Origin of the sequence: Sorangium sp. So ce1153 (assembly GCF_051521595.1) — a bacterium.
Taxonomy (GTDB): domain Bacteria; phylum Myxococcota_A; class Polyangia; order Polyangiales; family Polyangiaceae; genus Sorangium.
This window is the reverse complement of sequence record NZ_CP150361.1, coordinates 5869457-5927127: the sequence shown is the minus strand read 5'-3', so window position 1 is coordinate 5927127 and position 57671 is coordinate 5869457. Positions and strand designations below refer to the sequence as shown.

Annotated in this window: 46 protein-coding genes (1 of these 46 cut by a window edge); 30 read left to right on the top strand and 16 right to left on the bottom strand. The window is 72.9% G+C overall.

Going from position 1 to position 57671, the window contains the following annotated elements:
• Window positions 1-124: 124 nt before the first annotated feature.
• Window positions 125-2737 (top strand): efflux RND transporter permease subunit, encoded by a 2613-nt coding sequence (locus WME85_RS21070; RefSeq protein ID WP_437840492.1) that lies wholly within the window; start codon window positions 125-127, stop codon window positions 2735-2737.
• Between the two features lie 395 nt (window positions 2738-3132).
• Here the strand turns inward: WME85_RS21070 and WME85_RS21065 are convergent, their stop codons facing one another.
• Complete coding sequence (locus tag WME85_RS21065) at window positions 3133-3609, bottom strand: SRPBCC family protein (protein ID WP_437840491.1); 477 nt, start codon at window positions 3607-3609, stop codon at window positions 3133-3135.
• 498 nt (window positions 3610-4107) lie between these two features.
• Here WME85_RS21065 and WME85_RS21060 point away from each other — a divergent pair, with 498 nt between their 5' ends.
• Both WME85_RS21060 and WME85_RS21055 read left to right on the top strand, forming a co-directional pair.
• Complete coding sequence (locus tag WME85_RS21060) at window positions 4108-5388, top strand: AAA family ATPase (RefSeq protein WP_437840490.1); 1281 nt, start codon at window positions 4108-4110, stop codon at window positions 5386-5388.
• Window positions 5385-5963 (top strand): hypothetical protein, encoded by a 579-nt coding sequence (locus WME85_RS21055; RefSeq protein ID WP_437840489.1) that lies wholly within the window; start codon window positions 5385-5387, stop codon window positions 5961-5963. Before WME85_RS21060 ends, WME85_RS21055 begins: the two co-directional genes overlap by 4 nt.
• 31 nt (window positions 5964-5994) lie before the next feature.
• On the opposite strand, the gene WME85_RS21050 is transcribed toward WME85_RS21055, so the two are convergent.
• Window positions 5995-7017, bottom strand: a complete 1023-nt coding sequence (locus WME85_RS21050) for a hypothetical protein (protein WP_437840488.1) — start codon at window positions 7015-7017, stop codon at window positions 5995-5997.
• Window positions 7018-7072: 55 nt separating this feature from the next.
• The gene (locus WME85_RS21045) at window positions 7073-7930 is read right to left on the bottom strand and encodes a hypothetical protein (protein ID WP_437840487.1); all 858 of its coding nucleotides are present in this window, start codon (window positions 7928-7930) and stop codon (window positions 7073-7075) included.
• Between the two features lie 583 nt (window positions 7931-8513).
• Between WME85_RS21045 and WME85_RS21040 the strand changes: the two genes are divergently transcribed.
• From WME85_RS21040 to WME85_RS21020, 5 genes are all read left to right on the top strand, one after another.
• A complete protein-coding gene (locus WME85_RS21040) occupies window positions 8514-8789 on the top strand; it encodes a hypothetical protein (RefSeq protein WP_436618314.1) in 276 nt (91 codons plus the stop codon).
• A 73-nt stretch (window positions 8790-8862) separates the two neighbouring features.
• Window positions 8863-9720: an MNIO family bufferin maturase gene (bufB, locus tag WME85_RS21035; protein ID WP_437840486.1), complete on the top strand. Its 858-nt coding sequence runs from the start codon at window positions 8863-8865 to the stop codon at window positions 9718-9720.
• The gene (locus tag WME85_RS21030; protein ID WP_437840485.1) at window positions 9704-10624 is read left to right on the top strand and encodes an HvfC/BufC family peptide modification chaperone; all 921 of its coding nucleotides are present in this window, start codon (window positions 9704-9706) and stop codon (window positions 10622-10624) included. The genes bufB and WME85_RS21030 overlap by 17 nt, the downstream gene beginning before the upstream one ends.
• Before the next feature lie 9 nt (window positions 10625-10633).
• Window positions 10634-11065, top strand: coding sequence for a secondary thiamine-phosphate synthase enzyme YjbQ (locus WME85_RS21025; RefSeq protein ID WP_437840484.1), 432 nt, complete (start codon window positions 10634-10636; stop codon window positions 11063-11065).
• Between the two features lie 136 nt (window positions 11066-11201).
• Entirely contained in the window at window positions 11202-11954 is a 753-nt protein-coding gene (locus tag WME85_RS21020; protein ID WP_437840483.1) for a lysophospholipid acyltransferase family protein, read from the top strand.
• A 10-nt stretch (window positions 11955-11964) separates the two neighbouring features.
• Here the strand turns inward: WME85_RS21020 and WME85_RS21015 are convergent, their stop codons facing one another.
• A complete protein-coding gene (locus WME85_RS21015) occupies window positions 11965-12858 on the bottom strand; it encodes an SGNH/GDSL hydrolase family protein (RefSeq protein ID WP_437840482.1) in 894 nt (297 codons plus the stop codon).
• 147 nt (window positions 12859-13005) lie between these two features.
• On the opposite strand from WME85_RS21015, the gene WME85_RS21010 reads away from it, so the two are divergent.
• Together WME85_RS21010 and dut are read left to right on the top strand one after the other, a co-directional pair.
• On the top strand, window positions 13006-14385 hold the full coding sequence (locus WME85_RS21010; protein WP_437840481.1) for a site-2 protease family protein: 1380 nt from the start codon (window positions 13006-13008) through the stop codon (window positions 14383-14385).
• Between the two features lie 64 nt (window positions 14386-14449).
• Window positions 14450-14905, top strand: a complete 456-nt coding sequence (dut, locus tag WME85_RS21005) for a dUTP diphosphatase (protein ID WP_436618307.1) — start codon at window positions 14450-14452, stop codon at window positions 14903-14905.
• A 43-nt stretch (window positions 14906-14948) separates the two neighbouring features.
• Here dut and WME85_RS21000 read toward each other — a convergent pair whose 3' ends face one another.
• Window positions 14949-15860 (bottom strand): LysR family transcriptional regulator, encoded by a 912-nt coding sequence (locus WME85_RS21000; RefSeq protein WP_437840480.1) that lies wholly within the window; start codon window positions 15858-15860, stop codon window positions 14949-14951.
• Between the two features lie 8 nt (window positions 15861-15868).
• Window positions 15869-17362, bottom strand: coding sequence for a serine/threonine-protein kinase (locus WME85_RS20995; protein WP_437840479.1), 1494 nt, complete (start codon window positions 17360-17362; stop codon window positions 15869-15871).
• 294 nt (window positions 17363-17656) lie between these two features.
• Here WME85_RS20995 and WME85_RS20990 point away from each other — a divergent pair, with 294 nt between their 5' ends.
• Window positions 17657-20398 carry a phosphoenolpyruvate carboxylase gene (locus tag WME85_RS20990; RefSeq protein WP_437840478.1) on the top strand — a complete coding sequence of 914 codons (2742 nt, stop codon included), beginning with the start codon at window positions 17657-17659 and terminating at the stop codon, window positions 20396-20398.
• A gap of 224 nt (window positions 20399-20622) precedes the next feature.
• Window positions 20623-21822: a 6-phosphofructokinase gene (locus tag WME85_RS20985; RefSeq protein WP_437311206.1), complete on the top strand. Its 1200-nt coding sequence runs from the start codon at window positions 20623-20625 to the stop codon at window positions 21820-21822.
• 9 nt (window positions 21823-21831) lie between these two features.
• On the opposite strand, the gene WME85_RS20980 is transcribed toward WME85_RS20985, so the two are convergent.
• From WME85_RS20980 to WME85_RS20970, 3 genes are all read right to left on the bottom strand, one after another.
• The gene (locus WME85_RS20980; RefSeq protein ID WP_437840477.1) at window positions 21832-22698 is read right to left on the bottom strand and encodes an NmrA family NAD(P)-binding protein; all 867 of its coding nucleotides are present in this window, start codon (window positions 22696-22698) and stop codon (window positions 21832-21834) included.
• A 126-nt stretch (window positions 22699-22824) separates the two neighbouring features.
• Window positions 22825-23832, bottom strand: coding sequence for an anion permease (locus tag WME85_RS20975; RefSeq protein ID WP_436618302.1), 1008 nt, complete (start codon window positions 23830-23832; stop codon window positions 22825-22827).
• A complete protein-coding gene (locus WME85_RS20970) occupies window positions 23829-24446 on the bottom strand; it encodes a DUF47 domain-containing protein (protein ID WP_437311203.1) in 618 nt (205 codons plus the stop codon). The genes WME85_RS20975 and WME85_RS20970 overlap by 4 nt, the downstream gene beginning before the upstream one ends.
• Before the next feature lie 123 nt (window positions 24447-24569).
• Between WME85_RS20970 and WME85_RS20965 the strand changes: the two genes are divergently transcribed.
• On the top strand, window positions 24570-26372 hold the full coding sequence (locus WME85_RS20965; protein WP_437840476.1) for a HAMP domain-containing sensor histidine kinase: 1803 nt from the start codon (window positions 24570-24572) through the stop codon (window positions 26370-26372).
• Between the two features lie 79 nt (window positions 26373-26451).
• Here the strand turns inward: WME85_RS20965 and WME85_RS20960 are convergent, their stop codons facing one another.
• The gene (locus WME85_RS20960; protein ID WP_437840475.1) at window positions 26452-26937 is read right to left on the bottom strand and encodes a hypothetical protein; all 486 of its coding nucleotides are present in this window, start codon (window positions 26935-26937) and stop codon (window positions 26452-26454) included.
• Window positions 26938-27043: 106 nt separating this feature from the next.
• Window positions 27044-27553: a peptidylprolyl isomerase gene (locus WME85_RS20955; RefSeq protein WP_437840474.1), complete on the bottom strand. Its 510-nt coding sequence runs from the start codon at window positions 27551-27553 to the stop codon at window positions 27044-27046.
• 164 nt (window positions 27554-27717) lie between these two features.
• Between WME85_RS20955 and WME85_RS20950 the strand changes: the two genes are divergently transcribed.
• The gene (locus tag WME85_RS20950; protein ID WP_437840473.1) at window positions 27718-28380 is read left to right on the top strand and encodes a hypothetical protein; all 663 of its coding nucleotides are present in this window, start codon (window positions 27718-27720) and stop codon (window positions 28378-28380) included.
• A gap of 500 nt (window positions 28381-28880) precedes the next feature.
• Here WME85_RS20950 and WME85_RS20945 read toward each other — a convergent pair whose 3' ends face one another.
• Window positions 28881-30788, bottom strand: a complete 1908-nt coding sequence (locus WME85_RS20945; RefSeq protein WP_437840472.1) for an OmpA family protein — start codon at window positions 30786-30788, stop codon at window positions 28881-28883.
• Window positions 30785-32896 carry an outer membrane exchange protein TraA family protein gene (gene traA, locus WME85_RS20940; protein ID WP_437840471.1) on the bottom strand — a complete coding sequence of 704 codons (2112 nt, stop codon included), beginning with the start codon at window positions 32894-32896 and terminating at the stop codon, window positions 30785-30787. The genes WME85_RS20945 and traA overlap by 4 nt, the downstream gene beginning before the upstream one ends.
• Window positions 32897-33344: 448 nt before the next feature.
• On the opposite strand from traA, the gene WME85_RS20935 reads away from it, so the two are divergent.
• From WME85_RS20935 to WME85_RS20925, 3 genes are all read left to right on the top strand, one after another.
• Entirely contained in the window at window positions 33345-34163 is an 819-nt protein-coding gene (locus WME85_RS20935) for an SDR family NAD(P)-dependent oxidoreductase (RefSeq protein ID WP_437840470.1), read from the top strand.
• 433 nt (window positions 34164-34596) lie between these two features.
• On the top strand, window positions 34597-35148 hold the full coding sequence (locus tag WME85_RS20930; RefSeq protein WP_437840469.1) for a hypothetical protein: 552 nt from the start codon (window positions 34597-34599) through the stop codon (window positions 35146-35148).
• Between the two features lie 212 nt (window positions 35149-35360).
• The gene (locus WME85_RS20925) at window positions 35361-35489 is read left to right on the top strand and encodes a hypothetical protein (protein ID WP_436618292.1); all 129 of its coding nucleotides are present in this window, start codon (window positions 35361-35363) and stop codon (window positions 35487-35489) included.
• 17 nt (window positions 35490-35506) lie between these two features.
• Here WME85_RS20925 and WME85_RS20920 read toward each other — a convergent pair whose 3' ends face one another.
• A complete protein-coding gene (locus tag WME85_RS20920) occupies window positions 35507-39814 on the bottom strand; it encodes a DNA topoisomerase 3 (RefSeq protein ID WP_437840468.1) in 4308 nt (1435 codons plus the stop codon).
• Between the two features lie 434 nt (window positions 39815-40248).
• On the opposite strand from WME85_RS20920, the gene WME85_RS20915 reads away from it, so the two are divergent.
• From WME85_RS20915 to WME85_RS20880, 8 genes are all read left to right on the top strand, one after another.
• A complete protein-coding gene (locus WME85_RS20915) occupies window positions 40249-40686 on the top strand; it encodes a chemotaxis protein CheW (protein WP_437840467.1) in 438 nt (145 codons plus the stop codon).
• Window positions 40683-42239, top strand: coding sequence for a CheR family methyltransferase (locus tag WME85_RS20910; protein WP_437840466.1), 1557 nt, complete (start codon window positions 40683-40685; stop codon window positions 42237-42239). The genes WME85_RS20915 and WME85_RS20910 overlap by 4 nt, the downstream gene beginning before the upstream one ends.
• On the top strand, window positions 42236-42790 hold the full coding sequence (locus WME85_RS20905; RefSeq protein WP_437840465.1) for a chemotaxis protein CheW: 555 nt from the start codon (window positions 42236-42238) through the stop codon (window positions 42788-42790). The genes WME85_RS20910 and WME85_RS20905 overlap by 4 nt, the downstream gene beginning before the upstream one ends.
• Window positions 42787-44262 (top strand): CHASE3 domain-containing protein, encoded by a 1476-nt coding sequence (locus tag WME85_RS20900; RefSeq protein WP_437840464.1) that lies wholly within the window; start codon window positions 42787-42789, stop codon window positions 44260-44262. The genes WME85_RS20905 and WME85_RS20900 overlap by 4 nt, the downstream gene beginning before the upstream one ends.
• Before the next feature lie 12 nt (window positions 44263-44274).
• Window positions 44275-46344, top strand: a complete 2070-nt coding sequence (locus WME85_RS20895) for a hybrid sensor histidine kinase/response regulator (protein WP_437840463.1) — start codon at window positions 44275-44277, stop codon at window positions 46342-46344.
• Window positions 46345-46391: 47 nt separating this feature from the next.
• Window positions 46392-47438 carry a chemotaxis-specific protein-glutamate methyltransferase CheB gene (gene cheB, locus WME85_RS20890; protein ID WP_437840462.1) on the top strand — a complete coding sequence of 349 codons (1047 nt, stop codon included), beginning with the start codon at window positions 46392-46394 and terminating at the stop codon, window positions 47436-47438.
• Window positions 47435-48568 carry a response regulator gene (locus WME85_RS20885; protein WP_437840461.1) on the top strand — a complete coding sequence of 378 codons (1134 nt, stop codon included), beginning with the start codon at window positions 47435-47437 and terminating at the stop codon, window positions 48566-48568. Before cheB ends, WME85_RS20885 begins: the two co-directional genes overlap by 4 nt.
• Before the next feature lie 163 nt (window positions 48569-48731).
• Window positions 48732-49535: a hypothetical protein gene (locus WME85_RS20880; RefSeq protein WP_437840460.1), complete on the top strand. Its 804-nt coding sequence runs from the start codon at window positions 48732-48734 to the stop codon at window positions 49533-49535.
• Between the two features lie 116 nt (window positions 49536-49651).
• On the opposite strand, the gene WME85_RS20875 is transcribed toward WME85_RS20880, so the two are convergent.
• Both WME85_RS20875 and WME85_RS20870 read right to left on the bottom strand, forming a co-directional pair.
• Window positions 49652-50494 (bottom strand): Uma2 family endonuclease, encoded by an 843-nt coding sequence (locus WME85_RS20875; protein WP_437840459.1) that lies wholly within the window; start codon window positions 50492-50494, stop codon window positions 49652-49654.
• A gap of 170 nt (window positions 50495-50664) precedes the next feature.
• Entirely contained in the window at window positions 50665-51330 is a 666-nt protein-coding gene (locus WME85_RS20870; RefSeq protein ID WP_437840458.1) for a pectate lyase family protein, read from the bottom strand.
• A gap of 448 nt (window positions 51331-51778) precedes the next feature.
• On the opposite strand from WME85_RS20870, the gene WME85_RS20865 reads away from it, so the two are divergent.
• From WME85_RS20865 to WME85_RS20845, 5 genes are all read left to right on the top strand, one after another.
• Entirely contained in the window at window positions 51779-52045 is a 267-nt protein-coding gene (locus WME85_RS20865; RefSeq protein WP_437840457.1) for a hypothetical protein, read from the top strand.
• A 119-nt stretch (window positions 52046-52164) separates the two neighbouring features.
• On the top strand, window positions 52165-53703 hold the full coding sequence (locus tag WME85_RS20860; protein ID WP_437840456.1) for a pectate lyase family protein: 1539 nt from the start codon (window positions 52165-52167) through the stop codon (window positions 53701-53703).
• 244 nt (window positions 53704-53947) lie between these two features.
• A complete protein-coding gene (locus WME85_RS20855) occupies window positions 53948-55609 on the top strand; it encodes a DUF1592 domain-containing protein (protein ID WP_437840455.1) in 1662 nt (553 codons plus the stop codon).
• Window positions 55606-57051 carry a DUF1552 domain-containing protein gene (locus WME85_RS20850; RefSeq protein ID WP_437840454.1) on the top strand — a complete coding sequence of 482 codons (1446 nt, stop codon included), beginning with the start codon at window positions 55606-55608 and terminating at the stop codon, window positions 57049-57051. The genes WME85_RS20855 and WME85_RS20850 overlap by 4 nt, the downstream gene beginning before the upstream one ends.
• Before the next feature lie 510 nt (window positions 57052-57561).
• On the top strand, window positions 57562-57671 hold the beginning of the coding sequence (locus WME85_RS20845; protein WP_437840453.1) for a vWA domain-containing protein. It continues 871 nt past the right edge of the window; 110 of the gene's 981 nt are visible here — the first part of the coding sequence; it begins with the start codon at window positions 57562-57564; its stop codon lies beyond the right edge, outside the window.

Sequence of the window (57671 nt, the reverse complement as noted above, 5' to 3'; positions counted from 1 at the left end):
GCCGCGCGCGCCCACGTCGGCGCCGCGCCGCACGCGACCGCTGTTCCGCGGGGAACCCGTTCCCTAGAACGCGGTCCACCCCGCGCTTCCCCGCTCCATTCAGCCCCGGATTTACGACCTCCCCATGCCCTCTCCGCAGCCCACGGCGCCTCGCCCGTCCACGTCTTCCTCTCAGGATCCCTCTCCGCGCGCCGCGCCGCCCTCCTCGCGGCGCGGCGGGCTCGCGGCGCGCCTCGCCGAGCTCCAGGTGAACCGGCCGGCGCTGCCGCTGCTCCTGACCGGGCTCCTCACCGTCATCGCGATCTTCCTGGCGACGCGGCTCACGGTGCTGACCGGGTTCGAGTCGCTCTTGCCGGCGTCGCGGCCGAGCGTGCAGGAGCTCGACAGGGTCGCGGCCAGGACGGCCGGCGTCTCCACGCTCTTCGTCGTGCTGCAGGGCGGCGAGGGCACGCCCACGGCCGCGCTCCAGCGGGCCGCCGACGCGCTCGTCCCGGAGATCGAGCGGCTCGGGCCGCCGTGGGTCGGCAGCGTCGAGGACGGCGTGCACGAGGCCTACCGCTACCTCTCGCCGCGCGCGGGGCTCTACGTCGATCGCGAGAAGCTGACGAAGCTGCGGGACGACATCGAGGCGCGCTACGCCTACGAGGTCAACAAGGCGACCGGCGCGCTGCTCGACGAGGACGAGCCGCCGCCCGAGGTGAACGCCCGCTCGATCGAGCAGAGCCTCGGCCTGAACGGCGTCGACACCGGGCGCTACCCCGACGGCTACTACCAGTCGAAGGACGGCAAGACCGTCGTCGTCGCCATCCGCTCGAAGGTGCTCGGGAGCGACTTCGCCGCCGGCAGCGAGGCGATCCGGCGCGTGCGCGAGGTGGTCGAGCGCGTGCGCCCCGCCTCGTTCGACCCCGGGATCACCTACGGCCTCTCCGGCGATCTGCAGACCGGGATCGCCGAGTACGCGGCGATCAACGCGGACCTGACCGACGTCGGCGTGGCGGGCGCCGTGCTCATCGCCGCGGTGGTGTTCCTCTATTACCTGCGCGTGCGCACGCTCATCGCCATGCTGATCACGATCGGCGTCGGCGTCGCCTGGACGTTCGGGGTCACGCAGCTCGCGATCGGCCACCTCAACATGGCGACCGGGTTCCTCTTCTCGATCGTCGCCGGCAACGGGATCAACTTCGGCATCATCTACATGGCGCGCTACCTCGAGGCGCGCCGCGGGGGCGCGAGCCTGCTCGAGGGCGTGCGCGTCGCGCACCGCGAGACCTGGCTGCCGACGCTCACGGCCGGCTGCGCCGCGTCGGCGGCGTACGGCTCGCTGCTCGTCACCGAGTTCCGCGGGTTCCGCGACTTCGGCCTCATCGGCGGCGTCGGCATGGTGCTCTGCTGGGTCGCGACGTTCGTCGCGCTGCCGAGCATCCTCGCGGTGATGGATCGGCTCATCCCCCTCGAGCAGGGGTCGCCGGGCCTCCTCGGCCGGCTCCGGCAGCGCACCCAGGGCGGCCTCGCATTCGGCGCGCCGTTCGCGCGGCTCGCGGCGAAGGGCCCGGTCGGGATCACGCTCGCGGGCCTCGCCCTGGCCGCGGTCGGCGTCGTCGCCACGGTGGCGTACGTGCGCGCCGATCCGATGGAGTACGACCTCCGCAACCTCCGCAACGACGAGCGGGCGCGCGCCGAGCAGATCCGCCTGACCGACCTCGCCGAGGAGATCACCGGCTACGTGGGCACCGACGGCATGGCGATCCTCGTGGATCGGCCCGAGCAGATCGACCCGCTCCGCGCGGCGCTCTACGCGCGGCGCGACGCGGCCCCCGAGGGCGAGAAGCCGTTCAAGGAGATCTACGCGCTCCAGGACCTGGTCCCGAAGGACCAGGAGGCGAAGATCCCGGTGCTCCAGGAGATCAAGGAGCGCGTCCTCCGAGCGAGGAAGCGCGGCCTCCTCGGCGACGACGACTGGCGCCGGATCCAGGCGGTCATCCCGCCGGACGATCTCGCGCCGTTCGGGATCGACGATCTGCCGGCGGGGGTGGCGCGCGCGTTCACCGAGACTGACGGCACGCGCGGGCGCATCGTCTACATCAGCCCGATCTCGCCCGAGAGCGTGCACGACGCGCACTACCTGTTCCGCTGGGCCGACGCCTACCGCGAGACGCGGCTCCCTGACGGCAGCGTCGTGCGCGGCTCCGGGCGCGCGGTCATCTACGCGGACATGTGGGCCGCGGTGATCGACGACGTGCCGCCGGCGGTGCTCTTCTCGCTCGCCGCGACGGTCCTCGTCGTGCTCATCGCCTTCCGCGGCGGCCGCTCGGCGTTCGCCGTGATCGGCGCGCTGCTCGTCGGCGTCTCCTGGATGGCTGCGCTGCTCGTGCTGATGGATGTGAAGCTCAATTTCCTGAACTTCATCGCCTTGCCGCTCACGTTCGGCATCGGCGTCGACTACGCCGTGAACATCGTCCAGCGGTACGCGCGCGAGGGCGCCGGCGGCGCGCTGACCGCGGTGCGCGAGACGGGCGGGGCCGTGATCCTCTGCAGCCTCACGACGACGCTCGGCTACCTCGCCCTGGTCCGCTCGCAGAACCACGCCGTGCGCAGCCTCGGCGTCGCCGCGGTGATCGGCGAGCTCGCCTGCCTCTTCGCCGCGGTGCTGGTGCTGCCCGCGGCGCTCCTCTGGCGCGACCGGCGGCGCTCGAAGGAGGCGGAGGGCCTCATCGCCGTCGGCCGCCCGACGACCTGAGCGCGGCCGCGGCGCTCCGTTCCCCCGCCAGCTGGCTCGAACCGTTTCGACCCCCCTGGCGCCGCCCCTCTCGACGGACTCGAACCGTTGCGGCCCCCCTGGCGCCACCCCCTCCCAACGGATCCGATCCGTCGCAGCCCCCCGGCGCCACCCCCTCCCAACGGATCCGATCCGTCGCAGTCCCCCCGGCGCCACCCCCTCCCAACGGATCCGATCCGTCGCGACCCCCCGGCGCCACCCCCTCCCAACGGATCCGATCCGTCGCGACCCCCCGGCGGCCCCCGACCGGAGATCTCTGGCAACGGTTCCGCTCCGCCTCGGGACTCTGGCGCCACCCGTTGCGGAACGGCGCCTGACCACCTCGACCCGGCACGCTCGACCCGAGCCGCCCCGCGTCACGCGGAGCGGCGGCGCTTCGCGAAGTACTCCTTGATAGTGAGGACCTCCTTCGCGGTGAGGGCGGCGATCGACGGGACGACCGCCGCCGGATCGTGGCCCGCGGCGACGCCGAACTCCCGGGGCCACTCGAGGAACGTCTTGCCCGGCTCGGTCGTGATGCGGCGGAGCCGGTACGTCGCGATGTACCCCTCGGCGCCCAGCACCTGCCCGAGCAGCCGGTACGTGATGGAGTGCTCGGTCTCGGAACGTGCGACCACCTCCTCCTGCGCCGTCTCTCCCGACGGGTGCAACGTGAACTCGAAGCGCGACGGGATCTTCTCCGCCGAACCGCCGTCCACGTAACGGTAGTCCTTGACCGCGTCACCGAAGACGACCGGCAGGAGCTTGACGACATCGCGGAGCTCTCTCCATGCCTCCTCGATGGGGGCGTCCAGCACCGCGGAATCGTAGACGTGATATCGGGCTTCGAGCATCGGTGTTCCTCCTCGTGGCGTCCCACGGGCGCGTGCTGACCTCCGCGCAGCGGACGATGCTAACAGACCGTCGCGCGCTGCCGGGAGCGCGCCCTCATGGGGCCGCGCGCAGATCGGCGCAGCAGCGAACGCCGGTCCGTTCCAGCCTCGTGCCGGCCGCTCGGGCCGCTCGCAGCGGTTCCGCTCCGCTGCGGCCCCCTGCAGCCACGCTCCGTTCAGCGACGAGGTTCGCTCGCCTCTCGACCCCTCACCAGGGCGCGAGCTCCGCCCGCAAGCGGTTGCCGCCCCCCGAGGTCGCCTCGCGATCGGGTGGAGCCCTGCGGAACCGCCTTTTCTTGCCTTTTGCCGCGTGACCCAGCAGATCACTCGTTGTCATGGTCAAGGCGCAGCCGATGAAGTTCCTCCGCAAGAAGGCCAGGCACGGCCTCCGCGACCATCCGCTCGCGACCATGACCTGCTACGGCCCGGACGACACGCGAGCGACCAGGAGCAGCCGCGATGCTTGAGCGGCTAGAGCTGCACGACACCGGCCCCGCGCCCTCGATGGTGTTCGAGCTCGCGCCGCGGCTGAACCTCTTCGCGGGCGACAACGGGCTGGGGAAGACCTTCGTGCTGGACGTCGGCTGGTTCGCGCTGACGGGGACATGGCCAGGCTATCCCGCTGCGCCGCGACGTGGCCCGGCGGTCAAGCCGCAGATCATCCGACAGACGCGCGACGGGGAGGCCGTGCATCGGCTCTCGTCGTCGTTCGACTTCGAGGAGCAGCAGTGGCGTACCGTTGTTCCACGCGGCGCCTCCAGACGCTCCTCCGGGCTCGTCTTCTATGCCCGCGTCGACGGTAGCTTCTCCGTGTGGGATCCGCTTCGACCCGCGGGGTACCAGAAGCTTCCCCCTACCACGAGACCGTCAGGTTCGGGGCCGGGGTTTCACTTCACGCCAAGCGAGATCTGGAACGGGCTCCTCGTGGACTACCAGGATGGATCGGCGGTCTGCAACGGCCTGATCCGCGACTGGGCAACATGGCAGCTACAGCGCGGCAACACGTTCGAGCTGCTGACGCGCGTGCTGGAAGTCCTGTCGCCGAACCCTGGGGAGACCCTCCGGCCGGGGGCGACCACGACCCGGGTCTCGCTGCACGACGTCCGCGACATCCCCACCCTCGACATGCCTTACGGCAACGTCCCGGTGGTGCTCGTGTCCGCCGGGATGAAGCGGATCCTCTCGTTCGCCTACCTCCTCGTCTGGACGTGGCGCGAGCACGTGGAGGCCGCGAAGCTCAGGAACATCGCTCCGGAGCGGAGCCTGGTCGTGCTCGTCGACGAGGTGGAGGCGCACCTGCACCCGCAGTGGCAGCGCGTGATCCTGCCCGCCCTGCTCCGGGTCTCCCGCGAGCTCGAGGCCTCCATCGAGACGCAGCTCCTCATCACGACGCACGCGCCGCTCGTCCTCGCCTCCGCCGAGCCACACTTCGACGAGGCACGCGACGCGCTCTTCCTGTTCGACCTCTACGGGACCGAGGTCACCGTGTCGAAGCCCGCGTGGAAGCCGCGCGGGGATGCCTCGGCGTGGCTCACGTCCGACGTGTTCGACCTCGCGCAGGCACGGTCTGTCGAGGCGGAGAAGGCGATCCTCGACGCCATGGCCGCGATGCGGCAGCCGGATCTGCCGATCGAGGACGCGAAGCGGATCCACGAGGAGCTGCACGACGTGCTCAAGGACACCGACCCCTTCTGGGTGCGCTGGCTCGTCAGGGCGCGGCAGGCCGGGCTCACGCCGTGATCCACGTACCTCTCCAGCCGGAGCCAGCGCGCTTCGATGCGCTGGTCCGGCAGCCCGGCCTGCGCGCCCTGGCCGCGAACGAGGAGCACCTGCCCCCCTACTGGCGGGAGTGCCTGGACGATCTGCGCGACAGCTACCGCAGCATCTGCGCCTACCTGTGCGTGCTCGTTCCGCGGGGCACAGGAGCGCGGTCGGTCGACCACGTCGCGCCCAAGTCGAAGCGGCGCGAGCTCGCGTACGAGTGGAGCAACTACCGCTTCGTGTGCTCGCTCATGAACGCGCGCAAGCGCGACTTCGACGACGTGCTCGATCCGATGGAGATCCCTGACGGCTGGTTCGTCCTGGAGCTGTCGTTCCTCCAGGTGCTCCCGGCGGAAGGTCTCCACGACGAGGCGCGCGCGTGTGTCCAGGCGACCATCGAACGCCTGAAGCTCAACGACAAGGAGTGCATCGCCGCGCGAGAGATGTACTACACCGCTTACCTCGACAAGGGGCTGACGCTGGAGCTGCTCCAGGAATGGAGCCCGTTCGTCGCCAGGGAGGTCGTCCGGCAGGGACTGGCCAGGCGAGAGTGACACATGAGGCTCCGCGGACCTACGCGCGCCCTCAGGGCGCCGCGCGCAGGTCCGCGCAGCAGCGGACGCCGGTCGAGTAGTCGAAGTAGGCGAAGTCGTGCGAGGCCACGCGCGACATGCACCCTTCCCTCGTCGCGCGCGCGTAGAACCCCCCGACGAAGGTCCCCTCCGGGTCGTCCACCCACTCGTCGAGGTTGCCGACCATGTCGCTCACCGCGTCGCCCTCCCAGGCGCTCGCGCAGGTCGCTGTCTCGCCGGTCCGCCGCAAGAGCGGCGCGCCGGCGACGCGCACCAGGTTGAGCCGCGGGTCGCTGTGCCCCATGCTCACGTCGCGGTGAAGCACGCCGGCCGGGTGCGCCTCGCGGAACACGTTGCACTGCCCGTCCGCGTAGGTCGGCCCGTAGGGGAACTGCTCGTCGCGCTCGCCGCGGCACGCCGTCCGCCACTCGTCGAGCGTGCAGAGCCGCTTGCCGGCGTTCCGGCACGCGAGCTCTGCCTGCGCGCCGCTCGTGTAGCCCTGCGGCAGCACGCCCTTGCGCGACACGGCGCGCGGCTCGAACTCGCGCTGCTTCTGCCAGCCAGGCAGGAGCGGCAGCTCCATGCGCCGCGCCTCCTCGTCGCCGAGCTGGAGCCGCATCTTCGACCACGCGCGCTCGACGGACGCGGCCGCCTGCCGCGCCGGCGGGTAGAACGCCGAGATCTCGAGCCCGGTCTCCTTGTCGAGCAGCACCGCCTCGTACCGGTCCACGCAGAAGCGGCGCGCGACCCGCACCATCTCCGGCGGGCACCGCGGCTCCACCGGCGGCGCCGGCGGCCTCGGTCCGGCAGGCCCGCCCACGAGCGGCGGCGCCGCCTCTGCGGGGCCGGCGTCCGCAGCCGCGGAGGCGGCGCCGGCGTCGGTCGCATCGGCCGCGCCGGCGCCCGCATCGGCCGCGCCGCCATCTCGCTCCGAGCGGCAGCCCGCGAGCGCCACGCACACGAGCGCCACGCACACGAGCTCCGCCGCGACGGCGACCGCGCCCGCCACGCACTCCGCCGCGACCGCCCCCGCCACGCGGCGGCGAGCCGGAGGCCGCGCGCGGCCGCCTGAGCGCTTTCGCGCGGCTTGCTCAGCGGATCGCGCCGGCATAGGGGTCGATGGACTCGGGCTCGCGGCAGAAGAAGCGGCGGAGCACGAGGTAATGATGGATCGGCAGGAGCCGCGTCTCCTCCTTCATCGAGAGCCCCATCCGGCTGATCTCGGCGCCGGGGAACGGCGTCTTCGGGTAGCAGCGGACGATCCCGGAGAGCGCCTCGTACTCGTCGAGGAGCCCGAGCACGTGCCCCACCTCGTGGGCGAGCACGGGCAGCGACCAGCCCGCGCGCATCGCGCTGAAGTACGGCGTCCTCCCGCACGTCGGCGAGAGCGGCACCGCGAGGTCGACGCGGAGCCCCCGCCCCCGCGCCTCGTCCGCGAGGACGAAGTCGAAGTCGTAGCGGACCGGCAGCCCGAAGGCGCGCGCGTCGCGGTTCCAGTACCCCTCGGCCTCGGCCGACCAGCGCCCGAGCAGCGCGCGGATCGCCGCCGGCGTCGCCCTCGCCGTGAACACGCCGGAGCCCGGGCAGGCGTCCGTCGAGCCGGCGCGCGCGTACGGCGTCCCGCGGCACGCGATCGCGCCCCCGAGCGCGGCGGACAGCCCGCAGTCGGGCAGCTCGAGCCAGCCCGCGCCGGCGCCGGTCGACGGCTCGACCGCGATGCGCACCTCGACCTCCCAGGCGCCGCCGCGCCGCCGCACGAGGTAGCTCATCGGACCGAAGAAGAGGCCGTAGTGCGGCATCATCCCGGCGATCCGCCGCTCCCCCTCCGGCGCATCCCCGTGGAACACGCGGCGCGGGGGCGGCAGGCACAGGTACGCGTCCTTCGCGACAGTGTCGGCCAGGATGTCCCGGAACGTGGCCTCGCGGCCTTCGAGAACCGGCCCGCTCATCGCCTCGAGCTCCGCGGCGATCGCCGTGACCGGGAGCTCGCGCCCGGAGGCCTCGCCCGCCGAGGCGCCGCTCCCCTCGCGCGGAGCAGCTCCACAGGCCCCCAGCGCGAGCCCCGCGGCCCCGACGAGCGCGGCGCGGGCGGCGCGGCACAGCCGAGTGAGGCCTCGCCAGGCCAGCCGCGGCGCGTGGTCTACAGCGCGGCCACTTTGTCTTGCGCCCGCAGCGTGAAGCGAGATACGTCGTACGTGGAACGCTGCACGCTGGCGTCGCGTCCACGCTGTAGAAGACGCGCCGCCGGACGCCGTGCGCGCAGGGGGGGCTCGCGTAGGCGTGGAGGTCAACGCCGCTCACTTACGGGGAGTTGCATCAGGAATCAACGCATCCGGGGCGAAACCGGGGAGCCGGCCGTCCGTACGTGATGCGACGACGCGATGCGAAGACGAGGGGCTCGGCGCGGTCGAGCTGCGAGGTGGGCCCCGACGGGCTCGGACGTGCGAGGCGCGCCATGCGGGCGGCGCGCGCGGCGGGCTCGGTATCTCGACGAAAACGAAGCGGAACCTGGAGGCTCAGATGACGATGGACATGGGCAAGACGTTGGCGTTGACGGCGGTGTCGGGCATGGTGGCGGGCCTCGCGGGCTGTGCCTCGTCGCCGCCGCCCGACCCCGAGACGGCAGCTCCCGCGGGCGAGCCCGCGGCGGCGGAGGCGCCGGCAGAGGCCAGCGCCAAGGAGTGCTGCGCCGGCAAGAACGAGTGCAAGGGCAAGGGCGGCTGCAAGGGGAATGGCCACGACTGCTCGGGCAAGAACGAGTGCAAGGGCCAGGGCGGCTGCAAGCCGGCGGACTGCGGCGGCCACTGAGCCGCTGAGCCGCGCGACGGTCCGGCCCGCGGCGAGCCCGCGGACCCGGGCCGTCGCGGGCTCGCCATGCGCCATGGTGAACCTCGAACGCATGCGGCTGGGGCTCCCCGATCTCGGCGTCGGCGTGGGGCTGCGCATCCCGCACTACCGCCACGTCTTCGAGCATCGGCCCCGGGTCGACTGGTTCGAGATCATCAGCGAGAACTTCATGGTCGACGGCGGCATGCCGATCGCCAACCTGGAGCGCGCCCTCGCGAGCTACCGCGTCGTCCAGCACGGCGTCTCGCTCTCGATCGGCAGCACGGATCCGCTCGATTTCGACTACCTCCGCCGGCTGAAGGCGCTCCTCGGCAAGGTGCGCTCCCCCTGGGTGAGCGATCACCTGTGCTGGACCGGCGCGCACGGGGTCAACCTGCACGACCTGCTCCCGCTGCCGTACACGGAGGAGGCCGTGCGGCACGTCGCGGCGCGGGCGCGCGCGGTGCAGGACTTCCTCGAGGTCCGGCTCGCCCTGGAGAACGTGTCGAGCTACCTGACCTTCACCGCGAGCCGCATGAGCGAGTGGGAGTTCCTCTCGGCGGTGGCGGAGGAGGCCGACTGCGGCATCCTGCTCGACGTCAACAACGTCTACGTCTCCTCGTACAACCACGGCTTCGATCCGGGCGCCTACGTCGACGGGGTGCCGCACCATCGGATCGTGCAGTTTCACCTCGCCGGCCACACGCACCACGGCAGGTACATCCTCGACACCCACAGCGATCACGTGACCGACGCCGTGTGGGCGCTGTACCGGCGCGCGGTCGAGCACACAGGCGACGTCTCGACGCTGATCGAGTGGGACGACGACATCCCCGCGTTCGAGGTCCTCGCCGCCGAGGCGGAGAAGGCGCGGGCGATCCGGGAGGAGGTCGCGCGTGCGCGCGCCGCCTGAAGCGCCCCCGGCGGCGCTGGTCGCGCTGATGGGCGAGCTCACCCGCATGTTCACGGCCGGCGCGCCGCTCCCGGACGACGCCGCGCTCGCCGGCCGGTGCCGCGAGCACGTCGCGGGGAACGAGCGGCTCACGCCCGCCGAGCAGGCCGACATCTACCGCCGGCAGTTCTGGCTGCGCCACCGGGACACGCTCCGCGAGGACTACCCCGGGCTCGCGCACGTCCTCGGCGAGGAAGACTTCGACGCGTTCTGCCGGACGTACCTCTCGGCGCACCCGCCCGCGAGCTTCACCCTGCGGGAGCTCGGCCGCCACGTCGCCGATTTCGTGAATACATACGAAGGTTTTCCCCCTACCCTCCGCGAGCTGGCGCGCGACGTCGCGCGGTACGAGCACGCCCTGGTCGACCTGTTCGACGGCGCTTCACCCCCGCCGCTCGATCCGGCGAAGGTGACCGGCATGCCCGAGGACGGCTGGTCCACCGCCCGGATCTTCCTGCACCCGCTGCTCGCGCTGATGCAGCTCCGTTACCCGGCGCACGCCCTCCGCCGCGAGCTCAGGCAGGGCAGGTCGCCCGCGCTCCCCGCGCCCCGCCCGGTCCACCTCGCCGTGTTCCGCAGCCCGGTCGATCTGACGATCCGCTGCGAGGAGCTCGACCCGCAGGCGTTCGCGCTCCTCGAGGCGCTCGGGCGGGGCGTGCCGCTCGTCGCGGCGTGCGAGCAGGTGGCCGCCGGCATGGGCAGGACCGCGGGCGCTGACCAGGCCGCAGGCGCTGACCAGACCGCAGGCGCTGACCAGGCTGCGGGCGCGGCGCTCGCCGCCCGCGTCGGCGTCTGGTTCCAGCAGTGGACGAGCTGGGGCTTGATCGTCGACGTCGCGCAGGGCGCCCGCGCCGAAGGCGGCTAAGATGGCGCGGTGACCACCATCGCCCAGCGCACGCTCGAGGTCCGCACGAGCGGCCGAGGTTTCGTGGACATCACGCGCGAGGTCGCGCGCGTCGTCGCCGCCGCCGGCGTCGACGTCGGCCTCTGCGCCGTGTTCCTCCAGCACACCTCGGCGAGCCTCGTCATCCAGGAAAACGCTGATCCGGCCGTCCTCCGCGATCTGGAGCGCTGGATGTCGCGCCTCGCCCCCGAGGGCCGCGACTACGAGCACGACGACGAGGGCCCCGACGACATGCCGGGCCACCTCCGCAGCGCCGTCACCCGCTCGAGCGAGGTGATCCCTGTCTCCGGCGGCCGCCTCGCGCTCGGGACCTGGCAAGCCCTGTACGTCTGGGAGCATCGTAGTTCTCCCCACGTGCGCCGTGTGGTAGTGACCGTAACCGGCACCACAGCAGGGGGCTGAGTGGTATGCTTGGAGGGTCGATGCCCTGGATGAGCCCGGCGCTCCCCGGAGGGCTGCTCGTCCGCCGTGCCCGGCAGGCCGTGCCCGCGGCGCGAGCGCTCCACGCGATCCCTCACTTTTCAGCGGAACGAGAGCGATGAGCCTTCAGACGACGTTCATGGGAATCTTCGACACCGCGCGGATCTGCGTTCCGACCGTGGTGGACGCAGTGCGGGGGCGCGTGACGCTCGAGCGCTGTGACGAGCGGCTGGACTGGTGGGCGCGCAAGGTCCTCGAGGACGCGGACGTGGATCTCGTGGTGCGCGGGCGCGAGCACGCCGCTGGCACGCGGCCGTTCGTGGTGATGTCGAACCACCAGAGCCTCTTCGATATCCCCGTTGTGTTCCGCGCCATCCCTGGTCGGCTCCGGATGATCGCCAAGAAGGAGCTGTTCCACGTGCCGATCTTCGGCCAGGCGATGAAGGCGGCCGGGTTCATCCGGATCAACCGGGGCAACCATGTCCAGGCCAGCGCGAGCCTGCAGGTCGGCGCCTCCATGCTCCAGGACGGCACCCGGGTCTGGATCGCCCCGGAGGGCACGCGCAGCAAGACCGGCGCGCTCCTGCCGTTCAAGAGCGGCGGCTTCCGGATGGCGATCGAGACCAACACGCCGATCCTCCCGGTCGCGATCGACGGGACGCGCCGCGTGCTGCGGGCGAAGGATTTCGTGGTGCAGCAGCACCACCGGGTGGTGGTCACGATCATGCCGCCGATCGATCCGGCGCCCTACGGGGCCGGCGGCCGCAGCCGCCTCATGCGGGATGTGCGCGCGGCGATCGCCGGCGCCCTCGGCCACGACCCGGGGCTGGTCCACAAGGGCGCCGGGGTGGCGACCTCGCCGACGCCCTAGGCTGACGAGGTCAGAACCGCTCCGCTCCCCCCGCCGACACCGGCCCCCCGAGCTGGAGCGCGCCCTCCGCGGCCTCGGCGCGGGAGCGGTGCTCCTCCGGCGGGGGAGCTCTGAGCGCCCAGGGGCTCCGCTTCGCCGCGAGGTCGTCCCCGCCCTCGCCGGGGGGGAGGTGCTCCGCCGTGAGCCAGCTCCAGAAGGCGTCGGCCCAGCGCGCGCCCCCCTCCTCGTTCGGGTGGATCTTGTCCTTCTGCCGCGGGAGCGGGCCCGGGACGAGCGCGTCGGAGTCGAAGAAGCGGCACGGCGCCGAGTTCGTCCGGATCACGTCGATGATCCCGGTGTCCTTGCGCCAGAGCGGTGGGGAGACCCACACGCACGGGCGGCCGCCGATCGCCTTGATGATGCGCCGGACCGCGCCGGCGTGGGCCGGGGGGTTGACGTTCTCGACCTCGTTCGCGCCGAGGCTGATGATCACGAGGTCCGGCTGGTAGTTCGCGACGAGGAGCTCCATCCTGGACGCCCACGTGACCGTGTACGAGCTGGTCTCCGCCTTCACCGCATAGCGCACGCGGAGCGCCTGCATCCGCGGGCGGAGCGCCTGCGCGAAGCCGGCCAGCGCGAACGAGTCGCCGACGTGGAGGACCGCCGTGTTGGGCGGCACCGTGAACGCCGGCGGCGCGCGGTCGTCGTCGCGTCCGCGCGCCGCGGCGGCAGCCTCGGACGGCGCAGTCGAGGCGGCGGACCCCGGAGGACCGGCGGCCGGCGGCTCGGCTCCAATCGGCGGCGCCGCGGTCGCCGGCGCGACGCGCGGCCCGGGCGCCGGCGCGCCGCCGCTGCCGCCGCACGCCATGCCCGCCACCGCCAGCCCGGCGAGCGCCCATCTCCTGACCCGGATCTCCCTGCCCATGCTCGCTCCGCCGATGGCGCCAGGCCCGCCGCCGCAGGCGCCAGGGGCGCACGCGGCCGGCCGGAAGGTCGCGCGGCGCACTCTAGGGCAGGCAGCGTCCGCACGGCAATCATTGAGCAGACGGCCCGCAGGCCTTATGAAATGCGCATGAGCTTCCGTCTGTTTGGAGTCTCGGTCGACGTCCAGCTCGGGTTCTGGCTCTCCGCCGCGCTGCTCGGGTACGGGATCGTGGCCAGGGAACAGTACCAGCTGTTCGTCGTGTGGATCCTCGTGGTCTTCCTGTCGGTCCTGATGCACGAGTTCGGCCACGCGCTCGCCATCAAGCGCCACCGGATCGAGCCGGAGATCACGCTGCACTTCATGGGGGGAACCACGACGTGGCGGTCGCTCCTGCCGCTCGGGCGGCTCCAGCACGTGCTGATCAGCCTGGCCGGCCCCTTCGCCGGCTTCTTCGTCGCCGGCATCCTGCACCTCCTGCTCCGTTACGTCCCGGCCCTCGACGCCCTCCCGCCGATGGTGCTCAGCGGGATGCAGATGCTCATCCAGGTCAACGTGGCGTGGGGCGTCCTCAACCTGATCCCGGTGCTCCCGTTCGACGGCGGTCACGTCCTGGAGCACGCGCTCGGCCCCCGGCGGGCCCGGCTGACGGCGGCGATCTCGGGCGTGGCCGCCGTGCTCCTCGCCATCTTCTTCCTGCGCGCGGGGTTCTTCTTCTTCTCGTTCATCCTCGTCATGTCCGCGTTCCAGAGCCTGCAGCGGTTCCGCAGCGAGCCCGAGGCGCCGTCGCCCGCCATGAACCGCCGGCGCGCCGCGCTCCACGAGGAGCCGGTGCCGCCCGAGACGGCGGCCCTGCTCCAGCGGGCGCGACGGGCGGTCGAGGACGAGCGGACGAGCGAGGCGATGGCCCTCGCGGACGAGGTGCTCGCGCAGTCCCCGGCGCCGCCGAAGCGCGCGCTCCGCGAGGCGCACGAGCTCATCGGGTGGTCGCACCTGCTCCTCGGCGACACGAAGCGCGCGGGAGAGTCGATCGCGCAGGCGCGCAAGCACGGCGACCCGGACCCGGCGCTGGCCGGCGCGGTGCACCTCGCGCTCGGGGAGCTGAAGCAGGCGCGCAAGGTGCTCGAGGCCGCCCGCGAGGCCGGCGACGACCGGAAGGAGGTCGCGGGCCCGCTGATCCGCGTGCTCGTCGAGCAGGGCGAGGTCGCGCGGGCGGCGGCGGTCGCGCTCGACATCGTGGAGCAGCTCTCGGAGGACGACGCGCGCAGGATGGCGGAGATCGCGTTCGAGCGCGGCGCGTTCGACTGGTCGGCGCGGCTCTACGAGGCGATCTTCCGCCGCGCGGGCCTGAGCGAGGACGCCTACGGCGCCGCGCGCGCGAGCGCCAAGGACGGGAACCGGGACCGGGCCATCGAGCTGCTCCGGCGCGCGGTGGAGGCCGGCTTCTCGGATCGGGCGCGGGCGTGGTCGGACTCGGCGCTCGAGGCGCTCCGGGGCGCGGAGCTCGAGGCGGTGCTGCCGCGACCGTGACGGGCAGGCTCCGCGCGTCCGAAATCCCTGCGAGATCTCGGACGCGCGGGACTACGCTCGGCGCGTGCGCATCCAGGTGCCGTTCCTTCGCGTGGGGCCGATCGAGGTCCCGCCGCCCGCCTACCAGTCCGAGGGAGCCGTCGGGCTCGACCTCTGCGCCGCCGTCGACGCGCCGGTGACGCTCGCGCCCGGGGAGCGGAAGCTCCTGCCCACGGGCTACGCCGTCGCCCTGCCCGACGGCCACGAGGGGCAGGTGCGACCCCGCTCGGGGCTCGCGCTCCACCATGGCGTCACCGTGCTCAACACCCCGGGCACGATCGACCCGGACTACCGCGGGGAGATCAAGGTCGTCTTGATCAACCTCGGCGCCGAGCCGTTCACCGTGCGCCGGGGCGACCGGATCGCGCAGCTCGTGATCTGCCCTGTCGCCCTCGCCGACGTGGTCCTCGTCCCCGAGCTCGCGCCGACAGCGCGCGGCGCGGGCGGCTACGGCTCGACCGGCGTGCGCAGGGAGCCGTAGGTCCGCCTCGCGCCTAGCGCCTCGCGGCGCGCGGCGGGCCGGCTCACGGCGGCGGCCTGAGCTCCTCGATCAGGAAGGTCCACACCGCGGACACGCGGGGGACGTCGCGCAGCGCGCGGTGCCCGACCAGCCAGAGATCGTCGACCGGCCACTCCGCCGCGCTCGCCTCGAGCGCGCCCGCGAACCGCAGCGGCGCGAGCGCGCGCCCGTGCATGTACGGCTCGGGGACCAGCAGCGCGCCGAGCCCGGTCTCCGCCGCGGTGAGCTGCGACAGGAAGAAGCTCGTGCGCAGCGCGATGTCCGCTCCGGGCGCATGGCGCGCGAGCCAGCGCGACGCCGGGAAGCTGGCGAGGTCGCGGTCCCAGGCGATCCACGGCACGGCCTCCCACGACGCCACGCGCCCGGCGTCCTTCACGAGCTGCCTCGAACCCGCGGCGACCCAGCGCGCCGACGCGAGCTTCGTCACGACGAGGTCGGCGCCCTCCGGCCGGACCGAGCGGAGGGCGATGTCCGCCTCGTGGCGGGTGAGATCGACCACGCGCGCGGACGCGTCCAGCTCGATCCGGATCCTCGGGTGGCGCGCGCGGAGGCGCACGAGCGCGGGCGCGACGAACACGTCCGCCTCCCCCGGGGCGACGCTCAGACGGACGACGCCCTCCGCTTCCGCCTCCGCGCCCGACGCGTCGCGCGCGAGGCGCCGGTGCGCCGCCTCCATCGCCTCGGCCGCCGGCAGCACGAGCTCGGCGATGCGCGTGGGGACGAGCCCGTCGCGCGTCCGGTCGAAGAGGCGCGCGCCGAGCGCTGTCTCGAGCGCCGTCAGGCGGCGGCTCACCGTCGACGTGTCGAGGCCGAGCCGCGCGCCAGCCTGGCCCAGGCTCCCGTGCCGGTGGACGGCGAGGAAGATGCGCACGTCGTCCCACCGCGCGTCGCCGAGGTCCTGCGATCTCGCCGCCATGCGCCGCGCTAGCGATCCGACGTGAACAGCCGGAACACGGCGATCCCGATCCCGAGGACGACGAGGGCCACCGCGACGTGAAGGACCCGGACCGGGCCCACGCCGAGGCGCTGGCCGTCGAAGAGCAGCGACGCGGCCCCGAGATCGAGCAGCGTGATGACGACGCCCGCGCCGGCGAGCCGCACCGGCAAGGCGAACATCTCCATGAGCTCCGCCGTGCTCAGGCTGTGGCGCGCGGGCGCGCGGTCCATCAGCGGGGGCGGCATGCGGGACGGCCGCGCGCCGAGCGCGGGCGCCGGGGGGGACCAGTCGAGCGCGAGCGGCACGACGGGCTCGGTGGGCAGGCTGTGCGGCGGGAGGCGGCCGACGCCGCGCTCGGGCAGGTCGATCTCCTGCGTCGCCATGTCCGCGAGCGCCGCGGGCGCGGTCAGGCCTGCGCCCGCGAGGCCCAGCGCGCGCGTGGCCCGCGGCGCCGCGGGCGCGACCGAGGTACGGGAGCGGGCCGCCGGCGGCGCGTGGCTCCGGCCGGGCAGCGCGATCGGCGGCGCGCTCCGCGGCAGGCCGAGCGCCTGCTCGACCTCGTCCCAGAGCGCCCCGACGTCGCGGTAGCGATCGCGCGGGTCCACCGCGAGCGCTCGCCGGAAGACGCCCTCCAGCGCGTCGGGCACGAGCACGCCCTCGCTCCGCGGCGTGGGGCGGCGCTTCTCGTCGAGCACCGTGCCCATCATCGCGACGTGATCGCCGGCGATGATCTCGCGGCCGGCGAGCGCCTCGACCACGGTGACGGCGAGCCCCCAGACGTCGGTCCAGGGGCCGGTCTTGCCGAAGCGCTTCGGCGCCCACTGCTCGGGCGCGCCGTACGCTGGCGTGAACGCCGTCGCGAGGCCGCCCGACGTGGTGGCGGTCTGCCCGGCCATGACCGTCGCGGCGTCGCGGGCGCGGGCGATCCCGAAATCGAGGATCTTCACGACCTCGGCGCCGTGGATCTGCGCGAGGAAGATGTTCGCCGGCTTGAGATCGCGGTGCACCACGCACATGGGGCCGCCCGGCCCGGGGAAGTGGTGCGCCGCCTCGAGCGCGCGCGCCACCGGGGTGAGCAGCCGGATCACCTCGCCCGGCGAGAGCGGCGGCAGCCGCTGCGCCGCGCGGGCGGCGATGTGGCTCGCGAGCGTGCCGCCCTCGAGCCACTCCAGCGCGATGAACGGCACGAAGACGCCGGTCGCGGTCGAGATCACGTCGTGGTGCAGCGGCCGGACGACGGCCGGGATCGCGGCCGAGAGGCGGAACAGGAGCTCCGCCTCCTCGCGGAACTTGTCGAGGAACTGCGCGCGCAGCTGCTCGGGCAGCGTCCCCGGGACCTTGAGGCACTTGAGCGCGACAGGCGCCCGGAAGGCCTCGTGGTGCGCCCGGTACACGACGCCGAACCCTCCTTCGGCGACGACCCGCTCCACCTTGAACGCCCCCTGGGTCGTGCCGACGATCCCGAAGACGTCATCGGCCATCCGCCCGAGGGTACACGACCTCGACGGAGCTTCGAAAGGGCCCCGGGGACGCGGTCCTGCCAACCACCCGCGACCACCTCGCTCCAGTCAAGAGGCCAGAGGCTCCGGTGAGCGCTGCGCCGCCCCGGCGGGCTCTGCCGTAGCCTCGGCCGCCCGCTTCCCCCCGGCGCCGGGCGTCCGGGCTGCTCTTCAGGGGCGCCCAGGGGCGTCCCCTGCCCCGGGGTGCGTCCCGACCGTCCGCCCGGGCCACACTCGGTGGTCCGTTTCACGCCGCGTCGCGCTAGGCTCGCCGTCATGCCGCCGCGTCGCCGTGAGGTCGATCGACCTCTTCGCAAAGAAGTTCGCCTGCTTGGCCGCTTGCTCGGTGAAGTTCTGATCGAGCAGGAGGGTGAAGAGCTCTTCGCTCTGGAGGAGCGCATCCGCACGCTCGCCATCCGCCGCCGTCGCGGCCCCAGCGAGGGGCGCGCGCACGCGTCCGCGGAGCTCAGCAAGCTGCTCGCGACCTTGCCACACGACCGCATCGAGCCTGTCATCCGCGCGTTCACGGTCTACTTCCGGCTGGTCAACCTCGCGGAGCAGCACCACCGCATCCGCCGCGCGCGCGCCTACGCGAGGGACCCCGGCGCGCGCCCGCAGCGCGGCTCGCTCGAGGCCGCGATGCGCACGCTCAAGGACGCCGGCGTGCCCGCGGAGCGCGTGCGCGCCGCGCTCCGGTCGCTCGACGTCACCCTCACCCTCACCGCGCACCCGACCGAGGCCGCGCGGCGCACCGTCCTCGAGAAGCTCTACCGCATCGCGAAGAACCTCGAGGAGCGCGACCGCTGTCACCTCACGCCGGACGAGTCGGCGAGCAAGCTCGCCGAGATCCGCGAGGAGATCACCGCGGTCTGGCAGACCGACGAGGTGCGGCGCGATCGGCCCACCGTCGGCGACGAGGTGAAGAACGTCGCCTGGTACATCGAGGAGATCCTCTGGGACCTGCTCCCCGAGCTCCCCGCCGCGCTCGGGCGCGCGTTCGAGGCCGCGTACGGCGAGCCGCTCGACGCCGAGATCGTGCCGCTCCGCATCCACTCGTGGGTCGGCGCCGACATGGACGGCAACCCGCTCGTCCTGCCCGCCGTCCTCGAGGACGCGCTCTTCGCCTACCGCATCCGGGGCCTGCGCCGGCTCGTCCGGGCGGCGCGCGAGCTCGGCGGCGCGCTCTCGCAGTCGCTCCGGCACGTCACGCCGCCGCCCTGGTTCATCGCCTCGATCGAGGAAGACGCCGCCGCGATGCCCGAGGTGGCCGCGCACTTCGGCCCGCGCACCGAGGGCGAGCCGTGGCGCCGCAAGCTGCGCTTCATCGAGGCGCGCCTCACCGCCACGCTCGAGCACGCCGAGCACGGCCGCGCGGAGGCCCGCGCGCGCTCCGGGCAGGGGCCCGCGCTCGAGGGGCGCGCCTTCGTGCGCCCCGAGGAGCCGACGCTCGCGGTCCCCTACCGCGAGCCGTCGGAGCTCGAGCGCGACCTCGCGCTCGTCGCCGACAGCCTCCGCGCCGCGGGCTGCGCGCGCGCGGGCGAGCGGCGCGCCCGCGCCCTGCTCATGCGGGTGCGCGCGCTCGGCTTCGCGCTCGCGGAGCTCGAGATGCGCGCCCCGGCCGAGGACGCGCGCGCCGCGGCGACCGCGCTCGCCGAGGGCCGCGTCGAGCCGGCGCAGATGTCGCCCGAGGCGCGCCGCGTGTTCGAGGCGCTCCAGCGCATCGCCGCCGCGCAGCGCGACAGCGGCGAGTCGTCGTGCCGCACGCTCGTGCTGTCGATGACGCAGAGCGAGAACGACATCCTCGCCGCGCTCGCGTGCGCCAGGGCCGCCGGGCTGTGGGACGAGGCGCGGTCGTGCGCGCGCCTCGACGTGGTCCCGCTGTTCGAGACGCTCGGCGCGCTGAACGACAGCGCGAGGATCCTGCGCGCGCTGCTCGCGCACCCGGAGTACCGCCCGCACGTCCTCGCCCGCGGCGTGCAGGAGGTGATGATCGGCTACAGCGACTCGGGCAAGGAGGTCGGCCTGCTCGCGGCGAGCGCGGCGCTCCGGCGCGTGCAGGAGACGCTGCCGAAGATCGCCGCGGAGGCGGAGCTGCCGCTCCGCGTCTTCCACGGCCGCGGCGAGTCGGTGGCGCGCGGCGGCGGCCCGGCGCACCAGGCGCTGCTCGCGCTGCCGGCCGGCAGCGTCGGCGGCCGCTACAAGGCGACGGAGCAGGGCGAGGCGCTCGACCACAAGTACGCCCGCCCCGAGCTCGCGATGCGCACGCTGGAGCTCATGCTGAGCGGGGTCATCCTCCACACGCTGGGCGCGCAGCCGCGGCCGCCGGCCGCCTCCGAGCTGCGCTACTCCGCGGCGTTCGATGAGCTCGCAGAGACGGGGCGGCGCGTCTACCGACAGCTCGTCTGGGAGGAGCCCAGGTTCGTGGAGTTCTTCACGGCGGTGACCCCGATCGACGAGATCGCGCGCCTGCCGCTCGGCTCGCGCCCGAGCAAGCGGCGCGCGGGCGGCCTGGAGTCGCTGCGCGCGATCCCGTGGGTCTTCGCGTGGACGCAGAACCGGGCCATCCTCCCCGGATGGTACGGCGTCGGCAGCGGCCTCGAGGCGATGGGCCAGCGGCCCGAGGGCGCGGAGCTGCTGAAGGAGATGATGGCGTCGTGGCCGTTCTTCCGGGCGGTCATCGACAACGTGGAGATGGTGCTCGCGAAGGCCGACATGACGATCTTCGCGGGGTACGCCGAGCTCGCCCCGTCCGCCGCGCGCAAGGCGGTCGCGCCGCGGATCATCGCGGAGTACCGGCTGACGCGGTCGTGGCTCAAGCGGCTCACCGGCAACCGGCGGCTGCTCGAGGGCAACCCGACGCTCCAGCGGTCCATCTCGCTGCGCAACCCCTACGTCGACCCCCTTTCATTCTTGCAAGTCGAGCTCCTGCGGGCGAGCCGCGGCGGCGACTCCGGGCGCGATCGGTCGCTCCTGCTCACGCTGAACGGCATCGCCGCGGGTATGCGGAACACGGGCTGATCGCCGCCGCGTCGCCGCGTCGCCTCCGGTCGGCGCCGCGCGACGCGGCGCCCTCGTCCAGCGCCCCGGGGCCGCGCGACGGTCGCTCGACGCCGCGCGACGCGGCCCCATCACCCAACGCCGCGCGGCACGGTCGCCCAACGCCGGGCGTCGTCGGGCGACCGCATCGAACGCGTGACAATCGCTCGGCCAACCTCGGCGTCGCGTGGTAGAAGGCCGGCGCCATGACCAGCATCGTCGAGTTCGGACGTCCCGACACCCTCCCGGCATCGGACAAGCGCCTGCTGCTCGTCTTCGACGGCGGCAATGCCCCCGGCTACTCCTCGGTCGCTGTCGCGCTGACCGAGGAGGCGGCGCGACGAGGCTTCGAGGTGTGGGCCGCGACCGAGGGCTTCCGCTCCCTGACCGCGGACGCGCGCGCCCAGCCCCAGTTCGAGCGCCTCATCATGAGCCGCCGCCAGCGCTACTCCCTGCTCGCGCAGGGCATCCCGGCGCGCTCGATGGGCCGGCGCGTGCTCGACGCCGGCAGCGATTTCCGGAGCGAGCGCTACACCGGCTTCCTCGATCGCGAGCGGCGCAAGCAGGCCGCCGTGACGTTCAAGGAGCAGGGGTTCACGCACCTCATCTGCGTCGGCGGCAACGGCACGTTCGAGGGCATCAAGGCGTGGCTCGACGAGTTCGAGGTGCGCCCGCAATCCGGCTTCGTCAACGTATCCATCGACAACGACCTGGAGGGCGACCGCGCGATCGGCTTCCTCTCGGGCGTGGAGACGGGCGCCAACATCGCGCGCGGGCTCTACGAGGACGCCTACACGCACAAGCGCATCTACATCCTCGAGATGATGGGCAACCGCAGCGGGCGGCACGCGCTGCACTGCGCGGTGGCGGCCCGGGCGCACCTCATCGTGCTCCCCTTCTTCCGCTTCCCCCAGGACGTGCTGAGCGAGCTCGCCGAGGGCCTCGGGCGCGCCGACTACGCGCTCGTCATCGTCGCCGAGGGCTACGAGGCCGAGCGCCGCCGCAAGGAGCACCCCGGCGTGTCGGCGAGCGTGTTCCTGAAGCAGCAGCTCGAGGGCGCGGGGCTCCGCGACACGCCCGACAAGCGCGTCATCGCCGAGCCGTTCAGCCGGTACATCCGCGGGATCCGCCCCGCCTTCCTCGACGTCTCGGCCGCGTTCCTCAAGGCGTCGCTGCTCCTGTCGGCCTTCGACGAGGGCAAGACCGAGGTGATGCCGTACGTGCTCGCCGCGAACGACGTCGGCGTGCTGGATTTCGCCTCCATACGGCGCGAGGACGGCGTCGAGCGCGCCTTCCTGCCGCTGCTCGACCGGCTCGATCTGGCGCGCTTCAAGACCTGGATCCTCGACCATTTCATCAGCCTCGCGCCGCACCGGCCGAGCCGCGCGCCCTCGCCGGCCGGCTGAGGCGCCGGCTCACGCGACCGCGCGGGTGAGCGCGCCCGCGAGGTGCTCGCGCGCCCAGCCCTCGAACCGCCGCCACCCGACCTCCGGGCTGGCGGCGTGGAGCGCCGTGAGGTCGACGCCGGGGCCGCCGCGCGCGAGCCAGCGGAACAGGGCGGCGAGGTCCTCGCTGCGGGCGCGCACCTCGCCGATCGGCACCTCGGCGTAGCGGATCTCGCGGCCGGCCACGCGGGAGAGCGCCGCCGTCGTCTCGGCGCCCGTGAGCTCGTCGGAGGCGAGCTCGATCCGGCGCCCGAGGAAGTCGCGCCGGCGCTCGATCACGAGCGCCGCGAACCGCGCCATGTCGTCCGTCGCGAGCTGCTGGAGCGGGCAATCCTCGGGGAGCGGGACGGCGTACACGCCGCGCCGGAGGGCGAAGAGCGACGCGGGCGAGAGCAGGTTTTCCATGAGGTAGACCGGCCCGAGGATCGTGCACGGCACGCCGAGCGCGGCGATGTACCGCTCGACGGTCGCCTTGCCCTCGAGGTGCGGGACGCCCGTGCCCCGGTCGGCGCCCGCGACCGACGCGTAGACGAGGTGCGCCCCGCCGGCGGCCTTGACCGCCTCGGCGGCTGCGAGCCCCTGTCGCACCTCGGCTTCGGCGCCGCGCTCGATCGGCGCGCCCATGGCGAAGACCGCGTCGACGCCGGCCGCCGCGCGCGCGATCGAGAGCGGCTCGTCGAAGCTGCCCTGGGCGACCTCGGCCCCGAGATCGACGAGGCGCGCCGCGGCGGGGTCGGACCTGCAGACGAGGGCGCGCACGCGGTGGCCGCGGGCGAGCAGAGACCGCGCGATCGCCCCGCCCTGCGCCCCGGCCGCCCCCGTCACGAGCACCCGCATGCGGCGCGCTATGGGGAGCCGCCGCGCGCACCGTAAGCCCCTCGCGGCGCGCGCGGGCGCGGACGCCGCGCTCGGTCGCGCGCCGGCGGCGCTGCCCCCGGGTGATCGCGCGGCGGAGCCGCGCGGTCAGGGCCTGCCGCTGATGGCGCTCGCGACGGTGTAGATGATCGCGGAGAGGATGGCGGAGGCGGGGATCGTGAAGATCCAGGCCCAGACGATGCGGCCGGCGACGCCCCAGCGGACGGTGGACAGGCGGCCGCTCGCGCCGCCGACGCCGACGATGGCGCCCGTGATCGTGTGGGTGGTGCTCACGGGGATGCCGAGCGCCGTGGCGCTGAACAGCGTCGCCGCGCCGGCGGTCTCGGCCGCGAAGCCGCCCACCGGCTTGAGCTTCGTGATCTTCATGCCCATCGTCTTCACGATGCGCCAGCCGCCGGAGAGCGTGCCGAGGCCCATCGCCGCGTGGCAGACGAGCACGACCCAGAGCATCGGCTTCGGGTCGTGGCCGCCGTCCTGGAAGCCCGCGGAGATGAGGAGCGCCGTGATGATGCCCATCGTCTTCTGGGCGTCGTTGCCGCCGTGCCCGAGCGAGTAGGCCGCGGCGGAGAGCAGCTGCAGCCGGCGGAACCGAGAGCCCACCTTCCCCGGGGTCCAGCCCTGCGCGAGCAGCTTGATCGCGTGCATGAGCGAGAAGCCGATGATGGCGCCGAGCAGGGGCGACACGATGATGAACGCCGCTGTCTTGCCGAAGACCGTCGCGTCGAGCACGGAGAGCCGCCCAGCGCTCCTCACCGCGGCCCCCGCGAAGCCGCCCATCAGCGCGTGCGACGACGACGACGGCAGCCCCCACCACCAGGTGAGCAGGTTCCAGAGGATCGCGCCGAGGAGGCTGCCAAGGATGACGTTCGGGGTGATGAACGCCGGCTCGACGCCCTTCGCGATGTTGCGCGCGACCGTGGGCTCGAACAGCGCGAACGCGATGAAGTTGAAGACCGCCGCCCAGAGCACCGCGCTGCGCGGCGACAGCACGCGCGTCGAGACGATGGTCGCGATCGAGTTCGCGGCGTCGTGAAAGCCGTTGATGTAGTCAAACACCAGCGCGATCGCGACGATGACGATGATGTAGGTGGTCATGCGTGCTCGAGCACGATGCCTTCGATGATGTTCGCGACGTCCTCGCAGCGGTCCGTCGCGTTCTCAAGAAGGTCATAGATGTCGCGCCACTTCATCACGAGGAGCGGGTCGTTCCCCTTCCTGAAGAGCGCCGCCAGGGCGGTGCGGTAGTGGCCGTCCGCCGTGTTCTCCAGCTTGTTGATCTCGACGCAGAGCTCGAGGAGGTTCGGCTGCCGCTTCAGGTCCCGGAGCGACTGGACGGCCGTGCTCATGACGGTGCACGAGTCGACCACCGCCTGCGCGAGCAGCCGCGCCTCCGGCAGGGCGCCGTCGATCTCGAAGAGCACGAGCCGCACGCTCGCCGCCTCGATGCAGTCGAGCACGTCGTCGAGCCGGGTGATCAGGGCGTGGATCTCCTCGCGGTCGAGGGGGGTGATCCAGGTCTGGTGGAGCGCCGCCAGGCACTCGTGGGCGATGTTGTCGGCCTCGTCCTCGAGGTCGGAGATCTTCTTCGCGAACGCCGGCGCGTCGTCGAGCCGGTCGAGCATCTCCAGGAGGAGCTCGCTCGCGGCGACGCTCCGTTGCGCGTGGTTCGCCAGCGCGTCGAAGAAGACCGCATCACGGGTAAGTCCCATGGGGTCCGGCGTTTAGCCGTCTCCCCGCATCACGTCAACGAGTCCTCACGAGGCAGACAGAACCATGTAGCATTGTCACCTTCGCTCCGGCCGCGCGCGGCCGGAGCTCGGCGCGCGGGTGACATGGGTATCCGAAGCAAGCTAATCGCGTTCACCGTGGGGATCGCGGTCCTCGCGGCGGTGGTGTTCGACGGCTACGTCATGAAGACGCTCGGGGCCGAGCTCGGGGAGCAGACGGAGGCCGAGCTCGCCGTGCGCACGGAGCTCGTCGCCGCCACGGTCGCGAGGGCGGGCGACCTCGCGGCCGAGGCGACCGCGCTCGCGGCGGCGCTGTCGGAGCGCGCGGGCGCGCGCGTCACGCTCATCGATCCGAGCGGCGTGGTGCGGGGCGACTCGTCGGTCGCGCCGGAGCGGCTCGGGGAGCTCGAGGCGCACGCGACGCGCGACGAGGTCGCCGACGCGCGGCACCACGGCGCCGGGCGCAGCGAGCGCGTGAGCAAGACGACGCAGATGCGGATGCTCTACGCCGCGCGGCGGCTCGATCGGCCGGAAGGGCCGTGGGTCGTGCGGCTCGCGTTCGAGCCGATCGCGATCGATCGCAGCCTGTCCACCGCCCGCGCGCGCGTCGTGCAGGGCACGCTGCTCGCCCTCGCGCTCGCCGTGAGCGCGGCGCTCCTCGGGTCGCGCGCGCTCTCCGGGCGGCTCATGTACCTGACCGGCGTCGCGCGCGAGATGCGCGGCGACCTGAGCCGGCGCGCGCGCGTCCAGGGGCGCGACGAGATCGCCGCGCTCGGCAGCGCGCTGGACGACCTCGCCGAGAGCCTGGAGCACTCGCGGCGCGAGCTCGGGGGCGAGGGCGAGCGCTTCGGCGCGGTGCTCGAGTCGATGCGCGAGGGCGTGCTCGTCATCGACGAGGAGGGCGACATCGCGCTGGTGAACCCGGCGCTCTCGCAGCTGCTCGGCATCCGCGGGGACGCGGTCGGGCGCCCGCCCATCGAGGTGCTCCGCTCCGCGAGCCTGCACGAGCTCATCGAGGAGGTCGCGCTCGCGCGCGCGGCGGCGACGCGCGAGATCGAGATCGCGCCCGCGGCGCCGGGCGCGGCGGGGCCCCCGGGGCGCCGGATCCTCGTCGTGAACGCGGCGCCGCTCGCGCTGCCGCCGCAGAGCCGCGGCGCGGCGGGGGTCGTCGCCGTCTTCTTCGACGTGACCGAGCTGCGGCGCATCGAGGGGCTGCAGCGCAACTTCATCGCGAACGCGTCGCACGAGCTCCGGACGCCGGTCGCGTCGATCCGGGCGAGCAGCGAGACGCTGCTCGGCGGCGCGCTGGACGACCCGGAGGCGGCGCGCGATTTCGTCGAGGTGATCGAGCGCAACGCGGCCCGGCTGCACCGGCTCGTGAACGATCTGCTCGACCTGTCGCGCATCGACGGCCGCGAGCGGCCGCTGTCGCAGGGCGCGATCGACCTCGCGGCGCAGGCCGAGGCGGCGGTGGCGCTCCTGCGCGAGCGCGCGCGGGACAAGCGGACCGAGGTGAAGGTCGACGTCGCGCCGGGCACGCTCGTCGCGGCGGACGCGCGCGCGCTCGACCAGATCCTGACCAACCTCGTCGACAACGCGATCCACCACACGCCGGACGGCTCGCGCGTCGTCGTGCGCGCGAGGGCCGCGAACGGGCGCGTCGTCCTGGAGGTCGAGGACAACGGCCCGGGCATCCCGCCGGTGCACCAGGGCCGCGTCTTCGAGCGGTTCTACCGGGTCGATCCGGGGCGCTCCCGCGCGTCGGGAGGGACCGGGCTCGGCCTGTCGATCGCGAAGCACCTCGTCGAGGCGATGAGCGGCGACATCGTCGTGACGAACGCGGCGACCGGCGGCGCGCTCTTCCGCGTGACGCTGCCGGGCGCGACCGCCGGCGCCCAGCAGAGGTAGCCGCGGACGGCGCGGGGGCTCGGGGCGCGCGGATCTGCGCGCCACGCGCCACCCATGCATCGACCTCTGGCGGGCGGCGCTACATCGCGCAGGCCGTGCGGCACGTGTCGAAGGACTTCTGGCATGCCGTCGGATCGTCGAGCTTCGGCAGGCCGCCATCCGCGGGGAACTTCGGCGTGAGGCAGGTCTGGAGGACCGACTGACACTTGGCGGCGCACGCCGCGAGCTTGCCGGCGATCGCGCCCGCGTCTGGTGTGGTCGTGGCGCCGGCATCGGTCGCGCCGGCGTCCGGGGTCGCGCCCGCGCCTGCGTCCGCCTTGGTGCTTGCCGCGGCGGGCTGCGCCGGGGTCGCCTTCGCGGTCGCGGGGGGCGCCGCCGGGGTCGGCGTCGCGGGCGGCACGGTCCCGGTCGCCGCGGGCAGCGGCGCCGTCGCGGCCTGGGCGGTGACGTCGCCCGGCGCGGGGGCGACCTCCTCGGGATCGTCGCTGGACTTGCAGGCCGCGACCAGCAACGCTGGCGAGGCGATCATCACGGCGAAGGCAGCGAAGAGCTGGTGGGGGCGCATGGGTGCTTCATGCTGCGCCTCCGCCGAGAACGCAACCCTCGCGCGGGGTGGAGGTCTTCCAAAGAGCGCTCCGACACGAGCGCTGCTGTCGGCGGGATCGTGAGCGCTATTCCGTCCTGAAGATCACGTGGAATCCATAGCGAGTCTCGACGACGTCGCTGAGCTGATGGATGTCGAGCTCGAACGCCGCGTCGGCGAACGGCGGCAGGACGTCGGCGCGCTCGATCGTGCCGAGGGAGCCGCCGCGCGACGTCGCGCCCGCCTCTTCGCTGTACGCCGCGACCACCTCCCCGAAATCGGCGCCGCCGCGGATCTTGTCGCGCGCCTCCATCGCGCGCAGGCACGCCTCCTCGCGCGTGCGCGTCGCGCCCTCGGCGCGCTCGGCGCCGGCGTGGCGGACGAGGACGTGCTTCACGCCGATGCGCGCGGGCTCCCCGGCGCGGGCCTCCCGCTTCGCGCTGGCGGCGGCGAGGCACGCGGCCGCGCTCGGGGCGCTCGCCTCGGCGGGGGCGGCGACGTCCCGCGCCGCGGGTGGCGGCGGCTGGGATGCGCCGCACGCGGCGGTGAGCGCCGCGCCGAGGGCGGCGAGACGGGGGAGTCGGTCGAGCGGGCGCATGGCCCTCGAGCATAGCCAGGGGTTCACGGGATCGGAACATGGCGCGCATCCGGCTGACAGGGAGGTGGTGGTCCACCTGCCGGAGGACGCCTGCCTTGCGGATCAGCGCCGTCCGTCGCGCGCGGTGTTTGCATCATCCGTCGCATCGCTGGTAAGAAGTCAGCATGCAGCGCCTCCTCCTCTCGGCGGCACTGGGTGCCGCGCTGATCTCCGCTTGCAGCACCGCCTTCCGAGACAAACGCACGCCTTCGGGTGAATTCTGCAGCGACATGTACGTCGTGCCGGCGGGCCAGCTGCCCGATCGCGAGTACCATCGCCTTCAGCCCATCGCGAGCGATCCCGAGGCCCGGACGGAGGCGGAGCGCCTCGAGTCGCTGCGCAAGGCTGCGTGCGCGGTGGGCGGGGATGCGGTCATCGAGGCGGTGAACGAGGAGATCCGCACCGAGGACGGCCGCTATGCGAGCGTCGCGAGCGGGACGGCGGTGATCTGGGTCCGCCGCACGGATGGGGAGGCGAAGCCGCTGACGCTGCATCCGGCGAACAAGCCTGCCGAGTCGGCGCCGCCCCCCGAGCCCGAGGCGCCTCCTGCGGATCAGCCTGCGCCTGCGTCCGACGAGCCGTACGAGGACGCCCCTGCGGCGCCGGCCGCTCCGGGCAAGCCTGGCAAGCCCGGGGCGAAGCCGTCGTCGCCGGGCGCGGCCACCTCGGCCAAGCCGTCATCGCCCACCCCGCCCTCGTCGGCCGCCCCGCCCTCGTCGGCCACCCCGCCCTCGTCGGCCAAGCCCCCGACCCCGGCCGCCCCCGTCAAGCCCTCGCCGAAGAAGTAGGCGCAGGGGTTCCGCCCCCTGGAGGCACGGAGGGCCTCAAACGGCTCTCCGTCGTCCGTGCTGCTGTAGCATCTCTCGAGCTCCCCCACTCCTCACCTCGCACAGCGATCGTTTCTGAGGCCGTGAGCCTCGGAGAGGATGTCGTCGCGCAGGAAAGGCCAGTATTGAAGCCCTGGGCCCTCGGAGAGGCTGTTCGTCGCGCAGGAAAGGCTGATATTGCCCCCCTCGGAGAGGCTTGTTCGTCGCGGCGCGCGAGGGCCAACATTTGAAGCCGTAGGCCCTCGGAGAGGCTGTTCGTCGCGCGGCGCGGGGAGGGCCGATGTCTGAGCCCCAAATACAATGCTCCTCCGGCGAAGCCGGGGGAGCATTGTCTCAGGCGAGTTCGGCGGGGCCCCCGCGCCGCGCGACGAACAGCCTCTCCGAGGGCCGGTCCTCTCGGCACAGCCTCCTTCACGAAGGCCAGCTCGGTGGGCCCCGGATGGCCCGCGACCGCGAGCCCCCTAGCGAGCCCCCCCTGGCGCAGCCCCCTTCCGCTGCGGTTGCCCCGGCGCGGGCGGAGGCGGCTGGGCCGACGAGGAAGGCGCCGGGCTGCCGGATTTCGGCAGCACGCTCGACCCGCTCGGAAGCCCGCTCGCGTCCCCCCGGTTCGGCAGCGGCGCCGCGCCACCGGGCACGCCGCCGGCCGGCGGAAGGAGGGCCCCCCCGCTCGGCAGCACGTTCGGCTTGAGGACCCCCTGCCCTGGCAGCGTCCCCTGGGTCGGCAGCGTGCCCTGCGTCTTCTGCGGCAGCACCCCGCCCGACGGCAGGATCTGCTCGCTCCCCTCGGGCGCGCCGGTGAGCGGCTTCGGCGCCGCGTTGCCGTAGCGCAGGATGCGGAAGACCACGCGCCGGTTCTTCGACGTCATGAACTGGCAATCGGGCGAGAGCCGATCGTCCGGCCCGACGCAGCCCGTGTCGTCATAGATCGGCTGCGTGTGCCCATAGCCGACCGCCTGGAGCCGCGCGGGGTCGACGCCCTTCGCGATCAGGTACGCCATGACGCTCGCCACGCGACGCTGGGACAGCGCCATGTTGTACACGTCGGTCGCGCGCACGTCGGTGTGCCCCTCGATCCGCACCTCGCGGATGTCCGGGTTGTCGGTCAGCACCTGCGCGACCGCCTCGAGCGTCGGATTCGACTCCTCGAGGATGATGTCCCTGTCGGTCGCGAAGTGGACCTGCTCGGTGATCACGATCTCGTCGCCCTTGACGAAGGCGAGCGGGCAGCCGTTCTTTCCGTGCGGGCCGGCGGGCTTGTCGGGGCACTGGTCGTCGCGATCGAAGAAGCCGTCGCCGTCCGTGTCCAGGTCCGGACACCCGAAGTTCTCGGGGCTGCCGGGCACGTCGGGGCAGCGGTCCGCGGCGCCGATGAGGCCGTCGCGATCCGGATCATCGTTGTCGCGCTCCTGCAGGCGGTTGATCTCCTCCTGCTCCTGCGAGGTCTTCGGCTGCCACGTGATCACGTTGAAGAAGCGGATCGCGGGCGCGCCGAAGCCGCACGCCGCGCCGAAGCTGCCGCCGAACGTGATCGTGATGCCGTGCTTGGTCTGCCAGCGCAGCCCGAGGAGCGCCTCCGCCGGGATCTGCCCGGGATCGTCGGGGTAGCTCGTGAGCGACGGGTAGCCGTACACCTCGCCGATGACCGACAGGCCCCAGCGCTGCACGACGTACTGCTCGGCCGCCACGCCGAACTGCGCCATGTCGCCGACGCGCACGCCCGCGAACTGGTTGTCGGGCCGCAGCCAGATGCCGGCGTTCGCGGCGAGGAGCAGCCCGAAGTTGAACCGGTAGTCGCCGATGAGCGTCGCGCCGCCGCTCAGCGCGCCGTCGCTGGCGAACGCGTTCTGATCTCCCGTGGGGAAGTTGAGGTTGCCGGCGATCGCCATCCCGAACCCCTCCTTCACCTGCTCCTTCCGGTTCAGGTACGGGAGCGAGATCTTCGTGGAGAGGCGCAGATCGCCGACGGTGGTGCTCTTGACCGACCCCTCGGTGCCGAACCGGCGGAGGTTGCCGCCCTCCTGGAAGAGGATGAGCGGCATGGTCATCGTGACGTCGAACACGTCGAAGAAGCCGATGCCCGCGAGCAGGGCGAGCTCGAGCCGCCCGGTGATCGCGTTGACCGCCTGCTTCGTGTCGTCGCCCGCGAGGAAGAGCACGAGCGGATCGGCCGCGATATCGCTGTAGAGGCCGACGGTCGGCGAGAGGTCCCCGATGACCTCGGACTTCTGGACCATCACGAGGTCGCGCGGCGCGGCCGCCGGGCGGAAGACCTGGGCGTCGAAGCGCCCCTCCTCGGCGAGCGCGGGGCTTGCTGCGAGCAGCGCGGAGAGGGCCAGGAGCGGGAGGAGAAACAGCGAGCGCTTCCTCACGACGCACCTCCGCTGCGCCGGCGGCGCTGGCGTTCGAGCAGGGCCAGCGCCGCGAGCGTGAGGAGCGCGGCGGCCCGGGGGTTCGGGCCCTTCTGGCCGACGACCGAGACGCTGCAGATCTCGGCGAGGGTGCCGCCGCACGCGACGTTGTCCGGCATCGGGCCGAGGGCGCACTCCTTGGCGTCCGCCTCGTCGGTCCAGCGGCAGTGCTCGTTGCCGAGGCAGTCCACGTTCGACTTGCAGGAGATGTCGCACGTGTTCGTCGCGAGGTCGCAGGTGTTGCCGCAGGGACACTGGGTGTCGGCGTAGCACTCGACGCACTTCTCGCCGTCGCAGTACGGGGTGGCCTCTCCGCACGTCGCCATGCACCCCGGGTCGCACTCGTGCGTCTCGGGGTTGCAGGTGGTGCCGGCGCACTGCTCGTCCGAGGTGCAGCGCACGCAGACCGCGTTCTCGGCGAACTGGCCGAGGCAGAACGGCGTGTCCTCGCCGCAGCTGTCGCAGCGCAGCCCGCAGCGCCGGTCCTTCACGCACTCCTTGCACTCGCCGCTCAGGCAGTACTGGCCCTCGGCGCAATCCATGTCGTTGCGGCACGCGGCGCACGCCGTCCCGACGGGCCCGGGCAGGCAGAACGGCACCGGGGGCGTCTGCGGGTCGTTCGGGTCCTCGGGGCGCATGCAGTCGACGCAGCCCTCGCCGCAGCAGTTCGGCTGCGCGTTCTCCGGGATGGCGTCGACGCAGTGGCCCGTGGGGGTGTGGCACCGCTTGCCGTCGGGGCACTGCGCGTCCTCGAGGCACTCGACGCACATCGGGGTGCCGCCCGGCTCGACGGCCGCGCAGTCCATCTGCGTGCCGTTGATGCCGTTCGGACAGCAGTTGCACGAGTTGCCGGCGCACCGGTCGGCGGTGTCGCACACGACGCAGGTGCGTTCGACGCAGATCTTGCCGCGCTCGCAGTCCTCGTCGGTGTCGCACTCGTACTCTTCCTTGCACTCGTGCGTCTCGGGGTCGCAGATCTCGCCGAGTTCACAGTCCTCGTGGGTGCGGCACTGGGCGCACTGGCGGTTGCCGTTCACGTCGATGCAGAACTGCGCTTCCCCCTCGCAGCGCGAGCAGGTCTCCCCGCAGTAGTACGCGGTGTCGCACGGGGCGCAGAGGGCGGCCTCGTTGCAGTAGTAGCCCGTATCGCACTGGGCGTTGCCGGGGAGGCCGGCGAAGGCGCGGCTGCACTGCTGGCACTGATCGATGTCGGGGAACGACGGCGAGCCGCTCAGCGTCTGGTAGAACTGGGCGGGCTCGAAGAGGGTGAAGCCGACGTCCTTGAGGTTCACGCTGCCCGTCTCGCGCGCGCCGAGCTCGAAGTCATCGAACTCTCCGACGAGGAAGGACATCTCGAGCGCCGCGTGCTCCCAGAGCTCCGCGTAGAGGACCTCGAACGGGTACAGGCCCGCCTTCTCGAAGGTGACCGCGTTCGTGACGCGATACGTCGGGAGACCGACGAACGGCGGGCGGACGATGACCGGCTTCATGCCAGTGACTCTGTCGAAGAAGCTGAGGCTGACCGCGTCATCAGCATAGAAGCCGATATGGACCGGCCTGCCCTCGAGCTCCGCGGGGACACGCAGGAAGCCACGGAGCCGGGAGCCGAACGGCTGGTCGGTGCCGTGGCTGTTCCACGGGAAGTCGCACCCGCCCTCCTTGCAGGTGGGCGACATCACGTCGGTGTAATCGCCGAAGCTCAGCGGGGTGCTGTTCGGATCGGTATTGGTCGTGTTGTTGTTGCTGAAATCCAGAAGGGTCCGGATGACGTATTCGAGACGTGTCTCCTTACGGTCATCGATGAAGTCGTTGAGCTTCTCGATGAAGGGTAGGCGCTCGGTCATGTCGATGACCTCGGGATCGACGCCGGGCACGTAAAAGTGGCTCTCCGCATCATTGCGACTCGAGAGGGCCGACGCGGCGCAGAGGCCGGTCCCCTCGACCTCCGGCAACGCCTGGATGGCGGGCTCCGAGATGGTGACCGGCTCCGGCCTCAGCTGCGCGCGCAGCGTCGCTGGCAGCGCGACGCACAGGGCCGCAGCGGCCAGAGCAAGTCCTCGAATGTGCATGGCTCGGTCGCGGCTCAGCATCGCTCACGGCTTCCTGGCGCCGACCGCGGCGTCCTACCACCTGACGTCAAGAGCACGGTCCCTAGGCTACCCGGGGCGCGCAGGCGTCTGCAAGCTCCGAACAGCTCGCCAGCCGCTCGCCCCAGATGTAGGGGGCGGCCCTTCAGCTCCCCATGCTACGAGACCACGACGCGGCGCCCGCCCAGGGGCCGCCTCGAGCGAAACGATGCGCCGCGGGCGGCGAGCGCTCGTACGCGAGAACTGACACGGTGCGATGCCGACATCGTGACGGCGTCTGTTCGCACCGGATGACGCATCCGTGGCGTCCGCGCGTGCGTTACGCGACGCGGCAACCACGCAAGGGTCGGCCGCGCCCCGCGGAGCTTCCGTGCGTGGGGGGCAAGGCCCCCTCGCGATCCAGGGCGGCGCGGCGTAAAGGATCGCGATCATGACCATGACCTCGGGTCTCGCCATCGTTACAGGCGCCTCGTCCGGCATCGGCGCGGAGCTCGCGCAGCAGCTCTCGGCGCGCGGGCAGCCGGTGCTCGCCATCGGCCGGCGGGCGCACCGGCTGGAGGAGCTCGCCGCGCAGGCCGGCGCCGCCGGGCACGCGCCCATTCATCCGCTCGAGCTCGACCTCACCGCCGAGGGCGCAGCCCTCCGCGTGCGGGATCGGGCGCGCGCGCTGGGCGGCGCGGCCTGGCTCGTCAACAACGCGGGGACGACGCGGTTCGGGCCGTTTCTGGACGGGGACCCGGCAGCGCAGGCGATGCTGGTGCGGCTCAACTGCGAGAGCGTCGTCGCGCTCTGCGCGGCGATCGTCCCCGATCTCGTGGCGCGCGGCGGAGGGCGCGTGCTCAACGTCGCGTCGCTCGCGGCGTTCCAGCCGACCCCGGGATATGCGGTGTATGGAGCCACCAAGGCGTTCGTGCTCTCTCTCTCCGAGAGCCTCTCAGTGGAGCTCCACGGCACCGGCGTCACAGTGACGGCGCTGTGTCCTGGGCCGGTGACCACGGAGATCTTCGACGCAGGCGCGCCCGGCGTGCCGCGCAGGAAGTTGCCGTTCGAGCTCACGGCCGCGTGCTGCGCAGCGTACGGCATCGCGGCTGCGGATCGGGGCGATGTGGTCGCCGTCCCGACCGCGCTGAGCAAGGCGACGGCCCAGCTCTCCCGCCTGCTTCCACGCGCGGCGATTCGCCGGCTCTCATCGCGGATAGGACTCTCCTTCCTCGGCTATGGCGCCCCTCCACGACACGCCCGTGGCTGAGAAAGAGCGCGCGCGGTGCCCCGTGGAGATTGCTCCGGAGACGGGCGCCGGCGGCACTGCTGGTGCGATAGCCTCCGTTCCAGCGTCCGCGCGACCGCTCCCGCGGCAGCTCGCGAGCGCGCAACCTACCTCATGCAAGCACGAGCGTACGTCCTTGGTTCCCTCGCCAGCCTGACCCTGTGCGCCAGCGGTTGCGCGGCGCTGCTCGGCCTCGACGAGTTCGCCGGGCGGCACGGGCGCCGGCGCTGGGAGCGCGGGCGGTGTTGGGGGTGGTGGGGGCGGAGGTGAGCCCACACCCTGCACACCCGATGGGTCGGAAGCGTGCTACGGCGGCCCGCCGACCACCTGGAACAAGGGGGTGTGCCGGGAAGGCGTGCGCACCTGCAGCGCCGACGGGACATGGGGCGCATGCGAAGGCGAGATCCTGCCGGCGGTGGAGCGCTGCGACGCGGCGGACGATGAGAACTGCGACGGGCTGGAATGCATCGTCTGGACGACCGCGTATGAGCAGACGGGAGACGTCCACTTCATGGACATCGCGCGTGATGCCGATGGCAGCATGTTCGTCAGCGGCGCCTTCTTGGACACCATCACCATCGGCGGCGATACACTCTCTTCAGCCAGCACGACCGATATACTGCTCCTCAAGCTGAGCCCGACCGGAGAGCCCGTGTGGGCCAAGAAGTTTGGCGACAACGTCGTCGTCGTCGGAGACGCCGACACGCAGATCGACTTCGGCAACGGCCCACTCGCTCTGACGGACGACTCCGGATTCGTCGTGAAGCTCAGCCCCGACGCGGAGCTCGTCTGGCATCGCTTCCTGGGCAAGGACGCCCTTCCCTACGCCGTCGCCAGCTCGCCGGACGGCGAGACGCTCGTCACGGGCTGGACGAGAGCACCCGACGCCGACTGGGGCGCGGGCCCTCTCCCCGGCGCTGGAGATGACGGCCACCAGCGCCTCGTCATCGCCAAGCTAGGTCGATAGGCCCCCGTCAATCCGGCTCCCTCGGAGCAGCGAGGCGCCGGCGGCCGCGAGCCTTCGGCGTAGCGAAACGCCCCACTGTGGCGCGCCCGCTGGCGTCCCCGCCGTCAAGCGAGCGGGCATATCGGTTTCCAGCCCGAAAATCCGCCCGCTCACGATGGCACCCCCGTTGCTTAGCTTGCTGAGCACCCCGACACGGGGCCGGAGGTCATTCGATGAGCAAGGTTCTACGTGGGATTGCGGCAGGTTACGGCGCGAAAAAGCTCGGGGGCGGGTGCTTCAGCACCATCCTCATCTTCGTCCTGCTCTGGTGGGTCCTGGGCCACTTCGGCATCTTCCGCTGAGCGCCGCCCGCCGTCGCTCAGCGCGGCCGGCCCTTCTTCCGCTGCGCCTTGCGGGCGAAGAAGGCCCGCCGCGCGTCGGATGACGCTTGCCGCTTCTTCACCTTCGGCGGGGCCTTCGCGAGCGGAACGTCGACCGGCGGCTCGCCGAGGCGGCCGCGCGGCGTGAGCGACGCGCGCTGGAAGGCGATGGTCTCGCCGTCCTTCTCGAACGAGTCGTCGCGGACGTTCACGAGGCCCGCCCGCACGAGGCCGCCGAGGAGGTGCTCGAAGTCGCGCCGCTCGAGCGACCCGCCCGCGAACGCCTCGCGGTAGAGCCGCCCGGTCGGCTGCTCGCCGTCGCGCAGCGCCACAAGGATGCGCGCGATCGCCTGCGCCTCGTCGCGGCTCGGCGCCCGGAACTCCCGCGCCGCGCACGCGGCCGGGGCGCAGGCGTCGCACAGCCCGCAGGCCTCGCCGGTGTCCTCCTGGTCGCCGAAATGGCGGACCAGGTGGAGCATGCGGCAGCCGTGGCTCTCGGTGAAGCGCGCCATCTGCAGGAGCTCGGCGAGCTTGTGGCGCCGCTGCGCCTCGTAGGGCGCGCGCCACCCCGGCTCGCCCAGCGCGACGCCACCGTCCGCGTCGACGCGCGCGCCGCCGTGGATCCACAGCTTCTCCAGGGCCTTGTCCGCGACCTCGGGATCGATGCCGAGATCGTCCAGGATCACCTCCTTCGGGCGGGGCTCGCTGGAGAGAGCCCCCTCGATCCGCTGCAGGAGCGCCGGATCAGGGTAGTCGCGCTCGTGGAAGAACTCGTGCATTCGCCGGTCGACATACGAGTGCATCAGCACGGCCCGCGACGGGAGCCCGTCGCGGCCGGCGCGGCCGATCTCCTGATAATAACCCTCGACGCTCCCGGGCAGCCCAGCGTGGATGACCGTCCGCACATCGGGCTTGTCGATGCCCATGCCGAAGGCGATCGTCGCGACGATGACCTCCGTGCTGCCTTCCAGGAATGCCGCCTGGATCCGGTCGCGCACCGGGGCGGCGAGGCCCGCGTGGTACGCCTCTGCGGGGAGGTCCTCGGCCAGGCCGGCGGCGAGCGACTCGGCCTCCTTCCGGGTCGGCGCGTAGACGATGGCGGGCGTCCGGCCCTCTTGCCCGAGCAGCGCGCGCACCCGGGCGAGGCGCTCTCCGGGGCTCACCTCGAGGATCTCGATTCCCAGGTTGCTCCGCCGGAATCCATGAATGAAGCGCGCCGCAGACGCGAGCCCGAGCTGCTCGACGATGTCGTCCTGCACCACCGGCGTGGCGGTCGCGGTGAGCGCGATGACCGGCGCCGGGCGGAGCGCCGGGAGCCGCTGGCCGAGCATGCGGTAATCAGGGCGGAAGTCGTGGCCCCATTTCGAGATGCAATGGGCCTCGTCGACGGCCACGAGCACCGGCTTCCGGCGCGCGAGCAGCTCGGGGAAGCCGGGCACGCGGAGCCGCTCGGGGGCGATGAACAGGAAGTCGAGCGCGCCGTCGAGGTAATCGATGCAGGCCTTCCGGGAATCGGCCCGGCTCCGGCCGGAGTGGATGCGCTCGGCGGCGAAGCCGAACGCGCGGAGCTTGGCGGCCTGATCCTCCATGAGGGCAATGAGCGGGCTCACGACGAGCGTCGTGCCGCCGCGGGCGATCCCGGGGAGCTGGTAGCAGAGCGATTTGCCCGCGCCGGTGGGCATGACAAGGAGCACGTCGCTCCCCGCGGCCGCCGTCCGGCAGACGGCCTCCTGGTACGGGCGGAAGCCGCGGAAGCCGAAGCACTGCTGGAGCAGCTCGCGGAGGTCCGCCGGCCGGCGCTCACGGGGAGACACGACGGCCGCGGCGCGCACCGGAAACGGCGCAGCGCCCGCGGTGGGAGGCGCGATAGCGGACGGGACGCGCGATGAAGGAGACGAGATGGCGGCGGCGCGCGCCGGGGCCGCGGCGCGCGATGGAGGCGCCGAGGCAGCCGCGGCGCGCGATGGAGGAGACGCGGCGCCCTCCCTGCGCCCTGGCGCCGAGACCGCCGCGGCGCGCACCTTCGGGAGCCCCACCGTCGCATCTCGTTCCAGCGCTGACGCCGCGGCCGCCGGACGCGCGCGCGCCTGCGCCCGCGCCGGCGAGGACGTCGCGGCCACCGCCGCCGCCATCTGGAGGGCGCCGCGAGACGCGGCCGCCGGCGCGCTCGCCGCGCCGCTGCCCGGCGCGCGGCGCGACGGAGCGCGCGTCGCCTCGCGCTCCCGGGGGGCTCCCGCCGCGGCGAGCGCGGCCCCAGGCCCGCTCCCCGGCCCCCTCGCCTCCCCGCTCTCCCGGCGCGGGGGCGCCTCGGCGTCCGGCCAGGGCGCGGCGCTCGCCGTCGGGCGCCGCCCCGAGCTCACCTCCTCCACCACATGGCGCACGTACGACTCGATGCCCGCCATGAACGTCGGCAGATCGCCACCGCCCCGGGCCATGCGGGCCAGCTTCGCCTCCCAGGCGCCCGTCATCGCGGGGCTCTTCACGTCCGCGTGGACGACCTCGATCAGCCCGACGCCCTTGTCGGTCGCGTGCAGCAGCTTGCCCTTGCGCACGAGGTACTCGCGCCGGAGCAGCGTCTCGATGATCGCCGCCCGCGTGGCCGGGGTGCCGAGGCCCGAGTCCTTCATCGCCTCGGACAGCTCCTTCTCGTCGAGGCTGCTGCCCGCCGTCTCCATGGCGGTGAGCAGCGTGGCCTCGGTGAAGCGCGGGGGCGGGCGCGTCTTCTTGGACTGCGCCTGCGCGTCGAGCACGAGCTGCACCTGCCCCTTCACGAGCCCCGCGGGGAGCTGCTGATCCGCCGTCTCACGCTCGCGATCGCCCTCCCCCTCGTCCCCCTCGCCGTCCCCTTCCCCCTTCCTGCGCGCCCTCGCGGGCTGCTTGCCGAAGCCGATGTCGAGCACCTTCCACCCGACCTTCTCCACGACGCTGCCCGCGCTGTGGTAGCGATCCACGACCGGCGCGCCGGCGTCGCCGCGCGCGGTGATCGCCGTGATGACCGTGGTGATCGACGTGACGTGATCCTCGTGCCACGCCGAGAGCAGGCGCCGGCAGATGAGATCGAAGATCTTCTGCTCATCGCCCGAGAGCTCCGCGCGCGACGACCGCGACCCCGTGGGGATGATGGCGTGGTGATCGCCGACCTTGCCGTCGTCGACGAAGCGCTTGCCGAGCGGCCGGGTCCCCGTGCCCGGGGCGATCATGCCGCGGTAGGAGCCCTCGACCGCCTGCACCACCGCGCCGAGCGTGGCGGCGACCTCCGTCGAGAGGTGCCGGCTGTCGGTGCGCGGATAGCTGATGAGCTTACGGCGCTCATAGAGCGTCTGCGCCACCTCGAGCGTCTTCTTCGCCGAGAAGCCGTAAAGGCGGTTGGCGTGCCGCTGGAGCTCGGTGAGGTCGTAGAGCAGCGGCGGCGGGAGGCGGCGGGTCTCGGACCTGATCGCCTCGATACGCGCCTCGCCGCGCCGGGCCCGCTCGACAATACGCTTCGCCTCCTCGCCGTCCGGCGGCAGGCGCCGCCGCGCCGGCGCGGTCTCGTGCTTCTCGCCGCCCCCCGCGGCGCCAGGCTGCTCGCCGGGGAGGTCCTTGTCGCGGAAATACGTGCCCTTGTAGGACGCCTCGGCCGCGCCCGCGCCGCCCTCCCGGTACGGGCAGAAGGTCGCGACCACCTCGAGGTACGGCTCCGGGACGAACCGGCGGATGGCGAGCTCGCGCTCGACGACCATGGACAGCGTGGGCGTCTGCACGCGACCGACCGAGAGATCCTGGTCGAAGGCGAGGCTGTAGGCGCGCGAGAGGTTCATGCCGACGAGCCAGTCCGCCCGGCTGCGCCCGCGCGCGGCGTCGGCGAGGCCGTCGTAGCTGCGCGCGTCGCGCAGCCGGCGGAGCCCGTCGCGGATGGCGTCGGGGGTGAGCGACGAGATCCAGAGCCTGTCGACCGGCTTGGCGCAGCCGGCCGCCTCGTAGATGTAGCGGAAGATGAGCTCGCCCTCGCGGCCCGCGTCCGTCGCACAGACGACGCGCTCGACGTCGCGCCGGCCAAGGATCTTCCGGACGATCTCGAACTGCGCCCGCGTCCCGGGGAGGACCACGAGCGGGAACCGCCCGGGCAGCATCGGGAGGAGATCGAGGCGCCAGCGCTTCCAGGCCGGATCGATCTGGTGCGGCTCGGCGATGGCGACGAGGTGCCCCACCGCCCATGTGACGACGTAACCGCCCCCCTCGAGGAACCCCTCCGCGCGCCGCGAGGCCCCGAGCACCGCGGCGATGTCGCGGGCGACGGCGGGCTTCTCTGCGACCACGGCGATCATGCGGGGACCTGGGAGGCGCAAGCGTGTACCTGAACGTCCGGCGGGTGCCGTGATAGCGCGTGCCGCGCCCGGGCGGTATGGAGAAGCGCGCCGGCCGGACGCCCGCGCCCGAGCTGCGTCAGCGGCTTCGACCACCGCCGTGAGTCGAAGGGAACTGGACGACAGACCGAAAACGAATGGCGGCTGAGCCGACGGCGAGAAGGCCAATCGAAGTCGCCGGGCCACGCCGACACAGGCGACAGGAGCCGACGAGCCACGCTCGGGCAAGCTCATCCGCAGCGGGCAGCGCGCGCCCCCCACGTCTTCAAGATCCTTCGAGAATTGGGTATCGTGACGAGAGGTTCGCGCCCGCGCGCGGCAGGTCGCCTCATGATGCACGACGTAGCTCTCCCCAGCGGGCCGCCGAGACCCGCGCGTCAGAGGAGACGGCACGGGTGAGGGCCCTGGTCGTCCGCGTCCGATCGTGGGTCTGCGCGCTGCCGCTCGCCGCCGTGGCCGAGACGATGCGCGCCCTCGACGTCCGGGGCCTCCCGGGCGCGCCGCCGTTCGTGCGCGGGCTGGCCGTCATCCGGGGCGCGCACGTGCCCGTCATCGACCTCGCCGCGCTGCTCGGCGTCGCCGACGGACAGCGGGGGGCGCGCCTCGTCTCGGTCCGGGTCGGGGAGCGACCGCTGGCGCTCGAGGTCGACGAGGTGCTCGGCATCAAGAGCCTCGACCCGGCGACCCTCGAGCGCACGCCGCCGCTCGTCTCCCAGGCCCTGCCGGCGTGCGTGGACAGCCTCGGCACCCTCGACGGGCAGTCGCTCGCGCTGCTCGAGACGGCGCGGCTCCTGCCCGAGGCCGTGTGGTACTTCCTCCGAGGCGCGGCGTGAGCACCGCCCCGCACGACCTCGGCCCGCTCGAGGAGTTCCTCGAGGAGCGCCTCGGGCTCTCCCGCGCGTCGCTGCACCTCGGCGCGGACCTCGACGCCGTGCTGCGCGAGCGGGTCCGCGCCCGCGGCTGCGACGACCTGCGCGACTACCGGCGAGCGCTGGACCGACCCGAGATCGCCCGCGAGGAGCTCGACGTCCTCGCCGGTCAGCTCACGGTCGGAGAGACATACTTCTTCCGGGAATGGCAGCAGATCGAGGCGTGCGCCGACATCGCCCTGCCCGAGCGCCTCGCCGCGCGCCCCGACGGCGAGCGCGTCACCGTCCTCTCCGCCGGCTGCGCCACGGGCGAGGAGGCGTACACGCTCGCGATCGCGCTCCACACCGCCTACCCGGGGCTCCTGCCGGGCCGGATCAGGGTCGTCGGCGTCGACGTCAACCCGGGCGCCATCCAGCGGGCGCGGCAGGCGCGGTACTCGGAGTGGACCCTGCGCGCGGTCCCGGACGACATGCGCAAGCGGTTCTTCGTGCGCGCGGGGAGCGACGTGGCGCTGCGCAAGGACATCGCCCGGCTCGTCGACTTCGAGGTCAAGAACCTCCTCGACGACGACCCCGCCTTCTGGAAGCCGGGCGCCTTCGACGCGATCTTCTGCCGCAACGTGCTCATGTACCTCGCGCCGCAGAAGGTGGCCGAGCTGCTCGACCGCTTCGCCGGCGCGCTCGCGCCGCGCGGCTTCCTCTTCGTCGCGTCGAGCGAGTCGCTCCGCGCCGCGAGCGCCGCCTTCGAGGTGGCGCACACCCACGGCACCTTCTACTACCGGCGGAGCGACGCGCGCCACGGCCGCGCCGCCCGGCCGCCCGGGGACGCCGCGCGCGCGAGCGCGTGGGTCGCCAGCATCCACGAGTCCTCCGCGCGGGTCGCCGAGGTCGCCCAGCGCGTGTCGCCGACCCCGCGGCGCGCCTCGGCCACGCCGCGCGCCTCGGCCACCCCGCCGCGCGGCGCGGCCGAGGCGCGCGACCGCCCCTCGACGAGGCCCCCGCCTCCGGCCGAGCTCGCGGCGATCGACAGGGCGCTGCAGCTCATCGGCGGCGAGCGGTTCGCCGACGCGATGGCGGCGCTCGCGGGGCTGCCCCGGCGGACCGCGTCGCGCGCCCGCGTCGACCTGCTGCGCGCCGTCATCCTCTGCCAGCAGGGGGACCTGGCCGGCGCCGCGCGCGCCTGCCAGAGCGCGCTCGACGCGGGCGACAGCGGCGCGGCGCACTACGTGCTCGGCCTCTGCCAGGAGCAGGCGGGCGACGTCGCGGGCGCCGCGAAGCACTACCAGGCCGCGGCGGCGCGCGATCCGACCTTCGCCATGCCGCACCTCCGGCTCGGGCTGCTCGCGAAGCGCGCCGGCGACCTCACCACGACGCGCGACGAGCTCGGGCGCGCGGCGTCGCTGCTCGTCTCGGAGCAGCAGGAGCGGCTCGTGCTGTTCGGCGGCGGCTTCCCGAGAGCGACGCTGATCGGCCTCTGCCACGCCGAGCTCCAGGCCCGGGGAGGCCACGCCGGATGAAGCGCGCCCTCCTCGCCCAGCGCCTCGCCGAGCTGCAGCGCGCCTTCGACGCGTCGTTCGCCGTGCCCGCCGAGGCGCGCCCGGAGGAGCCCGCGCGCGGGCTGGCGATCCGCGCGGGCGATCGCCGGCTCGTCGCGCGCGTCGACGAGCTCGCCGCCGTCGAGCCCTGCCGCCGGATCGTGCCGCTCGCCGGCGGCCCGCCGGGGTTGCTCGGGCTCGCCGGCCTGCGCGGCCGGCTCGTCGCCGTGTACGACCTCGCCGCGCTCGTCGGCGGCCGGCCGCGGGCCGGCGTCGCGGGGCCGGCGCCTCGCTGGCTCCTCGTCTGCGCCGAGCACCCCGAGATCGCGCTCGCGATCGACGAGCTCGAGGGCCACGCCCGCTTCTCGTGCGCCGACGTGCGCCCGGACGACGGCGTCGAGCATGGCGAGCACGTCACGGAGGCCGTCGACGTCGACGGCGCGCCGCGGGGCCTCCTGCGCGTCCCCGCCGTCGCGGCCACCGTCCTGCGCCGGGCCCAGCGAGGCGCCGCGCGTCCCAAGGAAGATCGATGAAGACCACGTGGACCATCCCGCAGCAGATCGCCGCCAGCCTGCTCTTCCCCCTCATCGTGCTGATCATGCTGGCCGTCGTCTCGGTGCACAACGCGGCGCGCCTGCTCGAGATCAGCCAGGAGCTGAAGCAGACCTACCGGGTGCTCGCGGAGCTCGACGAGCTCCACACCCACTTCCTCGACGCGGAGACGGGGCAGCGGGGGTTCATCATCACCGGGGATGAGGCGTTCCTCGAGCCCTACGAGGTCGCGCTGCGCTCGCTCGACGCCGACTACGAGGAGCTGCGCCGGCTGACCGCGGACAACCTGGTCGAGCAGGAGCGGCTCGACCGGATCCGGCCGATCATGCGCGACAAGCTCGAGGAGATGCGCCTCACGATCGAGCAGCGCCGCCGCGAGGGCGCCGAGGCCGCCGCGAGGGCCGTCGCGAGCGGCCGCGGCCGGCGGGCCATGGATGAGCTCCGCGCCGTCGCCGGCGAGCTCCGCGCCGAGGAGGTGCGCGTCCTCGAGGCCCGGGAGAGGCAGGCCACGGAGAGCGAGCGGCGCCTGCTCGCCACCCTGACCGCGGGCTCCACCTTCACGATCCTCGTCGTCGCCGGGGTAGGCTTCCTGATCATCCGCGGCATCAACCGCCGCGTCCGCTCGGCGACCCGCCGCATCGAGAGCTCCGCGACGGAGCTCCAGGCCGCCGCGACGCAGCAGGCGCAGGGCTCCAAGGAGCAGGCGACCACCTCGAGCGAGGTCTCGACGACCATGCGGGAGCTGCTCTCGACGTCGCACCAGATCGCCGAGAGCACGCAGCGAGTGACGCAGATCGCCGCCGACACGGCGGCGGCCGCGCGCGCCGGCGACGACACCGTGAAGCGGGCGCGCGAGGGCATCGACGGCGTCCAGCGGCAGGTCGAGCAGATCGTCCTGCACATGCTCGATTTCGGCAAGAAATCCCAGGAGATAGGCGGGATCCTTCAGATCATCAATGAGCTCGCCGAGCAGACGAACATCCTCGCGATCAACGCGACGATCGAGGCGGCCGGCGCGGGCGACGCGGGCCGGCGCTTCGGGGTGGTCGCCGACGAGATCCGCAAGCTCGCCGACCGCGTGGGCGGCTCGACCAAGGAGATCCGCGCCCTCATCGAGGAGATCCGCTCGGCCGCGAACACCACCGTCATCGCGACGGAGAGCGGCTCGAAGGCCGTCGACGCGAGCGCGCGCCAGTTCGGCGACGTCGCCACGAGCTTCCGGCAGATCTCGGAGCTCGTCAGCAGCACGGCGGAGGCGTCGCGCGAGATCGAGCTCAGCACGAAGCAGCAGGCCACGGCGGTCGAGCAGGTGAACGCGGCCCTGCTCGACGTGGCGCGCACCGCCCGCGAGACCGAGGCGAGCTCGTCGGTGACGCTCAAGACGTCCTCGGAGCTGGCGGCGCTCTCGAAGGACCTCGTCCGCCTCGTCCAGCAGCGGCCATCCGGGGCATAGGGGCGAGCCCTGGTGAGCGACCTCTTCAAGTACTTCCGGATGGAGGCCCACGAGCTCGCGGACGGGCTCGCGTGGGGGTTGCTCGCCCTCAAGGAGCAGGGCGGCCAGGGGGAGTCGCTCGACCAGTGCTTCCGGCTGGCGCACACGCTCAAGGGGGCCGCCGGGGCGGCCCGACAGCTCAAGATCGCCGAGCTCGCCCACACGGTCGAGGACGTGCTCACGCCGTTCCGCAAGGACCACCAGCCGATCCCGGCGGCGCACATGAGCGAGCTCCTGCGGCTCATCGGGCTGATCCGCGACGAGGTCGCGCGGCTCCACGATCCGGGCGAGCCCGGCGAGGCCGAGGGCGGCCGCGCGACCCGGCGCAGCGCGCACGACGAGGTGGCGCGCGTCGACCTCGCCCACGTGAACGAGCTCGCCGACGCGATCGGCGAGGCGATCGTGCAGCTCGAGTCGCTGCGGAGCTGCGCGGACGCGCTCGATCGGGCCGAGCGCCTCGCGGGCGCGCTCGGGGCCGTGGGCTCGCCCGAGGAGGCGGCGCGCGGCCTCGGCGAGCTCGGCGCGAAGCGGGCAGGCGCGCTGTTCCGCGAGCTGCGCGCCGCGCTCGGGGTCGCGCGCGTCGAGCTCTCGAGCGGCGTCGACAGGCTCTCGAGCGAGCTCCGGCAGGCGCAGGCGCGCACGCGCGAGCTGCAGCTCCTGCCGTGCGCCGGCGTGCTCGAGGCGGTCGAGCTCGCGGTCCGCGAGGCGGCGGAGTCGCTCGGCAAGCGCATCGAGTTCCAGGCGAGCGGCGGCGACATCCGGCTCGACAGCGCCGTGATCTCCGCGCTGCGGGACGCGGCGCTGCACATGGCGAGGAACGCGGTCGACCACGGCGTCGAGCCCGAGGCCGCGCGGCGCGCGGCGGGGAAGCCGGCCGCCGGCCAGATCGCGCTCCGGGTCGAGCAGCGGGGCAGCCGCGTCGCCCTGGTCTGCAGCGACGACGGCCGCGGCGTCGACGTGGCCGCCGTCCGGAAGGCGGTCGTCCGCGCCGGGCTGCGCGGCGAGGCGGAGTCGTACGACCTCACCGCGGAGGAGGCGCTGGAGCTCATCTTCGGGCCGGGCGTGAGCACGTGCGAGGCGATCACCTCGCTCTCGGGCCGCGGCGTCGGCCTCGACGTGGTGCGCGAGACCGCCTCGAAGCTGAGCGGCACCGCCAGCGCGCGGAGCCAGCCCGGGCGCGGGACCACGATCGAGCTCGTGGTCCCGATCTCGCTGTCGTCGGTGGTCGCGCTGCGGCTCGAGGACGGCGGCCACACGGCGCTCCTGCCGCTCGACGCCGTGCGGCGCGCCCTCCGGCTCGGAGCGGACGATATCGTCCGCGACGCCGAGCGCGACGCGATCGTGGTCGAGGACCGCCTCGTGCCGTTCGCGCGGCTCGCGTCGGTGCTCGGCGCGGCGGCGCCCGGCGGCGAGCCGCGCTGCGCCGTCGTCGTCGCGGCGGGCGCGTCGCTGGCGGTCCTCGGCGCCGAGCGCCTCCTCGGCGCCGTGCCCGTGATCGTGAAGCCGCTCCCCGCGGCGGCGGGGGCGCCGCCCGCCGTGTCGGGGGCGAGCTTCGACGTGCGCGGCAACCCGGTGCTGGTCGTGGATCCGCGGGGCGTGATCGAGCTGGTGCGCGCCGCCGGCCCGGGCGCCGAGGACCGCCGGGAGCGGCGCGCGCCCCCGCCGATCCTCGTCGTGGACGACTCGCTCACGACCCGGATGCTCGAGCAGAGCATCCTGGAGTCCGGGGGCTACGAGGTCGATCTCGCGTCGTCGGGCGAGGAGGGCCTGAGGAAGGCGGCCGAGCGGCGCTACGGCCTGTTCCTCGTGGACGTGGAGATGCCGGGCATGAGCGGCTTCCAGTTCGCCGCGCACGTGCGCGCCGACCCGGCGCTGCGCGAGACGCCGCTCGTCATCGTGACGTCGCTGTCGTCGGCGGCCGATCGCCGCCGCGCCGAGGAGGCGGGCGCGGACGACTACATCGTGAAGGGCGAGTTCGACCAGCGGCGGCTGCTCGACACGGTGGCCGGGCTCCTCTGGCGCGCGCAGGGGGCGCCTTCGTGAGCCAGCCGCCGAGGGCCGAGCCCCGCCCCGCCGGGCGGAGGATCCGCGTGCTGGTCGTCGACGACTCGCGGACGGTCCGCCGGCGCATCGTCGCGGCGCTCGAGGCGGACCACGAGCTCGAGGTCGTCGGCGAGGCCGCCGACGGGGAGGCCGCGATCGCCCTGTGCGCGCAGCTGCGGCCGGACGTGATCACGCTCGACATGATGATGCCGAAGGGCAGCGGGCTCGCGGTGACCGAGCACGTGATGGCCTACTGCCCCACGCCGATCCTCATCGTCTCGGCCTCGCTCGAGCGGGGCGAGGCGCTCGGCACGTTCGACGCGCTGTCGGCGGGCGCCGTCGACGTGCTCGACAAGCCGTCGGGCGGCGACGCGGGCGGCGCCTGGGATCTGCGGCTCGTTACCGCGGTGAAGCGCGTCGCCCGCATCAGGGTGATCACGCACCTGCGCCGGAAGCTCCGGCCCGCGTCCCTGCCGCACCTCGCGGACGGCGCGCACGCGGCGCCCGGCGGCGAGGGCTTCTGCCGGGCGATCGCGATCGGCGCCTCGACCGGGGGGCCGTCGGCGATCGCCGACGCGCTGAGGCCGCTGCCGGCGTCGTTCCCCGTGCCCATCCTGCTCGTCCTGCACATCGGCGCGCCGTTCGCGCCCGCTTTCGCGGAGTGGCTGGCCGGGCAGCTCTCGCTCTCGGTCTCGATCGCGGCCGACGGGGAGCCGCTCGCGCGCCCCGGCGTGCGGCTGGCGATGCCCGACCGGCACCTCGTCGTCCGGCAGGGGCGGCTCCGGCTGAGCGCCGATCCGGAGCGGCACTCCTGCCGCCCCTCGGTCGACGTGCTCTTCGAGTCGGTGGCCGGAGAGCTCGGCGAGCGCGCCATCGGGTGCCTGCTGACCGGCATGGGCCGCGACGGCGCCGAGGGGATGCTCGCGATGAAGCGCGCGGGCGCCATGACGCTCGCGCAGGACGAGTCGTCCTCCGTCGTGTTCGGGATGCCGAGGGAGGCCATCGCGCGGGGCGCGGCGCACCACATCTTACCTGTAGGCGCCATCGGCCCTACGTTGCTCGCGCTGTCCAGGAGCACAAGGAAATCGCCATGAAGCCGCAAGTCCTCATCGTCGACGACAGCCTCACGGTGCGCATGGACCTGCGCAGCCTGCTCCACGGCGCCGGGTTCGTGGTGACGGCGTGCGAGACCAAGGCGCTCGCGCAGAAGGTCCTGAAGGCGAGGACCTTCTCTCTCGTGATCCTCGACGTGCTCCTGCCGGACGGCGACGGGCTCGACATCCTCCGGGAGATCCGCTCCTCGGCCGATCTCGTGCAGCTCCCGGTCATCCTCCTGTCCACCGAGATCGAGGTGAAGCACCGGATCCAGGGGCTGAGCATGGGCGCCGACGAGTACGTCGGGAAGCCGTACGACGGGGGCTACCTCGCGCTGCGGGCGACGGAGCTGGTGAACCAGCGCAGCAGCGCGCGCCGCGCGACCGAGGGCACCGGGCCGGCCCTCATCGGCAAGAAGATCCTCGTCGTGGACGACAGCCCCACGTACCGCGCCTCGCTCGCGCAGGTCCTGAGGCAGGACGGGTGCGACGTCATCCCGGCGCAGTCGGGCGAGGAGGCGCTGAGCCTCCTCGCGATCGAGGGGGTCGACTGCGTGATCATGGACCTGTTGATGCCGGGGATGGGCGGCCTGGAGGCCGCGCGGCGGATCAAGCAGGCGGGCTCGCTGTGCCATATCCCCGTCGTCATCCTGACCGGGCACGACGACGCGGAGACCCGGGAAGAGGGCGCGCGCATCGGGGTGGAGGACTTCGTGCTGAAGGCGCCCGAGCTGACGATGCTGAAGTCGCGGCTGCGCGGTCTGTTCCGGCAGAAGCCCGCGGCCAGCGCGGCCGGCGGCGGCGCGCCCCCGCGGCGCGCGGGGAGCAGCCCGGACCAGGCGCCCCAGAGCTCGCGCTCGGGCTCTCTCAGCGTGGTCCCGGCGAGCGGCTCGCTGTTCGAGCGGGTGGTCGCCGTGAGCGGGCTCTCGAGCGTGATCGGGCCGAGCACGATCGTCCGGGCGTGCCGGCGCGCCGGCATCGAGCCGCGGTCGATGTCGCCCGAGGACCTCCACCGCGCGCTGCCCGCAATCCACGAGACGCTGCGGATGTTCCTGAACGAGGAGGACTCCGAGCGCGGCATCGCCGCCATCAGCATGCTCGCGCGGGAGGCGGCGTCGGCCGCGGGCTGAGCGGGCTTCCAGGCCTCGGGCGATTCTTGTTGTCGCCTTGACACGGGTGCGCGGCGCAGGTTCACGTAATCCCAGGACGCTCGCCGTCGCGTGGCGGAGGCCGGCGGCACGGGGCGCCGCGGCACTGCGATACTGCGGCACTCAGAAGAAGAGGGGAACTCGCATGCGGGACCTGAAGGGGATCGTCGAGGTGGAGCTGCTCGTCGAGGAGAGCGGGGCGCTCACGCCAGCGCGGGAGTACGTCCACCGGGACACGACGTATGTCGAGGGGCGGTCGGGCCAGCGCTACGCGCTGCGCGTGCGGAACCTGACCGGCAGGCGCGTGGAGGTGGTGCCGTCGGTCGACGGCCTCGACGTGCAGAGCGGCAAGGACGCGTCGTTCGACCTGCGCGGGCTCGTGATCAGGCCTCGCGAATCGTTCGAGTTCAGCGGGTTCCGCATCAGCCACACCGAGGTCGCGACGTTCCGGTTCGGGAGCATCGAGCAGTCGTATGCGGCGCAGATCGGCAAGCCGCGCAACGTGGGCGTCATCGGCGTGGCCGTGTTCGAGGAGCTGGCGCCGCCGCCGCACCCGCCGCCTCCACCGTTCGCGCCGTCGTTCGGCGGCGGGGCGGCCCCGCCGGCGCCTTTCGGCGGGCCGCCGACGGGGTCGAAGGGGTTCGGGCCGCCGACCGGGGCTCCCCCGCCGGCGCCCGCTGTCCCGCGGGCGCCGGGCGCCGCGCCGGCACCGGCGGCGCCGAAGGGGCTCGGCACGACGTTCGGCGAGCGGCGCGAGTCGCGGATCACCTCGACGCAGTTCGACCGGGCGACGCCGCAGCCCGGGGCCGTGCTGGTGATCCGCTACGAGCAGCGCGAGGGGCTGCGGGCGCTCGGGATCGACGTGGACGGGCTCTCCCAGCGCGAGACGGCCAACCCGTTCCCCGCCGAGACCGGCTTCGCCAAGCCCCCGCCCGGCTGGCGAGGCTGAGCCGAGCGCGGCGAGCCCGCCGCACCGACCCGCGTCAGGGGCCAAGCCACAACGGGCCCCGGCACGCGACGGACGGCGGCGGGTCCGGCGCGGCGCCGCAGCGCCGGCGGGCGTCCCTATGTCGCGAAGACCTCGTCGAGCGAGCTGGCGCTCATCGCGCGCAGCAGCCAGCGCTGAAGCATCGCTGGCTCCTGGCAGGCCAGCACGCGGGCGCGCGCTTCCTGCGGGAGGGGCAGCTGGCGCATCTCCAGCGCGGCCAGGAGGGCCTCTCTCAGGCCTTTCATGGCCTGCTCGGCCTGAGCCTGAGCCTGCTCGGCCTGAGACTGAGCCTGCTCGGCCCTCGTCTCCAGGTCGTTCATCATTCCCTGGAGCCGGTCGATCAGGTCGGCGGAGCCGAACAGCTCGGCCATGCCGTAGAAGAACTGGAGCTTTCCTCCGCTGACCGCCAGGTCGAGGCCCAGCACCGCCGACGAGTAACGCCCCATCTGCGGCACGATGCGCTGGTAGCGCTCGGCATCCGGGCTCGGCAGGCGATAGCCGTGGACCTGCTGCCGCAGCCGGTCGTAGACGAAGTACTCCGGGATGCGCAGCCGCGCGTACCGCTCGACGTTGGCGACGAGATCCTTGTTCCGATCGCCTTGGTGGAGGACCTCCAGGACGAGGCTCAAGCCTTTGCCCTCGTCCGCCACCACCCACGCCATCCGCGGATCGTCCTCGGGCTGCGGCACGTCCAGCACCGCCAGGATATCCGGGACGAAGACGTCTTCGCCCGGGTAGAGGACCGCCAGCTCCTCGGCCAGATAAATGACGCGACCGGTGGAGCCGAAGTGCAGGGTCAGCATGTCGATCGCCCGTCCCTTGGCTTTCTGGTGCGGACGCCCTTCGGCCATCGCGCTGCGCGGGTCCGACAGGGCGTCCAGGATCCGCACCAGCAAGCTCTCGCGCTCTGCCGGGGTCATGGCGCGCCACTCTTCTTCCGTCGGCGCGACCAGCGGAGGGCCAGGCGGCCTCGGCGTCCCGGAGGCGGGTTGGACCATGCCAGGACCCTAGCATCAAACCCAGCCGCGGCGCGGCTGAGGGCCATCCCGCGCGCCGGGCCCCCGGGCGCGCCAGGCCGCTCGCGGCGCCATCAGAGCCGCCCGGCCCCGGCGTGGCCCATGACCAGCGCCGGGACGTTCTCCGCCGGGTCGGCGGTGTAGGAGTACGCCGCGGCAGGATCGAACGCGGTGCCGCGCGTCTCGCAGACAGGCGTCGCGGGAGGCGGGGGATCGTTCGGGTCCTCCGACGGGGGAGGCGGCATCGTCGTCTCGATGATGTTGCCGCGCTCGACGATGTCCCCCGGCTCGGAGTCTGCGTACCCCGCCCGGCAAGGGAACCACGTGTTCAGGAAATAGTTCCCCTCCACGACGACGTCGGCCTCCATGCGCGACGCGACCCCGTACGAGAGGTTGTTGAGATAGTAGTTGTTGAACACGTGCACTTGGCCGAAGCGGACGCTCGGGTGGCGCGTCTGGGTCGCGTCGAACCAGTTGTGGTGGAGGGTGACCTTGAGGAAGCCGGCGTCCGACGAGGCCGCGTCGGAGTGGCCGATCAGGATCGTCTTGTGATGGTTCCTGAAGACGTTCCACGACAGGGTCACGTAGGACGACTCCCGGACGATATCGACGAGGCCGTCCGCCCCGTTCATGAACGTACAGTGATCGATCCAGACGTTCGTCGTCTCGGTGGTGATGCCGATACGGCGCCACGTTCGGGCCTCCGCGGCTCGCTTTCGCCTGGCCGGCGCGACTCGCAACTTCGATGCAACTCCACGCAACGGCTGTGCCGCTCGACACGATGCTGGCGCGACCGCCTGTCGTTTCCAGCGACCTCGTGCGGAAGCGGGCCGCGACCGCCTCGCTCTCGCCAGGTGCGCGCCGGCGCTGGCGTGAGGGACCCCATCAACGGCGGCGCCGGCGAAGCGCCCCCGGGAGCTGCGGGTCAACGCGCGGTTGACACCGTGGTGCGGAGAACACGTCAATCGCGTCAACCCGTGGTTGACGTTGCGGCGCCACGACGCGCCGCGACGAGGACCTCCACGCCACGACCGCAGCGCGGCTCCCTGAAGGCCGGAATCAGCGCCGGTGCGCGGGGTCGAGCGAGCGGCATTGTCGTTGCTTGTCTCGCCGCCTGTTGTCGCCCCGCGTGTTCTCGGCGCCTGGAGCGCCCGGACGGGTTTCTCCATTCGAAAGGATAGGCTTGCAATGATCGCCCCTACCTGGAACGCCGGGGTGGTCGCCGAGGGCAACTACTTCTTCAGCGTCAACAACCCTGGCCGGGTGATCTTCGAGGACAACGACCCTGGCCGTATGACCGCCAGGGACAACACGCTCGTCGATTGCAATCACGAGATCGAGGTGTCCGGCCCGGTGATCGAGCCGAGCACCTACTACGACTACACGCTGGACAGGAGCATGGACGTCCCGGCGCTCGTGATGGCCGGCGCGGGCGTCGGCAAGATCGACCCTTGAGGCTTCCCAGCAGACGCAGACCCCTCGAAGCAGGGGCTGTACCCACGACGGAGACACCAGTGCACGATCGATTTTCACGCACGCGCAGGGCGCCCGGCGCGATCGCCCTCGCAATGCTCATGATCTTCGCAGCATGCTCCAACGGCTCCGATGGAGGCACGGGCGCCGCGACGAGCGGCGCCACCACGAGCGGCTCGGCGGGCGGCGACGGCGGCAGCTCCGCCACCACGAGCTCGGCAAGCGGCAACGGTGGCGGCACAGTCACCACCGGCTCGGCAGGCGGCGACGGCGGCGGCAGCTCCACCACCACCGGCTCGGCAGGCGGCAACGGTGGCGGCACAGTCACCACCGGCTCGGCGGGCGGCGACGGCGGCAGCAGCTCCACCACCACCGGCTCGGCAGGCGGCGACGGCGGCGGCAGCTCCACCACCACCGGCTCGGCAGGCGGCGACGGCGGCGGCAGCTCCACCACCACCGGCTCGGCAGGCGGCGGCGGCTCGGGCCCGGTCGAGGGCGAGGCCGCGATCCTCAAGGTGACGAGCCTCGCGGCCGACGGCCCCGGCTCGCTGCGCCAGGCGCTGGCGACGCCGGGGCCACGCATCATCGTGTTCGAGGTGGGCGGCGTCATCGACCTCGACAAGGTCCGCCTCGACATCACCGAGCCGTTCGTCACGATCGCAGGGCAGACGGCGCCCTCGCCGGGCATCACGCTCATCCGCGCCGGCATGAGGATCCGCACGCACGACGTGCGGATCCACCACCTCCGCTTCAGGATGGGCGACGCCGGCGCCGCGCCCGCGTCGGGGTTCGAGCCCGACGTCACGACCGACGGCGCCTCGGCGTACAACATCGTCGTCGACCATTGCTCGTTTGCGTGGGGCGTCGACGAGAACCTGTCTGTCTCGGGCCCCCGCTTCGACGGCCCCGACGGGACCTCGCGCCGCGTCACCCTCAGCAACAACATCATCGCCGAAGGGCTCGTCGAGTCCGTCCACGAGAAGGGCTCCCACTCCATGGGCACTCTCGTGCACGACTACTGCACCGACGTCACCGTGGTCGGCAATCTGTACGCGCACAACAACGAGCGAAACCCCTGGTACAAGGGGTTCGCGACGGGGACGATCGTGAACAACGTCGTCTACAATCCAGGGAAATGGGCGATGCGGCTGGGCCCCGTCCTCAGGGAATGGGAGACCTCGGGCGTCACGCCGGAGCCTCCCAGGGTCAGCATCGTCGGCAACTACATGCGACACGGCGTCAACACGATGCCGAACCTCCCGCTGGTGGGCACCAACTCGCTTGGATCAGCCTACCTCGAGGACAACATCGCCGTGGACGCCCTCGGCGCGCCGGTGCCCATCGCCTCCCCGGACATCGTCGTCCTCCCCGAGAAGCCTGTGTGGCCCGACGGCCTCGTCGCGCTCCCCGCGGCGTCGGTGGTCGACTCGGTCCTCGCGCACGCCGGCGCCCGCCCGAGAGATCGCGATGAGGTCGATCTGCGCATCATCGAAGACTTCGTCTCCGGCGGTGGCATGTTCGTGAACAGCCAGGAGGAAGTGGGCGGATACCCCACCGCAGAGCCGACCTCGCGACCGCTCGTCGTCCCCGCCGAGGACATCGAAGGCTGGCTCAAGGGCTTCGCGGATGATCTCGAGTAGCAGGCGCTGTCCCTCCGGCGGGGCCGTGGCGGCCAGTCACGACACGGCGCCCCCGGTGTCAACTCCAGGTTGACAGTCAACTCCGGGTTGACGACACCCACCGCCGCCGACGCGTTCTCCCTGTCATCCTGCGCACGGCCACTCGTCAGCTCGTGCCCCTCGCCAGCGCGGCGAATTCGAGCTTCGAGGCAATGAACGATTGCAATCGACGCCCTCGTCGTTCTAGATAGGGACCATGCTTCGATTGCTTCAACCTTTACGGTTCAGTGTCACGCTCGCCCTTGCGGCCACGGCGATCGCCGGCTGCACCGGGCAGCTCGGAGACCGCGACTCCTCACCAACAGGCGGTGACGGGGACGGCGGCGGCGGCGTCACGTTGCCGGATGGAACGGAGAGCGTGAGCCTCCTGCCCGCGCGCATCCGCCGCCTGACCAACGCCGAGTACGCCGCCTCGGCGCGCGCGCTGACGCGGACCGCCACCGACCCGAGCGGAAGCTTCACGCCGGACTCACGGCAGGACGGCTATACGGTCAACGATGCGCAGCGCGTCGACCCGGTGCTGGCAAAGCAGCTCGCCGCCTCGGCGGAGGCGCTCGCCGCCGAGGTGAAGGGCAAGCTCGCGGAGTTCGCCCCCTGCGCGGATCAGGGCGCGCAGGCGGAGAGCTGCGCCACGGATTTCATCAAGTCGTTCGGCGGACGCGCCTACCGCCGCCCGCTCGACACAGCGGAGATCGACGCGCTGCTCACCGTCTACCGGGTCGGCGCGAAGGGCGCGACCTACGCGGACGGCATCGAGCTCATCGCGCGCGCGGTCCTCCAGTCGGCCGGCTTCCTCTACCTGACCGAGATCGGCGACGGCTCCGGCGGAGCCACGCTGGCGCTCACGCCGCACGAGCTCGCGAGCTCCCTCTCGTACCTCATCACCGCCGGCCCGCCCGATGACGCGCTGCTCGAGGCCGCCACCACGGGCGCCCTGTCGACGCCCGAGGGCCGGGAGACCGAGGTGCGGCGGCTGCTCCAGACATCGGCCGCGCGCGACCGCATCGTGCGGGTGGTCCGCGAGTGGCTCGGCATCGACCGGATCGCGATGACGGCGAAGGACTCGAACGTCTACGGCGAGTTCGCCGGCGTCAGGCCGTCGATGGAGATCGAGACGGCGGCGTTCGTCAACGAGGTCCTGTCGAACGCCAACGGCACGGTCGGCGAGCTGCTCGGCGCCGACTGGAGCGTCCTCGACGAGCCGCTCAGGGGCTTCTACAAAGCGTCGGGCGTGGGGCGCGTCTCGCTCCCGGACCGGCGAGGGCTCCTCAACCAGGGCGCCTTCCTCGCGGTGCACGCGCACGCCACCGAGACGGCGCCGGTGCTGCGCGGCGTGACCGTCCTCCGCCGCGTCACGTGCAACGATATCCCCTCGCCGACCGAGCTGAACATCAACGTCGTCCCGCCGGTGCCCGACCCGAGCAAGACGACGCGCGAGCGCTTCTCGATCCACTCCACCGACGAGGAGTGCAGGTCGTGTCACAACTACATCGACCCGTTCGGGTTCTCCTTCGAGCAATTCGACGGCATGGGCAAGCTCCGCGACATGGTCGACGGGCACCTGGTCGATAACGGGCACCCGGTCGACAGCGCCGTCACCGTGACGATGGGCACCGAGATCGACGGCGCGTACGCCGACAGCAACGCCCTCGCGCAGGCCCTCTCCACGAGCAAGACGGTGCGCTCGTGCTTCGCTCGCCAGGTGTTCCGTGCCTCGGCGGGCCGCAGCGGCAAGAGCGCAGCGGAGAGCGAGGATTCCTTCGTGAAGGCGTGGGAAGCCGCCCCGGAGGCAGAGCAGGGCAAGATCGTCGAAACGCTCGTCACCTACGTCAAGAGCAGTCTCTTCAGCCATCGGAGGCCCCAGTGAATCGCCGGTCCACACGCCGCTCGTTCCTCCGCGCCGTGGGCGCGGGGCTCGCGACGCTCCCTTTCGTGAACATGCTCGGGGACTCCGTCGCCAGGGCAGGCGGCGAGGAGCTGCCGCTCAAGTTCGTCACGATCTATCACCCCCACGGCATCTCCGCCGAGTACTGGGCCATGCGCGCCGGCGACACGGAGACGAGCTTCGACATCGCCTACGAGAACTGCTCGCTCCAGCCCTTCGACGACCCGGCGACCTACGGCCGGAGCTTCAAGGACAAGATCCTCGTCGTCGAGGGGATCGACCACCTGTCGAACGCCAACGGCCATGACTCGGCCGGCACCATCCTGACCGGCAGCCGCATCGACGGGAAGAAGCCGCTCAACATCTCGCTCGACCAGTTCCTCGCCGTGGAGAAGGGCCTCGGCGCCGACACGCGCATCACGAGCGTCGCGCTCGGGGTGGGCAACGACGCGACGGAGGCAGGGCAGACGCTCTCCTTCGGCGCAGGCGGCGCGCCGCTGCCGAAGATCATCGACCCCGCCGAGGCGTTCAACCTGCTGTTCGCCGGCCTCGTCGTGGGCGACGACCCCGAGGCTCAGGCCCGCGCGGCCCGCCAGCGCGAGCTCGGGCAGAGCGTCATCGACTTCGTGCGCGGCGACATCAACCGCCTGCGCCCCCGCCTCGCGTCGGCCGAGCAGCAGAAGCTCGACCAGCACCTCACGTCGCTCCGCGAGCTCGAGAAGCAGATCGCCGGCCCCGCCGCGGGCGGGCAGGGGTGCGTCATCCCCCCGAAGCCTGACGCGTCGAAGTTCCCCCACCTGAAGCAGTACAACGGCGGCGAGCCTTACTTCGACGCGATCACCGACGCCCACGTCGACCTCCTGGCGCAGGCCCTCGCCTGCGGCGTCACGCGCTTCGCCACGCTGTTCATGAACGACCTGGCCTACGAGGGGAACCCGCTGGGGTTGCCGGCGGACAACCACGGCTCGGTCGCGCACACCTACGACGCGTCGCCGGTCGGCAAGGGCGGCTGGCCCGGCGACGGCAAGCCGGAGACGTGGGTCCCGCTCGCGAAGTTCAACCGCTACAGCTACTCGAAGATCGCGCGCCTCATGCAGCGCCTCGACGAGCTCGGCGTCCTCGACAGCACGCTGATCTACGCGTCGAGCGACATGGGCAACCCCTCGCTGCACAGCACGCGCAACGTGCCCACCTTGCTGGCGGGCGGAGCGAACGGGAAGTTCAGGATGGGGCGGCGCATCAAGCTGCGGGCGGATTGCCCGGCGGACGCGCCCTTCTGCAGCGAGGCCGACGCGACGTTCACGCCCACGACCAACAGCCGGATCCTCGTGTCGATCGCCCAGGCGTTCGGCGTCGAGGTCGAGTCGTTCGGCTCCCAGCCCGACCCGAAGCTCACCACGGGCGCGCTCAGCGAGCTCACGTAAAGCACCTCCGTCGCCCGGGCGCCGGCGAGCGTCCACCGTGTCAACCCGCGGTGGACAGCCTCGGACGGCGGCGCCGCGCCCCGCCCCACGACAAGAGCCCTCCGCGGCCCTCACGCGCCCGATATCAGGTCAATCGCGTGGCGAGGGCGACGTCGGTCCACGTCGCGCGACCTGGCACGCGCTTTGCTGCGATGCTCCGGCGAACAGCGCACGGGCGCCATGAGCCCGCCGCTCGCATCGTGAGGGTTCAGCAGAATCCTCGGTGACGCAGGACACGCGCGGACACGCGCGGACACGCCGACGAACTGCTGCCCGGGGAACAGGCGCCGGCAGAGCGGTCGTGCGGGTGTGCCCCGGAGTCCGCTTACAGGAGGCAGCATGCGGAGAGCATCCTTGGTTTGTTCCGTCGTTGTGTTGGCAGCGCTATCGGGCTGTGCCGCGCGCACCGCCAGCGACGGCGAGAGCGGCAGTGGCAGCGGCAGCGGCGCACCCGGCACCGGCGATGGGCCCATGCCCGACGACTTCGGGGGCGTGGGAGACGCGAACGGCGCGCCCGGAGACCTCGACCCGGGCGCCGACCCCGGTGAGGGCATGGACTGCGGGCGGCAGAACTTCAACGT

Bases quoted from the DNA above. Each gene is read 5' to 3' on its own strand.
- WME85_RS21070 (WP_437840492.1), top strand. From the start codon at position 125: ATGCCCTCTCCGCAGCCCACGGCGCCTCGCCCGTCCACGTCTTCCTCT.
- WME85_RS21065 (WP_437840491.1), bottom strand. From the start codon at position 3,609: ATGCTCGAAGCCCGATATCACGTCTACGATTCCGCGGTGCTGGACGCC.
- WME85_RS21060 (WP_437840490.1), top strand. From the start codon at position 4,108: ATGCTTGAGCGGCTAGAGCTGCACGACACCGGCCCCGCGCCCTCGATG.
- WME85_RS21045 (WP_437840487.1), bottom strand. From the start codon at position 7,930: ATGAGCGGGCCGGTTCTCGAAGGCCGCGAGGCCACGTTCCGGGACATC.
- WME85_RS21040 (WP_436618314.1), top strand. From the start codon at position 8,514: ATGGGCAAGACGTTGGCGTTGACGGCGGTGTCGGGCATGGTGGCGGGC.
- bufB (WP_437840486.1), top strand. From the start codon at position 8,863: ATGGTGAACCTCGAACGCATGCGGCTGGGGCTCCCCGATCTCGGCGTC.
- WME85_RS21020 (WP_437840483.1), top strand. From the start codon at position 11,202: ATGAGCCTTCAGACGACGTTCATGGGAATCTTCGACACCGCGCGGATC.
- WME85_RS21015 (WP_437840482.1), bottom strand. From the start codon at position 12,858: ATGGGCAGGGAGATCCGGGTCAGGAGATGGGCGCTCGCCGGGCTGGCG.
- WME85_RS21010 (WP_437840481.1), top strand. From the start codon at position 13,006: ATGAGCTTCCGTCTGTTTGGAGTCTCGGTCGACGTCCAGCTCGGGTTC.
- WME85_RS21000 (WP_437840480.1), bottom strand. From the start codon at position 15,860: ATGGCGGCGAGATCGCAGGACCTCGGCGACGCGCGGTGGGACGACGTG.
- WME85_RS20995 (WP_437840479.1), bottom strand. From the start codon at position 17,362: ATGGCCGATGACGTCTTCGGGATCGTCGGCACGACCCAGGGGGCGTTC.
- WME85_RS20990 (WP_437840478.1), top strand. From the start codon at position 17,657: ATGCCGCCGCGTCGCCGTGAGGTCGATCGACCTCTTCGCAAAGAAGTT.
- WME85_RS20985 (WP_437311206.1), top strand. From the start codon at position 20,623: ATGACCAGCATCGTCGAGTTCGGACGTCCCGACACCCTCCCGGCATCG.
- WME85_RS20980 (WP_437840477.1), bottom strand. From the start codon at position 22,698: ATGCGGGTGCTCGTGACGGGGGCGGCCGGGGCGCAGGGCGGGGCGATC.
- WME85_RS20975 (WP_436618302.1), bottom strand. From the start codon at position 23,832: ATGACCACCTACATCATCGTCATCGTCGCGATCGCGCTGGTGTTTGAC.
- WME85_RS20970 (WP_437311203.1), bottom strand. From the start codon at position 24,446: ATGGGACTTACCCGTGATGCGGTCTTCTTCGACGCGCTGGCGAACCAC.
- WME85_RS20965 (WP_437840476.1), top strand. From the start codon at position 24,570: ATGGGTATCCGAAGCAAGCTAATCGCGTTCACCGTGGGGATCGCGGTC.
- WME85_RS20960 (WP_437840475.1), bottom strand. From the start codon at position 26,937: ATGCGCCCCCACCAGCTCTTCGCTGCCTTCGCCGTGATGATCGCCTCG.
- WME85_RS20955 (WP_437840474.1), bottom strand. From the start codon at position 27,553: ATGCGCCCGCTCGACCGACTCCCCCGTCTCGCCGCCCTCGGCGCGGCG.
- WME85_RS20950 (WP_437840473.1), top strand. From the start codon at position 27,718: ATGCAGCGCCTCCTCCTCTCGGCGGCACTGGGTGCCGCGCTGATCTCC.
- traA (WP_437840471.1), bottom strand. From the start codon at position 32,896: ATGCACATTCGAGGACTTGCTCTGGCCGCTGCGGCCCTGTGCGTCGCG.
- WME85_RS20935 (WP_437840470.1), top strand. From the start codon at position 33,345: ATGACCATGACCTCGGGTCTCGCCATCGTTACAGGCGCCTCGTCCGGC.
- WME85_RS20925 (WP_436618292.1), top strand. From the start codon at position 35,361: ATGAGCAAGGTTCTACGTGGGATTGCGGCAGGTTACGGCGCGAAAAAG.
- WME85_RS20920 (WP_437840468.1), bottom strand. From the start codon at position 39,814: ATGATCGCCGTGGTCGCAGAGAAGCCCGCCGTCGCCCGCGACATCGCC.
- WME85_RS20905 (WP_437840465.1), top strand. From the start codon at position 42,236: ATGAAGCGCGCCCTCCTCGCCCAGCGCCTCGCCGAGCTGCAGCGCGCC.
- WME85_RS20900 (WP_437840464.1), top strand. From the start codon at position 42,787: ATGAAGACCACGTGGACCATCCCGCAGCAGATCGCCGCCAGCCTGCTC.
- WME85_RS20885 (WP_437840461.1), top strand. From the start codon at position 47,435: ATGAAGCCGCAAGTCCTCATCGTCGACGACAGCCTCACGGTGCGCATG.
- WME85_RS20880 (WP_437840460.1), top strand. From the start codon at position 48,732: ATGCGGGACCTGAAGGGGATCGTCGAGGTGGAGCTGCTCGTCGAGGAG.
- WME85_RS20875 (WP_437840459.1), bottom strand. From the start codon at position 50,494: ATGACCCCGGCAGAGCGCGAGAGCTTGCTGGTGCGGATCCTGGACGCC.
- WME85_RS20865 (WP_437840457.1), top strand. From the start codon at position 51,779: ATGATCGCCCCTACCTGGAACGCCGGGGTGGTCGCCGAGGGCAACTAC.
- WME85_RS20860 (WP_437840456.1), top strand. From the start codon at position 52,165: ATGATCTTCGCAGCATGCTCCAACGGCTCCGATGGAGGCACGGGCGCC.